The organism is Actinomadura sp. 6N118 (genome assembly GCF_044326415.1).
Classification (GTDB): Bacteria; Actinomycetota; Actinomycetes; order Streptosporangiales; family Streptosporangiaceae; genus Spirillospora.
This window is the reverse complement of sequence record NZ_JBIRAZ010000030.1, coordinates 1-54,450: the sequence shown is the minus strand read 5'-3', so window position 1 is coordinate 54,450 and position 54,450 is coordinate 1. Positions and strand designations below refer to the sequence as shown.

Genomic DNA, 54,450 nt, shown 5'->3' with positions numbered 1-54,450 from the left:
GCGGCTGTCCCGTGGTGGACGACGTCTCGTTCGCCGTCGAGGAGGGGGAGATCTTCGGAATCCTCGGCCCGAACGGCGCCGGCAAGACCACGACCGTCGAATGTCTGGAAGGTCTGCGCGAGCCCGACGGCGGGGCCGTCCGCGTCGCCGGACTTGATCCGCGTACCGAACGTGACGAGCTCACCAGGATCCTCGGCGTCCAGCTCCAGGAGAGCGAGATCCAAGAGAAGCTGACCGTACGGGAGGCCCTGGAGCTCTACAGCGCCTTCTACCCGAACCGGGACAGCTGGCACGAACTCGCTGAACGCCTCGGACTCACCGGCAAGCTCACGACCCGCTTCGGCAGGCTGTCCGGCGGCCAGAAGCAGCGCCTCTTCATCGCCCTCGCCCTGATCGGCCGCCCCAAGGTCGTCGTCCTGGACGAGCTCACCACCGGCCTCGACCCGCGCGCCCGCCGCGACACCTGGACGCTGATCGAGGAGGTCCGCGACTCCGGCGTCACCGTCCTGCTCGTCACGCACTTCATGGAGGAGGCCCAGCGGCTCTGCGACCGGATCGCGGTGTTCAAGCAGGGTCGCGTCGCCGCCCTCGACACCCCCTCCGGCCTGATCCGCCGCAGCGCCGGCGGCACCGTGATCTCGTTCACCCCGTCCCGGCCACTCGACGCCGGCGACCTGGCCGAGCTGCCCGGCGCCCAGACCATCGAACGCCGGAACGGCAGCCTCACCATCCATGGCACCGACACGACCGTCAACGCGGTCATCTCCCTGCTCGCCCGCCACCAGATCACCGCCCACCAGCTGCGGGTCACCGACTCCACGCTGGACGACGCCTTCCTCGAACTCACCGAAGACCGGGAGAACTGACGTGTCCGCGTCCACCGCCGTCCTCAAAGCAGAACTCCGGCTCTTCGGCCGCGAGCCGTTCAGCCTCTTCTGGATCGTCGCCTTTCCCAGCGTCCTGCTGACGATCCTCGGCCTGATCCCGTCATTTCGGGAACCGGACGCCGGCCTCGGCGGGAGCCGGGTCATCGACCTGTACGTCCCGGTCAACGTCCTGCTCGCCATGATCATGGCCGGGATCCAGGCGCTGCCGCCCGTCCTGTCCGGCTACCGTGAGCGCGGCATCCTGCGCCGCATGTCCACCACGCCCGTACGGCCCGCCTCGCTGCTGACCGCGCAGATCGTCCTGCACTTCGCGGCCGCCCTCGGCTCGGCGCTGCTGGTCATCGCCGTCGGCCGGCTCGCCTTCGACGTGGCACTGCCCGGCCAGATTCCCGGCTACCTGCTGGCACTCCTCCTCGGTGCCCTCAGCGCGCTGGCGATAGGCGCCGCGGTCACCGCGGTCACGCCCACCACCAAGGCCACCACCGTGGTCGGCTCGATCGTCTTCTTCCCGATGATGTTCCTCGCGGGCGTCTGGGTGCCGGTCCAGGCCATGCCCGGCGTGCTGCGGGGCATCGTCGAGTACTTCCCGTTCGGCGCCGCGTCCCAGGCCCTCAACCAGGCCGCGGAGGGCACCTGGCCCGACTGGACGCACCTCGGCGTCACCGCCGCCTGGGCGGCCGTCCTGATCGCCGCCGCCGTGCGCTGGTTCCGGTGGGAATAGGACAAACTCCTTCAATGGCGACTATCCAGGAGCAGTGGGAACGGTTCTTCCGCTGGGGACCGTTCGGCCTCCTGTTCCTCGCGACCCTCCTGGCGCTGATCATCCGGGAGCTCGTCATGTCTCCCGCGGAACAGGGGATGGCCGCGCTCCTCCTCTTCACCGCGCTGGTCCTTCAGGTGCTCCACGTCGCTGAGAAGATCCCGGGCCAGATCTACTTCTGGACCCGTACCGCCCTCGCCTTCGCGCTCTCCTGGCTGAACCCCTTCTTCTGCGTTTACGCCGTACTCGGGTACTTCGACTCCCAGCGCTATCTGACCCGCCGCTGGGACCAGGCCGGAACGTTGATCACGGCGGTCACCATGGCCGGTGCACAGGCGGGCGGCCTCCCGCCGAAGAACGCCGCCCAGGCGGCTGCGTTCGGCGGCCTCCTCCTCCTGAACGTCGCGCTCATCGTCATCTTCGGCAGCCTCGCCGACAGAGAGGCCGAGCGGACCCGCGTCCAGGAGGAGACCATCGCCGAGCTCGAACGGACCAACGCCCGCCTGGAACAGGCCCTCGCCGAGAACGCCGGTCTCCAGGCCCAGCTCCTGGTCCAGGCCCGCGAAGCCGGGGTCAGCGACGAACGCCGCCGACTGGCCGCCGAGATCCACGACACCATCGCCCAGGGCCTGACGGGGATCATCACCCAGCTCCAGGCCGCCGAGGAGAACGAGCACGTCCGCCGCGCCACCGACCTCGCCCGCGAGAGCCTGCGCGAGGCCCGCCGCTCCGTACATGACCTCGCGCCCACCCACTTGGAGCACGACAGGCTCCCCGAAGCACTCAAGAAGGTCACCGACGGCAGGGCCCACCTCACCGTCACCGGAACGGCGGAACCCCTGCACGACGAACTCGAGGCCACCCTCCTGCGCATCGCCCAAGAGGCCCTCGCCAACGCCACCCGCCACGCGCACGCCAACCGCATCGGCGTGACCCTCTCGTACATGGACGACGAAGTGACCCTCGACATCCGCGACGACGGCCGCGGCTTCACCCACCCCTCTTCCGGCGTCACCCACGCCTCTTCCGGCGTCGCCCACCCCTCCGCTGGCTTCGGCCTGACCGCCATGCGCGAACGAGCCAAACGCGTCGCCGGCACCCTGGAGATCGAGTCGGAACCCGGCCGGGGCACGGCCGTCTCCGCCCGCGTACCGTTGATCCGCCATGGCTGAAATCACCCTGCTGATCGTCGATGACCATCCTGTCGTGCGGGACGGCCTGCGCGGCATGTTCGCCGCGACCACCGGGTTCGAGGTCCTGGCCGAGGCAGCCGACGGCCACGAAGCCGTGGCCCTCGCGGAGGAGCTCCGCCCCGACGTCGTCCTCATGGATCTCCGGATGCCCGGAGGAGGAGGCGTGGAGGCCATCACCGAACTCACCCGCCGCGGCCTGCCCTGCAAGGTCCTCGTCCTCACCACGTACGACACCGACACCGACACGATCCCGGCGATCGAGGCCGGCGCCACCGGCTACCTCCTCAAGGACGCTCCCCGGGACGAGCTCTTCAACGCCGTCCGCGCCGCCGCCGAAGGCCGCACCGTCCTGTCCCCGGCCATCGCCTCCCGCCTGGTCTCCCGCGTACGCGAGCCGCGAAGCGAGTCCCTGAGCGTCCGCGAACTGGAGGTCCTGCGCCTGGTGGCCCGCGGCACCGGCAACCGGGAGATCGCCACCGAACTCTTCATCAGCGAGGCGACGGTCAAGACCCACCTCACCCACATCTACGCGAAACTGAACGTCAAAGACCGAGCCGCAGCAGTGGCCACCGCCTACGACAAGCACCTACTGCCCTAACACGGCCTCGCGCGAGCTGCACCCCTCACCTGGCGGCTCGCCGCCAGGACTTTCTATACGCCGCTGGAACGCTCTCGGCGTTCACGTTAAACGCCAGCGTCCTGGCCAGGCCGTTCCCCACCATGCACACGCCGCCGAGGAGGCGGAGGATGGTCTGGTCGGCCTTGGCAGACAGGTCGAGGCTCGCTAGCATCTCGCGCCGGGCCGCCAGCTCGCGGAGAACACGGCCTGGCCCGTAGCGGGAGATCGTGTAGCCGTCCTCGGGATAGACGGCGGCCTCCCAGAGGGGGCGACCGTCCCCGTCGACGACCAGGCCCTGGCCATCTTGGCGGTCCACTTCCCGCCAGTCGAAGTCCAGGCCCGCTTCCTCGATGGCCTCGCGAGCCAGGCGTTCCTCGCCGCGCCACCGCTCCAGCAGGAGGTCGGCGACCGGATCAGAGGGGGCACCACTCTCGGTGAAGATCGGCTGCCAGAAGGGCCGGTAGCCGGGCATCCCGGCGTACACGTAGGCCAGCAGCCGAAGAAACACGGGGCGTTGGTTGCAGCGGGCCCGGATCTCCTGGTTAGCGTGAGACTGGGCGGCCGAATGCCGGGCGCAGAAACGCAGATGCCGATCGAGTGCCGGAGGCAGCGGCGGACACTCGTCCAGGTCCATTCGTCCGCCGTACTTGGCATCCGCGGCCAGTTGGCGGTCGAGAAACGTCGCGATGACGGTCAATGGACGCTCCAGTCACGCAGGGCTTGGCAAGAACAGTACGAGGAGGCGGCCGCGCGGGGCAGGAGTTTTGGAAGCTGGGTCAGCTGGCCATGGCCAGGTTCCGCATGAGGGCGATGCCGCAGGTGGCGTGGGAGACGCCGTCGCGTTTGCGACGGCAGTTGCGCAGGATGTTCCACCATTTCATGTGCGCGAAGGCATGCTGGCCCGTGGGGAGGATCGGAACGGCCAGTAGCGACTTGCTCGCGAGGGTGGGGCGGGTGTCCGGGAGACTGCGGACCGCCGTTAGCTCGGAGAGTCCGGAACGGATGTTCCTCAGGCCCTGATGCCCGGGACAAATGTGGGGGTGGCTGGGATTAGTGTGGGTAGCGGCCGCTGCATGCCGGCCTGACTCCGAGCCGGACCCGCCCACGCCCGGACCGCGCGATGAGGACAAGGGGCGCCGCCTCTCGTGTGGGGCTCGGGTGGCGCGTCAGTTCAAGACCGAGGATGTCGGTGGCAGGTGCTTGGATGGCTTCCCATGGACCGCGAGGAACTGATGGCGACCGTGTCCCGCCTCATGGAGGCGGAGGCCGGTGACCTGACGTGCGAACAGCCCGGGCATCCGGACGGGCACACATGCGTGCTGGTCTCCGAGTACGGCGGCTTCGTTCCAGACGACGAGTTCGGCAGACGGTACCCCCGTGTGTACTGGAGGGGCGAGCCGCCGATGGCCGTCCCGGAAGGGCACGACTGGGAGTGCGCCTGGGCACACGGCATGCGGGCGGTCGCGGTCGGGTATGACGCGGACGGCCGTGTGGTCCTCGCTGTCGCGGATCGGACCATCCCGGAGCCGGTCGATCTGCCTGCGGAGATGTCGTGGGTGGAGCGGCTGGTCGCGATCACGGGCGGGCCGTCGTCGCCCGTCCCCGCGCCCGACTGGGCAGTGGTCGAGTCGCGGCTCGGCACGTCCCTGCCGAGCGACTATAAGCGGCTCGTTGAGACGTTCGGCTGCGACGGCATGTTCAACGGGTTCTTCGATGTATTCCACCCAGAGGAGCTCGTCTGGCACACCGAATATCATGCCGGCGACGACATGGCGTTCGGAGACGAGCATCCGCCGTTCCCGGCCCCGGGCGGGCTGATCCCCTGGTCGAACAACGAGCATGAGGAGACGTACTTCTGGATCACCGAGGGGCCCGACCCCGACCGGTGGCCCGTCTACGCCGTGGACAGCCTCGACGAGGGCAGCCGGTTCGAATGCACGGCAACCGAGTTCCTGTTCCGGCAGATGACCGACCGGGAGCACCCGTTCCACATCGCCGCGGAGCACGTCCGCGGGCACTGGTTCCGGGAGCGCGTCTCCCCGAAGTCCTGACGCTCCCGCCCACCGGTTTCGGGGGTCTTCTCCCGAACGTGTCCGGGGCCAAGGTGGCGGAGCGTGAAGACCGACTCGACGTAACGTCCCAACCCGACCGCCGGCGCGGGCGTGCGGCGGCCGCCGAAACCCGGGTCTGATCTGTGCCGCCATTCATCGTGCGCACACTGCCCGTCGGATTATCCGGCCGCGCCGCCGCGTGCCGTGCCGGACCAACCCCGTCGTGCCCGGACCGGAACCCGGCTGGCAGCCGGACGGCGTGTACGGTCCGTGACCTGGCCGAACTGGCCGGACTGGCCGGCGTATGACACGTCCGTTAGCGGCACGCCACACCGTTGCTGAATCTCATCAACATCACAGCCACCGCAGCCCCGCAACCGTCGCTCAAACGTTGCCGCTTCTCGCGGTCACAACCATCGGCGGCCACGAGTTCGAGTACGAGTCGCGGACCGACCTGTTCCGCTGCAGCGAGTGCAGGGTCTACGAGGTGCAGGCCCGCGACGCGGGCGGGACGATCAAGCCGTGCACGGGCCTGGTCGGCTACGGCGGCGACACCGCACGGGTCTGCCTGCTGCTGACCGAGAACCCCGCCCTCACGCCCAACTACGGAACCTCGTTGGCCTGGCAGATCCACGAAACCGGTATCGGCCGGGTGTCGGGGGTCTCATCGCGCGACGGGAAGATGCTGGTCGAGTCGGCGCCCAGCGTTGTCGACAAGCTCGCCCGCCAGATCGAACCGATCACGTTCACCGTCGGCGGGCTGCAGGTGCCGGCCGTCACCTCGGTCGAGCACCTCACTGCCGGGGAAGGCCGGGCGATCATCGCGGCGAACCGTGCGGCCTACATCGCCGAGTACGGCGAGGACGCGTGACGAATCCCCTCCCGAGGACCCGCCGCGTGCCACTCGGGAGGGACTTTCTGGATGGGGTTTTCTGGACGGAAAGTCGCGCGGCTACAGGCCGCTGCCGAGCAGCGGGTTGTGCGTCGAGCGATCGAGGTCGCGAATGTAGCTGATCACCGTGCGGGAGCCGTCCCGCCAGCGGCCAAGACGAGCACGAACAGCGATGACCACAAGCCGCCGGACAGCGACGAGGATGCGACGGGTACATGAGCCGACCCGGCGCGGTGCTGGTGCTCACACACTGGTTCGACCCGACCGCCGATCACGTGGTCGAGGAGCTGAATCGGCGGGGGGTGCCGATCTTCCGTTTCGACATGGCCGACTTCCCCCGCCATCTCGGTGATCTGCCGCATCTGCTCCACCATCGCAAGCAGCGCGCTCTCATCCACCTGATCACGGCCCAGCTCCCGGATGCGAGCCACGGCCGCACGCTGCTCCCACATGCTGATCGGCGGCCGCGACAACGTCCGGTACGGAACCTCCAGATAACTGGTCCCGTCGGGGTCCAGCGCCCAGATCCGGGAGATGTCGCGCGGGTCGCGCCGCAGCACGAACTTCCCCAGCTTCTCCCGCCGCGCGATCCACGGCTTGAGCGCATCACAGAAGTACTGGACGTGGTCGAGGGTGAAGCACTGCCTGCCCAGCACCCGCCGTTCCACCGGCAGGAAGTCGACCAGGAACGCCGTCTCGTTCGCCACCGTCGCCGGACGGCCCCCGTCGGCGACACCCTGCTCCCACCGCCCGGCGGGCGTCTGCTTCAGCGTGCCGTGCACCTGGCCGTGGTAGACCGCCACCGCCAGCGCCAGCCACTTGTTCAGCTCGGCCAAGGTCAGCACTGCGGTCGCCGGGCTGTCGTAGTCGCCGCGGTCGGCAGGGTTGGAGAACGTGGTGCCGGGCAGCTCGTGCACCATCTCCATCATGGTGCCGATCAGCCGCTCGATGATCCCGCCGAAATGCGGCTGCCCCGGCGGCCGCCAACTCTGCTTGATCCCGTGCTGCCCGCAGCCCCGCTGCAGCGCCTCGCTCTTGAACTCGGTGGCGTTGTCGGTGAAGATCTCGCGCGGCTTGCCGCTCATCGGCCAGACCGAGTTCACCCCGAGCCGCTCCAGCCACGGCCGTTTGCCGGTCGCCATGTGCGCCAGGCACAACCCCACCGACAACGCTGACGGCGCCTCCAACGTCACCACCAGCCCGACCACACAGCGGGACGCCACGTCAATCCCCGCGGTGACGTACGGCCGCCCGATCGGCCGCCGATGCCACTCGTCCACGATCTCCAGATCCACCACCGTGTGATCAATCTGCACCTGCTCCAACAAACCCTCGACCACCGGCGGCTCCCCACCCGCCGACCGCAACACCCGCGCCGCGTCCGCGCTGTGGCGAGCCGCCGCCGTCGCCACCGGATCCAGCTGGGCTATCCGACGCTCCAGCGTCCCCCGCGACGGCACCGCCAGACCGCGCATCCGGCACTGCCGGACGACCTCCTTGTAGACCGCTGCGACCGTCCGGCGCTGCCGCGTCAGATACCGCGACCGGATCACCTCGGCCAGCAGCGCCTCGACCTCCTCCGGAATCCGGCCCCGGCCCCGACCGCCACTCGACCGGCGAGCAAGCAGATCAGACGCCACCCCCGAACCCGCCCGCCACCGCTTCAACAGCCCATACACCTGGCGGCGAGAGATCCCCAGCTCAGCCGCCGCCTCATCCGCTTCCGCGACCCGGACCTGCGGCCCCCGCGCCAACCGACCGATCACCTCGGCCCGCCGGACAGCCACCGACCACTCCTCCGCCGAAGCCGTCAGCACACCCAGCTCCACCACGCCGTCGACCACGCCGACCTCACCGCAGTGAACACCAGTACAGACAAAGATCGACAGTAGTGCACAGGAGTACAGGAATCAGAACTTTCCGAAGCCCTCTGCAATCAGCCCCATCACCGCAGGCCGTCAGTGAACACGGCTACGGGAATCGACAGCGGCGGTTCGGTGGCGGGGGTCTATCGCAGACGACCGTTTATGTGGGAGTCGCGTCTCGACTGGGCAGGGGCAACCCGGTCGTCGGGCAGCCTCATCTCCGGCAGGCCGATGTCGGGATCAGCCTGCGCCTGGGTGACCGGTCCTCGCTCTCTAAGTGGTTGCGAGCAGGCGGATTTCCTGCTGGGCCTCGTCAGGTAGCGGCCTTGCCGGTGAGGGAATCGAGCTGAGTCAGGATCGACGGGTCGCTGATCTTCTCGTCCTCGGCGAGCAGGAGCACCTTGCTCAGAATGATGCTCGTCATCTGGTCCTCGTCGGCGAACGGCAGGAACAGCCGCCGGTGCGCCCTGGCGCCGAACGAGGCGGGCACCACACAAAGGTAGCCGCCCGGGTCGACGTGGATGCTGCCGCTGGTCAGATGCACCCGGTAGGTCGCCCGGTTACCGCGTACCACGGCCGAGTGCCCCTCGACGGTGACCCGGGCCAGCCCCAGGTCGGCGATGAGCGCCGCGAGCACCTGCGCCCGACTCGCCGCCTGCGCCGGCGACAGATATGCCTCCGGCTCGGTGCCGGCGACCGACACCATCAGGTCCAGGTCTCGCATGACCTCGGAGAACACCACCGGCGGCACGTCGACCAGCGGCACTGGTGTGCCGTCGACGCTGCCCGCGCCGATCGGGGCGCCGTAGCGGCCCGGGTCACGGTGGCCGCCGGTCACGAAGCGGATCTCACCGACAAGGACGTTCCCCATCCCGAAGTAGCCGTGGAAGTCGCAGCGCAGCGCCGCGATGAGGCCGTCGCCGACGGCGCGGGTCGCCTGGTGGTCGTCGTACTCGCCGTGGGTGAACCAGCCCCGGCCGGACAGCAACTGGCCCGCCACCTTGCCGTTGACCGTCTGACCGGCGAACCGCCGCGACACGTCGCCCGCCTCGCGTTCCGCCGGAGTGAGCACATACAACTCCCGGAACGCCTGCTTGACCGGCTGCCGGAGGCGACGCCGCACGATCTCTGCCTGCCAGTCGGCGAGCACCCCCCGCTCGTGCAGTTCGACGGAGTGGACGGCGGTGATCGGGCCGGTGGTGTCGACCTGGTCGAGCAAGTCGATCACGCCCGCCTGGTCCCGCCAGAGCAGCGCGGGCAGCATCGCCGCACCGGCGGGCAGCGACAGCAGTCGGGCCAGCTCGTCCGGCGCCAGCGTCCCGGCGGTGGCGACCAGCCGCTCCACCAGCCCGGTCCGCATCCGGCGAGCCTGGTCCCGTAGTCGCTCCTGGTGCTCACGCAGCTCCTGGTAGCCGGGGTCGCCGCGGACGGCGGCCGGCACCGACTTCAGCGCCTTGCCCGCCCGGCTGACCGTCATCGTCGGGTCGGCGCCGTCGAACCGCAACGCGATCCGGTAGTGGCCGACGTCGGCCTCCGTGGGGGTCTCGGTGGCGATGCGCGCCTCGCAGTCCCATTCGAGGCGGCTCGCCTCCGGAATGCCGGCCACCTGCGCCAGGTGGTCGAGGGCGATCGCGATCGCGGCGGCGTGGGTGTGTCTGCGGTTGGGGCCGAGCTTGGCGCCCTTCTTCGCGGACTCGCGCAACGCCAGGTAGCGGTCGAGGACTGTCTCGTCCGGAGCGAGGGGCAGCATCCCGAACGCGGCGATGCCCTGCAGCGCGTTGTGCTTGACGCGCTTCAGCACCTGGGCGCGGTTCCACCCCATGACCGCGGAGACCAGCTCGTTCGGTTCGAGTTCCAGCAAGCGCCGGGCGGCGTCCGCGCCGGCGTCCTCGATCGCGGCGAGGAGGACGGCCCGGTCCTGGCGGGTGGCTTCGTGGACTGGCATCGCCCGGATCAGGCGCAGCAACGGCGCGGCGCGTGCCAGGTCGAACAGCGGTAGCAGCGCGTCGGCGTCACCCGCGCGCAGCCGCCATCCGAACGCCTGGCGCTGCTCCTCCACCGGCCGGTCCCGCAGTAGGTCGAGCAGGGCGGTGCGTTCCGCGTCGGTCAGTTCCGCCGCGCCGAGGTGGTCGGCAACGCGCTGGTCGCCGTGCCAGGTCAGCGCCGCCCGAACGAACCGCAGGCCGCGCGGTACCGGCACCTTAGGCAGCTCGTCCCAGTCGGGCGGGGCTGGTGCGGAGATGAGCTGCCAGGTCAGCGCGTCCACGTGTTTCCGTACGGCGTCCGCACAGGCCAGCGGCGGGCTGGTCGCATTGCCGGTCGGCGAGTGGCCGATGATGGCGTAGCCGAGGTAGCGGTCGTCGGTGAAGGCCCGTTCGACCACGGTGGCGTCCAGGGCGCCGGCCCGGTGCAGCGTGTCGAGAATTTGCGCCACGGTCTCCCGGCGCAGGGTGCCCAGCGGGGTGAAGACGAGCACCCGCAGCAGGTGAGTGTCGGTAGCGGCGATGGCCCGCTCCGCCACCTCGTCCAGCAGCAGCCGGTGCCGAACATCGCGCCCGAGGAACGCAGCGAGCAGGGCTTTCCGGTGAGCCGTCGGCCACGGCGCGGTCAGCAGGCCGGTGATGTTGTCCGGCCGGTCGACCGGGAAGCCGGCGTCGTAGAGCTCGTCAAGCTCCGCGACGATGTCGCCCACGTGCGGTGCCAGGTTGCCGATCGTCTGGTCGTCGCCCTGCTTGATCCGGAGCCGGATCTCCTCGGCGGTGTACCGCAGGACCGCCAGGTCGTCGGCCTCCGCCGCAACCCGCGCCTGGTCCACCAGCCGCCACAGCGCCTCGCGCTGTTCGTGGACGACGTCGATGTAGATCTCTGGTATGGACAGCTCCACCGCAATCAGCCTCCCGCCAGCGCGACCAGCCGCAGGAACACGACCGGCTCACCGAGCCGAAGCGCGACCTCCTCGTCCAGGTCGACGACCTGCCGTCCGCCGACGAAGACCACGAACGTGCCTCGGGCGAAGGCCTGGTGCGCCCGGGCCACTTCCGCAGTCACGTCCGGGTCCGTCGGCACCTGCGGCGGCATCCTGATCGCACCGGTGCTGGCCTGCGTCCGGAGATCGTCGTCGGACAGGTACTGGCGGTCGAGGATCCGCCGGCAGTGCGCCGCGTCGGCGCGCAGCTCCCGGATCTGCTCCTCGACCGTGCGCCGGATCAGCTCCCGCACTGTCGTGCGATCGTCGGCCAGCTGTACCAGCACCGCCGGCAGGTCATCGCCGGACCGGCCGGGCATCCGGCTGCGCACCTCGATGTCGACCATGGCCGCCACCATAGAACAGCGGGCGGACAGTCCGGCCATATCACGGCACCGCGGTGAACTCGCCTCACCGGTCAGGTGCGCGGGGCGAACAGCACTCGCGGTTCCAGGTCGAGCCGGGTCGCGGGTGCTTGCTCGAGTGGGGTGAGGTTGAGCACGAGGTCGCCCATGCGGCGGATGGTGTGCTGGATGTAGGGGGTGATGGTGGCCAGGTCGTCGCGCTCAACGGGGTAGCCCTCGGCGGCGAACTGGTTGGCCACGTGGGTGATGTCCAGCGCGGTGGAGTAGATCGCGCAGTTGGCGAGCAGCTCGTTGAACTTGACCACGCGTTCCTGGTGGTCGGGGTCGTTGTGGCCGATGAGTTTGCCGCCGATCATCAGCCATTCGGAGTAGCCGTGGAACGCCTCGGCCTTGTTAGTGATCGCGGTGATCTGCTCCCGCAGCCCCGGTTCCGACAGGAACCGCAGCAACGTGATCGTGCGGATGACACGGCCCAGCTCGCGGAAGGCCCGGCCCCCTTCTGGCGTATTCGGTTCCCACACCTAACAGACCCTCAACTCGGGTCCGTGTCATCACCCGAAGGGTTCAGGTCTCTGGCGCGTACGGCGGTCGCGGCCAGGGTGGTGTAGTTCATCGTGAAGTGTCCACCCAGGGCGTCGATGGCGCCCCCGACCGCGTCCATTATCTCGGCCAGCTGATCGGGACGGAGTTGGGTGAGGCCGCCGGTGGTGGGGAGCAGGTCCAGCCATTGGTCGCGCGTGTAGGACTGCTCCCAGTCGAATCGCCACTGCTCGGGATCGTTGAATAGTTCGGTCTCGCGGATCGCGTCGGCGAACTTTGCGTATGCCGCCTGGTAGAGGCCGAGTGGACGTCGGGCCGGTTCGCCGTTGAACGGGGAGTCGGGCGCCGCCTTCCGGTAGGCAGCGGCGAACGGCTCGGCCACCTCGGCAGGCGGCTCGTACACGTGCCCGAAGATCGCCAGCCGTCCCCCTGGACGCAGTACACGTGCCGCCTTCACCGCGCCGGCGACCGGATCCACCCAGTGCCACGACTGGGCGGCGATGACCGCGTCGAACATCCGGCCGGCCGACTGCCAGGCTTCGAAGGCCGACACCTCGACCTGCAGGCCACGGGCTCGCGCGAAGTCAGCCATCCGCGCATCGGGCTCGACGCCGAGCACGGCGCAGCCGGCGGCCTGGAACTGGCGGGCTGCGATGCCGGTACCGCAGCCGACGTCGAGCACGTCAGGCCCAGGGCTCCCGGCAACGATCCGCGCCACCAACGCATCGGGGTAGCCGGGCCGTGCTTGGTCGTAGCGTTGCGCGTCCACGCCGAACGACTCGGCCATCCGCCGGGCCTTATGCGGCTGTGCCAGGGACGGTTCTGGTTGCTCTCGCGGTAGTATGGGCATGCGCCCACCTTAGTGGGCATGCGCCCACTAGACAACGGAGAGGATCTGTGGATGCCGACTGGGGTGCACCTTCGCGACGCGCGGCAGCAGCTGTTCGAGGCTGCCGAACGCGTGCTTCTGCGGGACGGGCCGAACGGGCTGACCAGCCGGGCCGTCACCGACGAAGCGGGCTGCGCCAAGGGCGTCCTGCACCGGCACTTCACCGACTTCGACGCCTTCCTCACCGATCTCGTGCTCGACCGGGCCGCGCAGCTCGAGACACAAGCGAGTGCGCTGCGCGAGTCCGTCGGCACCGGCACCGTGGCCGACAACCTCACCAGCGCGCTGACCACCCTGTTCGGACCGGTTCCGGTGGCGATCATCCCGCTTGTCACCTTCCGGGACGAGCTGCGCGCACGGCTGCGGCAAGCCAGTCCAGGAGGCGGAATCGCGATCCTCGCCCAGGCCACGACCGCGATCTCCGCCTATCTGGCCGACGAGCGTGACCTGGGCCGCATCGCGGCCGACGCCGACATCGACTCACTCACCCTCTCCCTGGTCGGTGGCGGGCATCTCCTGTTCGCAGACCGCGACCCCGGCCCGCCGACCACGGCAGCCGTCAGCAAGCTCGTGACAGCGGTCATCGCCGACGCCGTGCAACGACGACCGGCCTAGGTACCCCCGAGTGTGAGCCCACGACCGTCCGCCGACACTCGCGCGCGTAATAGGGGCCCCAGTTGCACCGACGAGGTTTCGGTCGGACCCGGCCAAGGCCGGTAATAGATCCAGCTTGCCCAGCTCCCGAGTTCACCGGCGCCGACGGTAAGCCGAGAACATGCACGTCGCGATCATCCGCGCCCGGCGACCCTGAAACTCGGGCGGCACTAGCGGCGTTGTGGCCACGTGAGATGGATGACCCGCCGGGAAATGCGCCAGCCGTAATCGGTGCGTCGCAGGTCGTCGGCGTAGACGACGCTGGCGACACCGCCGCCCTCCAGCAGGCTCAGACCTTTGGATCGGGCCCGCACCTCGTCGCCCGGGCCTTCCGACACGACGATGTTCGTCGTATGGTGGGCTTTCGCGTGTCCGGGGACGTTCAGGACGGTCGCGATCGCGTCCAGCCCGACGACCGGGTCGAAGCCGAAGACGCTGCCGTCCCACATCGCGTCTTCGGTGAGGCATTCGCCGAGACGGTCCAGTTCCTGGTCGTCCATGATGTGCGCCCACAGCGCCAGGGCCCTGCTGATTTCGACGGTGTCTTCATTCGTGGGTTTCACGTTCGGCTCTCCATTTTGTGCGTTGCTGGATCAGGCCTTGGCGCCGCTCAGCATGGCCAGGTGGCCCTGCTCAACACGTTCATCACCGCCTCGAGTTCGCCGAGCAAGGGGCGAGAAGTGCCTGGCGATCGCATCGAGCGTTTTCGATCTGCGTGGTGGGGCGTGGCCGTGAGGTGCCGGATCAGGCTTTGAAGCTGCTGAGCATGGTCAGGACCTGGTCGTAGGTGCCGTTGGCCTCGGCGTGTCGGGCGAACTCGGCGCTTTCCACGACGATTTCCCTGGCGTCTGGTTGGGCGTCCAGCAGTGTCAAAATCTCGGTCAGGAACTCGTCCAGCGGCATGGCCTGCTCGTTGTCCTGCTGGCCCATCAGTCCGGTCCGGACCGGTGGCGGGGCCATCTCGATCACCTGGACGGGGGTGCCGGCCAGTTGGACGCGCAGACTCTCGGAGAACGAGTGCAGGGCGGCCTTGGTCGCGTTATAGGTGGGGGTGACCGGCAACGGCACAAAGGCCAGTGCCGAGGTCACGTTCAGGACGACGGCGTCGTCCTTGGTCACCAGGTGCGGCAGGAAGGCGTACGTCATCCGGATCGGGCCGAGCAGGTTGGTGGTGACATGGTCCTCGGCGGTCGGCAGGCAGGCCGGATCGAGCAGGTTCTCCGGCCGCTGGATGCCGGCGTTGTTGACCAGCACGTTGAGCTGGGGATGGCTCGCCGCCAGGGTGCTTGCGGCGCGGGTGATCGACGCGGGGTCCGCCACGTCCAGGACGAAAGTCTCGATGCCCGGGTGCTCGGTGGCGATCTGGTCGAGCAGGTCCTTACGCCGGCCGGCGACGATCACCTTGTTGCCGGCCTCGTGCAGACGCAGCGCCAGGCCGAGCCCGATGCCCGAAGTGCCACCGGTGATCAGGATCGTGTTGCCGGTCATCTTCATGGGAGTTCTCTCCTTCGCTGGCTGCGGGCCATTGAGCGCCCGCAGCCCCCGACCGTAGGGGCGCCCGCGCGGAGGCAGGAGAGGAAGGCCTTTCCATGGATCGGCGGTCCCTGGCTAGGCCGGCGCAAAACGACGACCATGGGAGGCATGGACAGGAAAGAACTGGCGGAGTTCCTGCGCCGGCGGCGCGAGCTGCTGCGCCCCGCCGACGTCGGACTGGTCGAGGGCCCACGCCGGCGCACCCCGGGGCTGCGCCGCGAGGAGGTCGCCCAGCTCGCCGGCATGTCCACCGACTACTACGCCCGCCTGGAACAGCAGCGCGCTCCGCAGCCCTCCGTCCAGATCACCACCGCCCTCGCCAGGGCCCTGCGCTTGACGCCGGACGAACGCGACCACCTCTTCGCCCTCATCGGCCACAACGCCCCGGCACGCTTCCATACCTCCGAGCACGTCAGCCCGACCCTCCTGCGGGTCCTGGAACGCCTGAACGCCGACACCCCGGCCCTGGTGCTGACCGACATGGCCGACACCCTCGCGATGAACCCGATCGCCACCGCCCTGCTCGGCGACCGGACCCGCCATACGGGCCTGGCCCGCAGCTGCTTCTACCGCTGGTTCACCGACCCGGCCGAGCGCCTGTACTACGCCGAAGAAGACCACCCCGACCACACCCGCTCCCAGGCAGCCCGCCTGCGGGCCGCGCTGACAGCCGGCAGCGACGTCGACCGAGCCGCCCGTATGGTCGCCGAACTCCACGAACTCAGCCCCGAGTTCGTCCGCGTGTGGGAACTCGGGGAGGTCGCCCGGCGCTATGAGGAGTCCAAGACCATCCTCCACCCCGACCTCGGCCGTATCGACGTCGACGCCCAGTTCCTGCGCACCCAAGACCGCACGCAGACCCTGGTGGTGCTGGCCGCCCGCCCCGGCACCGACAGCCAGGGAAAGCTCGAACTCCTCTCCGTCATAGGACACCAGCAGCTCACCCCCTAACCGGTCTGTCGGTAACGAGGCTGTCATGACGTACATGCGTTTCAGTTTGCCCAGCTCAGATGGGTTGCGCCGACCCGGCGGAACAGAGGTTCCACGGGGCCTCGGCTGCGTCGAGCACCACCACTGACCTGCACCGGGCTGATCGCGTGTACTTGGTGACACGAGTCTTAACGACAGGCCGGTCCGCCGCTCTCACCCTGAAGATCCAGGCCACCACCGACACCTCCCTGTCCCCCAGGGGCCGGTGGCGCATTGACCTCGGTTACGCTCAGCGCCGCGTCGGGTGGCACGAACGGATGATCGCCGAAGAGGTCGGCGGACCCGGCCGCACCGGCAACCCCGATGGACGGCCACCACGAGATGCTCACCGTCGCCCGCCAGCGCCCGGCCGAGGTCGAGGCCCGCGAACTCAAGCCTTCGCGATGGATCGTGGAACGTGCGAACCCATAAGACCTACGAACGAACCGGACGCGGTGCCCGGCTTTGCCAGGGTTCCCTCGGGGCCTGGTGTCTTGAGGATCGTCAAAAAACGCCTTCGTTAATCGTGGTGGGCACCCGCGAGGGCCTGGCCGCCCCCCGGGCGGCGGCCGCGTCAGTGGCCATCCATCATGATCATGTGGAGGTACGGGGCGGGCCATCGCGCATGACCTGTTGTGTGATCTCGATCAGGCCGTTCAGGGTGTGCCGTGTGCGGGCGAGTTCGGCGGCTTGGGCGTCGATGCGGTCGCGTTCGGCGATGAGCCGGCGTAGCGCCTCGGCAGAGCAGCGTTCTCCGGGGTCCTTGATGTGCGGTAGCAGCTCGGTGATGGCTTTGCCGGTCATCCCGGCGGCGAAGAACTGCTTGATCAACCCCACGCGGTACACGGCATCGTCGTCGTAGTGGCGCTGCCCGCTCGCGCTGCGCTCGCTGGCGAGCATGCCCTGTTCCTCGTAGTAGCGCAGGGAGCGCACGCTGGCCCCGGTCCGCTTCGCAAGATCACCGATGCGCACCATGCCCCCGATCCCCTCACGCCCATGTCAGGTATCAGTGTACGGCGCGCCCGCGCAGCCGCTGGAGGATCTCGGGCCGCCCGCCCCGAGCCGACGCTCCTGGCGGCTCGGGCGAGCCCGACGACAACCGCGAGGCCTTCGGCGCTGGCGTCAGAAGACGCGCGCGGCGACGTCGACCCGGTGGCTCGCAGCCAGAGCGGCGCGCAGCTTGTCGGCCGGCAGCGGTGCGGCGGGGGCCTGCATGATCTGCTCGGCCGGTACGTCGGGGTCGGCGAGGTAGATCTGGGTGTAGGCGCCTGCCTCTGGCTCGAAGTGCCAGCTGTCGGCCAGGGTTCCGGCGTCGAGGGTGTCGTAGCCCAGCCGGCCGATGAGCTCCGCCGCCCAAACCTTGGCGCCGGAGTCGTCGCCGGCGATGGGCAGGGCACTGCGGTCGGGCGCGCCTGCGGGCCGGGCAAGCTGGGGGATGTGGTGGGCCAGGATGTTGTTGAATGCCTTCACCAGGAGGGCGCCGGGCAGGAGCTGCTGAACCAGCTCGCTCGTGGTCAGCTTCCCGGAATCGAGTTCGGCGATCCGGCCGTCGCGGTGGGGATAGTAGTTGCCGGTGTCCAGCACGGTTTTGCCCTCCAGCAGGCCGGCGGGCAGGGAGCTGTAGGCCGACAGCGGGATGCTCAGCAAGGTCGCCTCCCCGGCACCGGCCGCCTGCTCCACGGTTCCCGCACCGGCCCGCGGTCCCAGCTCCTGCACCAGGTCCGCCAGGCTCTGCGGGCCGCGCGAGTTGGCGATCACCACATCGATGCCCGCCGCCACCGCCAGCCGCGCGACCGCCGACCCGATGTTCCCGCTACCGATGATCCCCAGAGTCGACATCGCCGATTCCCCCCGTACTCCTCATGGCCGCCCCGGCCCATCGCCCGTGGACGCACAAACCACTGCGGCCACGTTAAGACCTCACACCAATGTCAGAGGCAAATCAGCCCCTTCGACGGCATGTCAGGCTCTACCTCCCAGAGCCTCTTTACCGACCCGACCTTTAGTGATTTTCTAGCGAGAAACCCCGCCCCTTCAGGGGCGGGATGAATCGCATCCTCAGTTACGCGGCGCGGAGCGCCGCCGCATCGCGGGGTCCCCGAGGTCGGGACGTTTCTGGTTCTCGATGTACTCCTTGATGATGTCCAGGGGTGCGCCGCCGCAGGAGGCGGCGAAGTAGGACGGGGACCAGAAGTGCCCGCGCATGCTGGCCCGGTTGACGCGGCCGGTGAACTCCTGGCGGAGCCGGCGGGCGGAGACACCTTTGAGCGAGCCGACCAGTGCCGACAGGGCGACCTTGGGCGGGTAGTGGACGAGCAGGTGGACGTGGTCGGTCTCGCCGTTGAACTCGCGGAGCTCGGCGCCGAAGTCCTCACAGACCTTCCGCATGATCTCCTCGCAGCGGGTGAGCATCGCGTCATCGAACACGCGTCGCCGGTACTTCGGTGTGAAGACCAAGTGCGCGTGCAGGGTGTAGACCACGCTGCGTCCCCTGCGTATGTCGGGGTTGGGCTCCCATCGGGGTGACATAGGTCAACTCTAGTTTGAGTGACACCGCGCGTTCCCGGTGGGTAGCTTGATGGTCGTGAAACTGGTGGTGCAGGTGAAGCTGACGCCGACGGCCGAGGTGGCCGAGGCGTTGGCGGACGAGCTCACCGGGTGCAACGACGGTGCGAACTGGGTGTCGGCTGTGGCGTTCGAGCACTTCGGCCTGAAGGCCCGGGAGTACGCGCTGCGGAAGCTAACCTACGCCCGGCTCCGAGAGGAAGGCCTCAAGTCGGCCGCCGCGCAGCAGGTGATCGCGAAGGTCACCGACGCGTACGCCAGCCTGCGCGGCAACATCAAGGCCGGGAACCTGGGCCGTCCGGGGTCCAAGCGGCGCCGTAAGGCCGAGAGCAAACCGATCGTGTTCCGGCCGGACGCGGCGCAGGCATACGACCATCGGAACATGGGCTGGGACATCGACGCCCAAACGGTGGCGATCACCACCCGGCGGGGCCGGATCCAGGGCATCCCGTTCGCCTGTTCGCCAGACCAGTTGAAGACCTTGGCCGCCTACCGCAAGGGCGAGGCCGACCTGCTGCGCCGGGACGGCCAGTGGTACCTGGTGGCGACGTGCGAGGTGCCCGAAGCCGACCTCAACGAGCAACCGGCCGGGTGGGTCGGAGTCGACCTGGGGATCGAGAACATCGCCACCGCCTCGACCGGCTACAAGGCGGCCGGGCGCGGCCTGAACCGGCACCGGGCCCGGCAGCAGGAGCTGCGGACCAAACTCCAGAAGAAACGCACGAAGTCGGCCAAGCGCGTGCTGAAACGACGGCGCCGCAAGGAGGCCCGCCGTGCGGCCGACTTCAACCACTGCATCTCGAAACAGATCGTGACCGAGGCTGAACGCACCGGACACGGGATCGCCCTGGAAGACCTGCAGGGGATCCGTGACCGGGTACGGCATCGCAAGCCCCAACGGGTCACCTTCCATTCCTGGGCCTTTCACCAGCTCGGGACCTTCATCACCTACAAGGCTCTGCGGGCCGGTGTGCCGGTGGTGTTCGTCGACCCGGCCCACACCTCCCAAACCTGCGCGGACTGCGGTCATGTGGACCGCCGGAACCGGGTATCACAGGGCTTGTTCATCTGCCGGGGCTGCGGCGTCGTTGCGCACGCGGACCGGAACGCTTCCCGCAACATCGCCGCACGCGGCGGTGCTGCGTGGGACGCGGGGCGGCAGTCATCCGTCCCGGCCGTGACCGGCACCAGCCCGTCACGGCCAAGACGCGGCACGCAACCCGGCAGCCAGCCGGGACGTAGCTGCAAGCTCAGGGCTTCAGCCCCGAGAAGCTGACTTGTGGTGAAGTGCGGCGTCCTCGGCTTCGATCTGCTCCAGCTCCGCAGCCCCGGCGCGGAGGACGGTGTTGGCCTTGTCCAGGTCGAAGTCCTTTTCCCACTTGCCGATGACTATGGCAGCGACGGCGTTGCCGAGGACGTTGATGAACACCCGGCCTTCGTTGAGGATCCGGTCGATGCCGACGATCAGGGCGAGCGCGGCGAGCGGCATGTGGCCGACCGCGGTGATGGTGCTGGCCAGGACGATGAACGCGCCCCCGGCGATGCCGGCGGTGCCCTTGCTCGTCAGCATCATGACCCCGACCATCACCAGCTGCTGCTGCCAGGACAGGTCGATGCCCAGGGCCTGGGCGAGGAACAGCGGGGCCATGGTGAGGTAAACCGCGGAGCCGTCGAGGTTGAACGAGAACCCGGACGGGATGACGATGCCGACGACCGGGCGGCCGATGCCCATCATCTCCAGCTTGCGCACCAGCTGGGGGAGGACCGCTTCGCTGGAGCAGGTCGCCAGCGCGACGAGCAGCTCAGCCTTGAGATAGCGCATCAGCCCGAACAGGCTCAGCTTGCACGCCCGCATGATCGCGCCGAGCACGACGATCACGTAGACGACGCAGGTGGCGGTGAACAGCAGGATGAGGTAGCCGAGTTGTTGAAGGCTACTGGCACCGTAGGTGGCCACGACGGTGGTCAGGGCGCCGAAGGTGCCGATCGGGGCCAGCCGCATGACCCAGCCCACGATCCGGAACACCACGCCCGACAGCGCCGAGATCCCCTGGGTCAGCGGCGCGGCCGAGGGGCCGGCCATGTTCAGCGCGACGCCGAAGACGATCGAGACGACCAGCGCGGAGAGGATCCCGTCACCGGTGAGCGCGCCGAACAGCGATTCCGGGATGAGGCTGGAGATGAAGCCTGTGAAGGTGGCGTGCTGCTCGGTGGCGGCGGAGGGGATGCTGCCCGCGTCGAGGGTCGCCGGGTCGACGTTCATGCCGTCGCCGGGTCGGAAGATGTTCGCGACCGCGAGGCCGATCAGCATGGACAGCAGCGACAGGACCAGGAAGTAACCGATCGCCTTCACGCCGATCCGGCCGGCTTTGCGAAGGTTGTCCATCGAGGCGATGCCCGTGGTGATCACGCAGAAGACCACCGGGATCACGATCATCTTGACCAGCGCGATGAACCAGTCGTTGAGCGGCTTGAGGTCGGCGCCCACCGAGGGGAACGCCAGCCCGACGGCGACACCCAGGACGGCGGCGACCACCACCTGGAACCAGAGTTCACCTATCAGCTTGCGAAAACGGGACCGCTGCGGGCGGTCTGAGGCGATCGTGGACGACATCGTTGTTGCTCCCTTGCACGACGTTGTGGCGGGCGAAAGCCGGGTCGCGGGCTTTCGGTGGGGTTGGTGGCCGGATCGGCGGCTCGGGTGTGCGGGGCCGCCCGCGTCTGGCCGAGCGAGCGGGCCCCGCCGGCGGCTCAGCTGTGCAGCTTGCGCAGAACCTCGTAGAAAGCGGCCTTGGCCTCGAACCCGATACCGGGGGTGTCGGTCAATCCGACATGGCTGTTCTCAACCACGGCGCCGTCGGCGAACCCGCCGGTCGGCTGGAACTCACCCGGGTAGGACTCGTTGCCGCCGAGCTTGAGCGCCGCGGCGATATGCAGGGAGAACTGGTGCCCACCGTGCGGGATGCAGCGCCGCGAGGACCAGCCGTGCTGCTTGAGCATGTCCTGCACCCGCAGGTACTCGGTCAGCCCGTAGCTCAACGCGGGGTCGACCTGGATGTAGTCGCGATCCGGGCGCAGGCCTCCGTAACGGATCAGGTTGCGCGCGTCCTGGAGCGAGAACAGGTTCTCTCCGGTCGCGACCGGGCCCCGGTAGTGCTCGCAGAGGGTGGCGTTGAGCCGGTAGTCCAGCGGGTCGCCGACCTCCTCGTACCAGAACAAGCCGTAGGGCTCGATGGCTTCGCCGTACTTGAGCGCGGTGGCCAAGTCGAACCGGCCGTTCACGTCGACGGCCAGCCGGGAACCGTCGCCGTCGAGGACCTCGAGCACCGCCTCGATGCGCTCGAGGTCCTCGGCGAGGTCGGCGCCGCCGATCTTCATCTTGACCACGCGGTAGCCCTGGTCGAGGAAGCCCTTCATCTCGTCCTGCAGGTCGCGCAGGGTCTTGCCGGGCGCGTAGTAGCCGCCCGCGGCATAGACGAAGACCTCGTCGTCGGGCTGGCCGTCGCCGTAGCGGTCCGACAGCCACCGGTACAGCGGCTGCCCGGCGATCTTCGAGGCGAGGTCGAACAGCGCCATGTCGACCACGCCCACCGCCACCGAGCGCTCACCGTGCCCACCGGGCTTCTCGTTGTTCATCATGAAATCCCACGCGCGAGTGGGGTCGAGCTGACCGTCCTCGGCGAGCAACGCCTCCGGGTCCGCGTCCAGCAGGCGGGGGATGATCCGACGGCGCAGGATCTCCCCGGCGCTGTACCGGCCGTTTGAGTTGAACCCGTAACCCACGACCGGCTCGCCGTCGCGCACGACGTCCGACACGACCGCCACGATCGAGCAGTCCATCGAGCTGAAGTCGATCCAGGCGTTACGGATCGATGAGCTGATCGGGACGACACCCTCGTGGACAGCGGTGATCTTCATCGACCCTCCTCGTTGTAATTTATAAATTACACGGCGATGCTAGGCTCGCCGTGAGCTTGAGCACAACCCCTGGTTCGGTCGGAGGTGGGCGGGAAGATGGGCGGCGCGAACGTGTTCTCCAGCAAGGGCGACGCCGCCTACGTCGAACTCCGCGAGCGCATCCTGTCCGGGAGCCTGCCCCCGGGATCCCGTCTCTCCCAGCACGAACTCGCCGCTGAAATGGGCATGAGCCTCACCCCGCTGCGCGAGGCAGTCCGCCGGCTCAGCAGCGAGGGCCTGATCGATCTCGACACCCAGCGGGACGCTCGCGTGGCGAGTATGAGCGCCAGCGAGGCCCGGCAACTGTTCGAGGTCCGCCTCTCCCTGGATCCCACGGCTGCCGAACTCGCCGCGGAACGCCGCACGGATCACGACATCACCGCGCTGCGCGCGGCAGCTGCTCGACTGCTACCGGTCACCCGCGCCTGGGGCGAGGAGGCGCTGACCGCTCACCGCGCCTTCCACCGGGCGCTCTACCGCGCCTCGCACAATGACGTGCTGATCAGGATGCTCGACGACCTCTGGGACAAGTCCGACCGCTACCGGCGCATAGGCTTGGAGCTCCCGCCGGGCGACGAGCCGCGCACCCGCGACCACCGCGAACACCACGAACTGCTCGACCTCATCCTGGCGGGCGACGGCGCCGGCGCACGATCGCTCATGCGCGCGCACATCGAGCGCAGCCTCACCGGCTCCGCCATTGACGCACTCGAGCAGAGGGAACGCCGCAGTTCCGCGGAGGCGGCGTCCGAAGCCAGCTGATGGAAGAAAGATTTCGCATCAGATGCGAACGACGGAGGGTGACGGTTGAGTGGTGAGGTCCCGCGCCCAGGGCCGCCAGGTACCCGACGAGATCCTGACCCACACCTCACCCTGCCGCAGCGACAACATCAACTTCTTCGGTGTCATCAGCGTCGACGTCGAAGCCGAACTGGCCAAGCTGGATGGATCGGGCTGGCGGCCGCTCCGCCTGTCCCGCAGCGGGATGTCACGCCGCGACAGCAACCGCTCCAGCTTTGTCCTGGCGACGGCCTTGGTGTGGTCGACGTTCTCGCGACGCCGTTCGGCATCGGCGAGCACCGACGGTGCGACCCACTTCTTCTTGGCGGCGCACCAGGTGAGCCAGGAGGAGACGGCGGCGCGGTTGCGGTTCCAGGTCGCCGGCGCGCACTGGCCCCACAGGGCGGTGAGCGCGTCGCCGATCTCGTTGCCGGCGACGTCGGCCAACAGGCGGTCGCGGCGGGTCAGTCGTTGAGATCGGGGGCTACGGTGCGGGTCAGGCGCGGGTCCGGCTCGCCGCCGGCCGCGGCGAGCGCTCCGGCGACGGCGCGGCCGAGCTTGAGCAGGTCGGCGGGGTTCTTCTTGTCAAGCCCGCCGAGGAGCTGTTTGAGGATGGTGAGCTGGTCGAAGTAGACGCGCTCGGTGATCAGGTTCTCGTTCGCGTCGAAGATGAAGTACGCGGTCATCCGGGTGCGGTGCTTGGAGCCGGTGGGCGGGATCTTGCCGAGCGGCCCCTTGTGGGTGCCCATCAGCCAGAACTCGACGATCACGGCGTCGTGCGCGTGGCGGAGGGCGATGATCTCGTGGTCCTGGTCAGGGAAAGCGCCGCGCGTGTCGTGGTAGTACCCGCGGACGTCGCCGTCGCCGTCGTGGACGGTCATCTGGGCGATCAGCTCGTAGTGCGGGTGCGGGAACGTCGTGAGGACGGCATCCCAGTCCTGGAGAACCTCGTCGCGGAAGTGGTCCAGGACGAGCTTTTCGCGGGCGCGCAGAACTTCTTCGGGGGGCAGGACGAAGCGTGACATGGCGAGTCTCCTGTCTGCAGGCGGCAGTCCTTGGGCCGGTCAGTCGGGGCTGATGCAGCGGTGCGCAAAAGCCTTGGGCCGGGTCAGTCGTCGGTGATGCGGCGGCCTGCGACGGGTCAGCCATGGGTGATGCCGCGGTGTACGAAGGTGGGGCTTGTGCCTGGGTTGGTCCACGCTGCGGTGAGTTCGCTGGAGGGGAAGAACTGCAGGAACCGGGGATCGCTCTGGCTGCGGTCGGCCAGGGTCTTCTCGAGGATGATCGAGTTGTACTGGTCGGCGGTCGACTCGATCGTGTTGGCGTTGAGCACGATCTCCTGCTGCCAAGACCGCGCCCATTTCGCCAGGCCCGGCAGCTTGGAGTGCTCAGGGGTGAGGGCTTCGGCGGCGATGACGTTCTCGCTGCTCACCCAGATACCGGTCGAGGTGTTCAGCACGAGGCTCTGGTTGCCGAACACGTGCCCCGGCGTCTTGACGACCGCGACTCCGGGACCAAGGACCACCGAGCCCTCGATGGGCAGGAAGGCCTCCGGCGAGACGTCGCGATAGGCCGCGGGCTGATACCAGGGCCGCTGGAGCGGGTGGAGCTCTGCCATGCCGGCGAGTTCGTCGCGCTGCACGATCACCTTCGCGTTCGGGAAGGCCGCCCGCGGCCGCCCGTCCAGGTCGTCCTGGTGCGCCGTCGTCCCTACCCAGCGGCGCAGGTCCTGGGTGTGCAGATGGTCGAACATCAGATAGTCGACGTCCTCGGGGCCGACGCCCAGCCGGGCCAGATGTCCGAGCACCGTGCCGTGCACCTGAACCATGCGACGTTCGACCACAGCAGGGGTCCGTTGCGAGAGGTCGTCGAAGTACGGCGTGTACCGCCCGAGTTCGTGGTCGGACGGCTCGAACAGCAGCACCCGTCGACGTCCACCTGACTCGGTCCACCGGATCACCAGCATCCGGTTCGTGATCGACAGGAACGGCGCCAGCGCCCGCGACGCCCGGAACAACCCGAACCGGGTCGGATACGGGAGCGTGACCAGGTCGCAGGTGACCACGCTGTCCGGCGTACCGGTCGAGGGGAACTCGCGGCGAAACGCCCGGCCCCGGGCTCGGACCGCCCGCAACCGAGCCCCAGGGCCACCGTCGGCCTCGCTCGGATCGGTCAACGTGTCGATCCGGTCGCCGATGCTCGGCAGGTCCACGACCTCGGCCGTCCCCCACGGGAAGCGCATCGCCACCTCCTTTTATCCACAGCGTGGTTTTATGTCCGTCACGATATATCCACGCTGTGGATTTTTGCAAGGATGTGCGGCATGATGGGGCCCCATGACCGCCAGGACCGCACGCCGAGGGCGCCCGCCCAAGGGCGAGAGTCAGCTGTCCCGCGAGGCGATCGTCCAGGCGACCCTGCAGGTCATCGACGCCGACGGCGTCAACGCGGTCAGCATGCGGGCGGTCGGGCGGGTGCTCGGGGTCGACGCCAAGAGCCTCTACAACCACGTCGATGACAAGAACGGCCTACTGGATGCGGTCGCCGAGCTCCTCCTGGGCGCCATCGCGCTGCCGGAGCTCACCGGTGACCCGCGGGTCGATCTGCGGGCGATCGCCTACGCCTTCCGCGAGCGGGCTCTGGCCCACCCCGAAGCGGCCTCCCTCGTGCTCACCCGCCAGCTCGGCTCCTTCGAGGGGCTCGCACCCGTCGAGGCGGTCCTGGTCGTCCTGCGCGACGCGGGCTGTCCCCCCGATGAGTCCGTCCACCTCCTCCGGACGTTCGTCGCCACCCTCATCGGCGCGCTGCTGCGTGAAGTCAGCGCTGGACCCACCTACGGCACCACCGACACCGCCGGAATCGCGCAACGCCAATCGACCCTTGAAGCCAGCGGCCTTCCCGCGGTGGCCGACGCCGCGCCCTACCTCGCCCGATTCGACGGCGCCGCCGAGTACGAGTTCGCCGTGAACCTCGCACTCGAGGCCCTCGCCACACGGCTCGGCCACCACCATCGTCTGAATCAGCGGATCGCCCTCAACCACGGCCCCAACTCCCGTCCCAAGGATGAACTCTGACCGGGGCATGGTGTCCAATCTGAGAGTCGATGCTCATCCGCTGCCCGACGTGCCGAGCGCCGAGCAGCGGATGAGCATCTCACAGCAGGTCCAACAGGTCGTGGATCAGCCTCTCGGCGCGACGTCGCCTCGTGCGGGTCGACGGTCACCACGATTTTGCCGGTGTACCGGACGTAGACCAGGCGCTCACCTTGCTGGCCGACGAGGTGGTGTGCGAGGCGCCGAACGGCACGTTCGAGGGAGTGGAGGGCTACCGCCGCTAATAACGAACCCGCAGGTGGGAAGTGTCGGCAACTCGTGCCGTGAATCAACGTCGGTGAACGGTCTGCCGATGGGTTCCGACACATGCTCAACGATGAGGACGGGTACCGATCAGCAGCCCTGGTGAAGGGCCCGTCAGGCGGTTTCGGCGTTGAGGGCATGTCCGGCGAGGCTGCGGGTGTGGGCCCATGCGGGGAGGGCGGTCAGCGCTCCGACTACCAGCAGGATGCTGAGTGCGGCGGTGAGCAGCCATGATCCCGGGGGTGTGACCATGTCGCCGATGAGCCAGTACAGGCCGAGCCCGGCTGGAATACCCGCTGCCACTCCGGGCACGGCGGGTAGAAGTTGCGCGGTGCAGAGCGCTGTGACGACCTGGCCGGGGGTGGCGCCGAGGGTACGGGTGATGGTCAGGGTGCGCCGGGCCTGCACGGCGGTGCTCCAGCCGAGGAGCACGGTGTTGAGCGTGGACAGTGCCACTAGCGCGAGTGTGACGGCGAGCAGCACCTGGCCGGTATGGTCTGTCCGCACTTCGATGGGGCCGAACCGTTTGAAGGCGGGGGTCGCGGCGAGTTCGGCGTGGAAGGTGAGCACTGCGGTGACCATGAGGGTGGTGGCGGCCGTGCCGGCGGAGGCCAGGGCGGCGCGGCCGGGCCGACGGGTGAGCAGCCGGATGCCGAGCAGCAGCGACGTGGGCAGATACGCTGTCACGGCGTTCAGGTGCGGGTGATGCTTGAGCATGTGAGCGGGGTCGGCCAGGGCGTGGACGGTGCTGGTGCGGGCGGCGCGCACGGCGGGGCCGAGCGCACCGGTCACGGCGACCACGATGGCGAGGAAGACCGCGGCGGTGACGGTGTCGCCCCCCGGAGGGCTGACGGTGTTGAGCAGCCCGTCACTGGGATCGACCAGGTGGGGTGCGGCCAAAGTCCCGGCGGCCAATCCGAGCGCGGTGGCCAGGAACGTCAGCAGCAGGTACTGCGCCAGCAGTACGGCGGTGATGGTGCCGGGTCCGGCGCCGACGGCCTTGAGCAGCGCGGCACGCCGGTTGTCGCGGACGGCGCGTACGGTGGCGAGCGCGGCGAGGGTGACGAGCGCGGCGACGGCGAGCAGCCAGCCGCCGACGACCAGGGCAGGCCGGCTGAACCTGATCATGGCCGTGTCCGTATGGAGGACGTCCTGCCAGTAGTGGTAGTGATCCATGGCGGCCTGGGCAGCCGCGGACTCGCCGAACTCGTCGGTCGCAGCAGGGTCGGACAGCCTCAGGTAGATCAGGTAGAGACTGGGCGCGTCGCCCGCCGCCGCGCGGGCGTCGGCGGTGGTGAGCCAGACCAAGCCGCCGGCGTCGGACGCCCCGACCCGCGCCAGGTCGGCCCACGGATAGACCGCGGTGGCCGCGCTGACCGCGGTCCCGACGACCGGCATGCTGCGCCCGCTGACGGTGATGCTGTCGCCCACGCGCACGCCGAGTATTTGCGCGAAGCCGCGCTCGACCACCGCGCCGCCGGGACGCACCCAGTTACCGGAGGTCACCAGCGGCTGGTCCACGGCGGACGGTGAGGTGCCGCGCCCCTCGATCGCAGAGTGCGCGGAACGGCCGTGCGCTCGGATGGTGGTGTCGAACGCGAAGAACGGGCCGCCGATCGCGGTCACGCCGGGCAGGTGTGCGACGCGCGAGGCAAAGCCGGCGGGGTCCGGGTCCGTCGTCGAGGTCATCACGTCGGGGCCGGCGGTGGCCGCGCGGGTCTTCGCGTACCCGCTGGCCACGGCGTTGTTGGCCGCCAGTCCAAGGGTCAGGGAGGAAGCGGCGACGGTGACGGCGAGCAGGAACATGAGGGCCTCGCCGGGCTGGCGCCGCAGGTCGTGCAGGATCAGGCGCCCCATCAGCAACAGATGCCCCATGCTCAGTCCTCCCAGCTCAGCAGTGCGCCAAGCCCCGTGCTGCTGCCACGGCCGTTCAGGCGGGTGTCGTCGGCCAGCATCCCGTCGCGCAGGGAGACGATGCGGTCCGCCGTGGCGGCGACTCGCTCGTCATGGGTGACCATGACCAGGGTCTGGCCGGCGGCGCGCAGTTCGTCGAAGAGGCGGAGGACGTCATGGGTCGCGGCGCTGTCGAGGTTTCCGGTGGGCTCGTCCGCGAAGACCACCAGCGGCTCGTTGACCAGGGCGCGGGCGATGGCGACCCGTTGCCGCTGCCCGCCGGACAACTCCGAGGGCAGATGCCGGGCACGGTCGGCGAGCCCGACCTGGTGAAGGAGTTCGGCGGCACGGATGCGGGCGGTGCGTGGTGAGGCGCCGGCGAGCAGCGCGGGCAGCTCGACGTTCTGTGCCGCGCTCAGCTCGTGCATCAGGTGGTAGGCCTGGAAGACGAAACCCACAGCGCGGCGCCGCAGCCGGGCCAGCGCGCGCTCGCCGAGGTGGTCGATGCGACGCCCGCCGAGCCACACCTCGCCCTCGGTGGGCCGGTCGAGACCGCCCAGGAGCTGCAGCAGCGTGGACTTGCCGCAGCCGCTGGGCCCGGTCACGGCGAGCGTCTGCCCGGAGGGAACATCGAGGTCGACCCCGTCGACGGCCCACACCAGACTCTCGTCCTCCCCGTAGGTGCGCGTCAGGCCGACCGTCCGCAGCGCCGGCCCGACCGCCTCACCGGGTTGGCGGGCGGCCGGGCTGCGGTCCGCGCCCCTTCGCCGCGACCGGCCCCTAACCCGCTGACCGTCTCTGGTCATCCGTTTCCTCCGCTTTTCCCACGTGTGGCGCGCGCGGACCAGGTCCGCTCGCACGCCTCCAGCCAGCGCAGATCGGCCTGCAACCGGAGGGCGATGCCCTCCAAGAGCAGTCCGGCCTCCGAATTCGTGTCGTGAGAAAGGGCGGCGTGCTGGGCCGCGGCGAGGCTGCGCATCAGCTCCCGCCGCCGCGCGTCCACGAGCGCGAGCGGATCGGCCAGGCCCGACTCGGCGGCGGCCACCAGCTTCAGGTGGACCTCCGTCATGTCCGCTTTGGGCCCGGCGGTCTCGGCCATCCATGCGGCCACGCGCTCCTGCCCGGACGCGGTCAGTGCGTACACCTTGCGCCGCGGGCCGCGCACCGGCGCGTCCTCACGCTCCTGGACGACCAGGCCCACCTTTTCGAGCCGGCTGAGCGTCACGTAGACCTGCCCCGCGTTCAGCGTCTCGCCCAGCGGTCCCAGTGCGGCGACCAGCCGTCTGCGCAGGTCGTAACCGTGCGACGGCTCCTTGGCCAGCAGCGCCAGCACCACGTCCTGCACGGATCACCCTCCTCTGCGAGCCTCAATAGATAGCGGTTAAGTAAAAGGGCGTCAAACCGCCCCCTGCCCCATCCACGGCCGGGAAGGTGCACCTCCTCCGCGCCGCAGCGCCACGTCACACGGTGCCCTCGCCCCCGGGCGAAATTCGCCTTGCAACGATCGTTGGTCATCGCGTGGCGCAGCATCCACCGAAGCCCTCTACGCCCGCGACCGGACCCCACCCTCCGACAACCCAGCCGTGAGGCGCCACCACCACACCAGCAGAGCCCCACCAACCGCAGTGCCGCTACACGGCCCAGACACCCCGGCTGTACGGCGGGCGCTCGGCATCCCGAACACCATCACCTCGGGCCAACCGGGCACGACAAATACCGAGTCAGAAAAGGGTGCCGTTCCTCTCGGGGGGCGGGCTGTGGCTACGTAGGTGAGAACCGAGAGTGTTTATCTGCCGGTTCTGAGATCACTGACGATCTCGAGTCGCGGTGATGTTGGTGACTTCCGAGAGCACCGCGGCTTTCCTTGCGGGAAGCAGGGCCAGTGACTTGTCGCAGACAGGCGCAGCCGAGCCCGCCCGTGAGCCTGAACCGCCATGTGCGGCGACGTCGGTCACCTAAGGTGAGCTGATCGTCGGATACCAAGAAGGGCGGTCATGGCGGGAGGTGTACGCAAGACGGTGCTGGCCCTGCTCGCCGTCTGCGTTCTGGTGAGCCACGACCAGGGCCGTCCCCTGCTCGGTGTTCACCACGGACGAGGGTTCACGGTGGGCCACCCTGCCGGCTGGATCGTGGACGACAACCCCGGACTGGTGGAGCCGCTGGTCATGTCCGCGCGGCCCTTCTGGCGGCAGGTCCCCGCCCTGCGTGTCGGGGTCCGTTCCGCGAACGCAACCCCCGAGAAGGCAGTGGAGAACCATCTCAAAGAGTTCGCGTACTACGACGACTTCGTACTCAAGGAGCGTACGAGGGTGGCCGTAGGGGGCGGGGCTGTCGGTTATCTGCTTCACATGACGTTCAGCCAGGTCAGCAGTGACAACGAACGCTTCCCCAGCGAGGAGACCACGTTGGTCACCACGACGGGCAGGGGCGAGGTGCTGGAGGTCGAGTTCCACTGCGAGCCGAGCGGATGTGGGCCACGTGACCCGACGGTCCGCGCGATCATGTCCACGGTGACCGTGTCCTGAGACAGCGGTCAGGCCGCGCGCCACCCCAAGTGCTCCGAGCGGCTGATGGCCAGGACCAAGTCGCGGTCCAGCGGCAGCCAGCCTCACAGCGTCAGGAATCATCACAATCCCGCATCTCCGCCTGGACAGCCGCCAACCGGGCGTTTCCCAATCGCACGCCTTCGGGCTGTCAGGGATGCGCCGAGCGTTATGAAGTGGCGACGGCGGCGTCCTGCCGCCACTCGACCCCCGCCGGCGGTTATCGAGGGTAGGTCCAGGCGCGGCCGGTGTCGCGGTACTCGTGGACTCCGATGGGCTGTTGGCCGTCGCGCATACGGTCGGTGTAGAGCCGCCCGTTCAGGTGGTCGATCTCGTGGCCGAACCAGACGGGCCAGGCCGTCACGGAACACGGTGATGGTGCGGGTGCCGTCCAGGGCGGTGTGCTCGACCTCCACATTGCGTCGCCGGGGCACCAGGCCGCGCACGTCGAAGAAGGACAAACAGCCCTCGTACCGCTGGACATCCTGGTCAACAACGCGGCCTGCGGAAACCAGGACACGGTACGCGCCGGGACGGTCGACCTGCTGACCCCCGGCCAGTTCGACGAGGTCTTCGCGATCAACGTGAAGGCGCCGCTGTTCCTCGTCCAGGTGACGCTGCCGCTGATGCCTGACGGTGGGCGCATCATCAACATCTCCTCGCTCGCCACGTGGGTCGCCCTGCCCGGCCAGATCGCCTACGCGATGGCCAAGGGCGCCCTGGAGGTCATGAGCCGGACGCTGGCGAACGCGCTGGGCGAACGCGGCATCACGGTGAACACGGTGAGCCCCGGCGCCACCGACACCGATGTGACCGACATCCTGCACAATCCCGAGATCCGGACCGTCCTGACGGAGCTGACGGCGCTCGGCAGGATCGGCCAGCCAGCCGACATCGCCGACGCCGTAGCGTTCCTCGCCTCAGACGACGCCCGCTGGATCACCGGCAACGTGCTCGACGCCACCGGCGGCGCGTACCTCGGCCCCATGTGGGCACGCTAGTCGCCCACCGCACCCAGGCAGCCGCACGCGCCTGTGGTGCCCATGTCACAGGCGCGCCACAGGCGCGTCGGCGCACCGGAAGGGCAGCCCGGCCGACGTTATGAAGATCGCTTACGCTGGCGCCGATTCGGGACGTCAGTGGCGTTTCATGGTCCGCCGCTCCAGCATGATGATCTTCATGCCGCTTCGCTCGCTCCCCTCGGAGTGGCCCACCGCACACGCTCCAGCATCATCGTGGCAGGAAGACCATTGGCTTCACGCGAATCGCCCGTTCCCTGATGGCGGCGGCCGTCACCGCCGCCGCAGTCACCGTCCTGGCGCCGCAGCGCACGCGGACACCGAACGCTGCCTTCTCAGCAACGACTCCAGGGTCAACGACCTGGCCTTGAAGGGCTGGGTTTGCGGCTCGTGACAGTCCCTGACGGGGAGGACGGTGACACGGCCGCATGGGGCAGGTTGACAAATACCCACGCCGTGCGTGCGCGTCTTTGGACGTTCACGGCGGCGATGTGGTCGGCGGGGCCAGCGAGCCCGCACCGACGACAGGAGAAGTCGTCCCGGGTGGAACGGTTCTTTTTGGAGACGTGCCCGCAGCGCGGGCAGGTCTGGGAGGTGTAGCGCGCGTCCACGCTCACCACCGGCACCCCGGCCCGCATGGCCTTGTAGCCGATAAAGGTTTCGAGCTGGTGGAACGGCCAGGACGAGATGGTGGCCCGCTGGTGCCGTGGAACCCTTGTCCGGTCACGGATGCCGCTCAGGTCTTCCAGGGCGATTCCGCGTCCGGTGCGTTCGGCATCGGCCACCACCGCCTTGGCGATGGTGTGGTTGATGTGGGTGGCGTGCCGGGTCTCCCGGCGCGCGCGTTTCTTCAGCTTGCGTTTGGCGGACTTGGTGCCCTTGGCCTGCAACTCGGCCCGCACCCGCGCCATCCGCCGCCGGTACTTCTCCAGGCCCCGGCCCTGATGGTTCTGGCCGTCGGAGGTGGTGGCGAGGTTGGCGATGCCCCGGTCCACGCCGATCCAGTCCCTGGGATCGGTGTTCAGCGGCGCTTCGGGGATGTCGCAGGTGGCGGCCAGGAACCACTTCCCGTCCCGGAACAGCAGGTCCGACTCGCCCTGCCGGTGCTCGGCCAGGGTCTTCAGCTGCGCGGGCGACCCGGTGTAGGCCACGCCCTTCAGGCGGCCGTGCACCGTCCACAGCGACACCGCACGGGCGTCGTACTGCCACGACAGATTCCGGTCGTCAAAGGGGTGCGCCGCGTCGGGGCGGAAGGTGATCGGCTTGGACTCGGCCTTGAGGCGGCGCGGCGTGCCCTCCTCGCCGAGCCGCCCGGCTTTGATCTGGCCGCGCAGTGTCGTGTAGGCGTCCACGACCTTCTTGATCACCCGGACGACGGCCTGCGCCCCCAGCCCCTGCGACCTGAGCTCGGTGTAGACGGCGCGGTGCAACGGCACCTGCCGGACCCTCAACCCGAACCGGTCGTAGGCCACCGCCGATGCGTGGTTCGCCGCCGCATTACAGGCGTGCAGGGTCGCCGCCAGGGCCGCCGCCTGCTCGGGCGTCGGCAGCAGCTTCACCTGCACCACGACCTTCACACCCCGAACAGTAACCAGCAGCACCGACAAAATCACTCAACGCAACCAGCTGTGCTCCGCACCACCACAACCACCCAGAAAAGCACGATCACCGTGCCGCACCACGCCGCGTTTCCTCTCCGCTCTTATGGACGGGGTCTCCACGCTGGAGGTATCAGATGAAGAAGACCTTCCCGACGCCCGGGAACAACACCCGCTTCGCCATTAACCTCTGCGTGGTCAAGGCGTCCAACGGCAAGCACTGGGCCTACGCGGACGTCCACTGGAACGACGGCGGCGACTCCGACGTCGATGACAGGCGCAAGTTCGACCAGGTCGTCTTCTTCGTCCGCCTTGAGCGCAACAACGTCAGGGAGCAGCTCCAGCTGTGCGATGCCCGCCGCAAGATCAACACTGAGAAGAGCGGCATCGTGTTCTGCTCGACCGAGGTCGATCCCTCGACGGCCAACGGAGGCTGGACCGCCGACGGCTACGTCCAGTACGACATCGACCGTGACGGCGAGGGCGCCAAGACCTGGGAGTGGCACGGGTCCCCGTCTCTCTGATCCCGCCGTCAGGCGCCGATGCGGCTGGGGTGCGTGGCCGGGGTAATGGGTGGCTGCGCACGGTCGGCGACTGACAGAGAGGCCTGAAGGGCTCCGTCCCGAAATCTGGGACGGAGCCCTCATTTCAATCGCTAGCAGCGGACGAGGCGGAGGGTGTCACCGGGGTAGCGGATCTTTGAACGCTTGCTCTTGAGCGTCTGACCGGGCTTGATGCGCTGGCACGAGCTGTCGGGCGCCTTCCGCCACACGAACTTGATCTTGTAGGACTTCCGGCAGGTGTTCTGGGCGTACCCGGTCCTGGTGATGTGCCCGGCCTTCTTCCACACCTTGATGCAGCGGGGCAGCGGGGGATGGGCGGCCGGCGCCTGCGACGCGACCGGCTGGGACGCGGCCGGCTGAGCGGGCGCCGATGCCGCGGCGTGGCCGGCGTTGGGCGCCATCGGCACGATCAGGCCGGCCACTACGGCCGCGCCGATCATCTTCGTCGTCCTCATTCCGGACTCCTTCCAAGCGGTGCCGTCGTGCCTCTCACGACGAGCGGTCCCGCCAGTGGAGTGCCTCGACGACCTGGGCGGGAAGCCGATCACCCGGCCAGGACAGTCCCGGACAGTCCCGTCCACCCAGCCTTCGGCCGTACCGCATACCCGGGCCAACCGATCGCGCGAGCACCAAATCGACATGAGCCCCCGGCCTGCTGTGCTCCTGGACCTGCTGCGTCGATCAACGCGTCGTCGACCAGCACCCTGGCCGAGGACCGGACCGGTCGGGGTCGGGTCGGGTCGGGCGTCACCAGGCGCACGTTGTTGTTCCTGCGGGTGCAGGGCGCGGGAACGGCTCAGGGGGTGCTGCGGGCGGCGCCGCGCAGCGCGTGGTTGCCGTCGCAGAACGGCTTGAGGGCGGACAGGCCGCACCGGCAAAGCGCGATGGTCTCCCGTCCGGGGTCGATCTCCTCGCGGTCTCTGTTCTGGAGCTTGTAGGCGCCCCGCACGATGACCGGTCCGTTCTCGTAGACGGTGATCTCGACCGGTGGCTGCTCGTCCGACATGAGCTGCTCCTGCTCTCTCAGACCGTGGCCAGCTCGCGCAGCGACGTGACCTCCGCCGCCCACGCCCCGGTGACCGTGGTGGCGAAAAGACCCCGGATGTTGAGCGTGCCCAGGGCGCCGATGACGACGCGGTCCCATTCGGCTGGGTAGTCGGCCACGAACGAGCCGCACATGTCGTGGGCGGCCAGCTGCTCGTGCACGGCGTCGGCGAGGACGTGCTCGTCGTAGAACCAGCGCGCCTTCTTCGACGCGCCAACCCGGGCCAGGCCTTCGCTGAAGCGGCGGTTGATGAACGACGAGCCGATCTCGGTCGCCGCGAGGTTGCCGAGAATCCCCCCGCGCCAGCGGTGGTGCAGGCCGAACATCGACCTGATGGTGTGGAGGCAGAGCCCGACGGCCGGGATCTGGTCGATGTACGCCCCGTACTCCGGGTCGAGGTCCAGCTCGGACATCAGGATCGCGTACAGATCGGAGTGGCTGCGGCCCGGCATTCCGCCGCCGTACTCGTCGGCCTGGATCTCGATCAACGCGCTCTTGGCGCGGCCGGTCACCCGCGGGATGGCCCACGTGTGGGCGTCGGCTTCGTGCAGACCGTCGATCGACCGGATGATCACCATTTCCTTGAACTGCTCAAGGGTCGCGTTCTGGTGCATGAACTTCAGCAATCCGGCCGGGGTCGAGGGGCCGCAGATGTCCATCAGGAACGCGGGCACCCCCTCTGGAGTCAGGTCCTCAGGCAGCCGCACCTCGGCGAGGACGTCCCGCTCGAACACGGCCTCCAGGGCGCCGCGCACGGTCAGTAGCGACGGCTGCCACTCCCACCGCTCGTCGACGCCTTCGAAGCCGTCGTAGGTGAGCCCGTAGCAAGTCCACAGGCTGATTTGGACGTCCTCATCGGACCTGGCGTCGGCGGTGGTCTCCGGGAGCGCGTCGACCAACTCGGTGAGCTGGGACGGCACCGGTCCGGGTTCACCGGACAGGCAGGCGAACAGGGCGGTGCTGATGGGTCCTCGGGGAGCGGGCAACCGCATGGCGTTCTCCGATCTGATGGGTCGGCGCGGTGGCGCGGACCGCCGCCTCGATCGTCATGAGGCTCAATATGCCAACCGTTCTTGACATGCGGCTGGCCGCACGCTGACACATGGCACCGGTCAGCGTGCGGTCAGCAACCGCACGGGCGCCTTCGGAGTCGTGATCACTTGGCTGGGAAAAGGGTTGGACGGGGTGATGCTCGGGCTTGTAGCTTCCAGTCGACCGTGACACCGCCCGAGGAGGTGAGACCCATGAACGCTGTATCGACGTGGGTGCTCCCCTTCCTTTCACGGTCGGGCGATTGACGTAGGTGTCGCCGGGAGCGCCTCGACAACAAGGCACTCCCGAAAGGCAACACCTATGCACTCTCCGCAATTCGCCGCCGAGCCGTCGTCGAACGATATGGTCGAGCGCGACTCCACCGTGGGCGACGTCCCCGGACTCTCGTCGTCGGCCTCCGGCGCCGATCGCGCGCCCCTCATGTTCGACGTGATCATTGCCGGGTGCGGGCCGGCTGGTGCGATGCTGGCCGCCGAACTGCGGCTGCACGATGTGCGGGTACTCGTTCTGGAGAAGGAAACCGAGCCCGCGTCGTTCGTCCGCATAGTCGGTCTGCATATTCGCAGTCTCGAGCTGATGGCGATGCGCGGACTGCTGGATCGCGTTCTCCAGCATGGAAGACAGCGTCCGGCAGCCGGCTTCTTCGCCGCCATCCCCAAACCCGCCCCCAAAGGCCTGGATTCCGCGTACGCCTATCTGCTGGGCATCCCGCAGCCGGTCATCGTTCACCTGCTCGAAGAACATGCGATCGAACTGGGTGCGCAGGTCCGGCGCGGTTGTGCGGTGGCCGGTTTCGAGCAGGACGACGAGGGTGTGACCGTCGAGCTGGCAGACGGGCAACAGCTGCGTTCGCGCTATCTCGTCGGCTGTGACGGCGCACGCAGTACGGTGCGCAAACTGCTCGGCGTCGGATTCCCCGGCGAGCCCTCACGGACCGACACGCTCATGGGCGAGATGAAAGTGGGTGTGCCGCAGGAGGAGATCGCCGCCAAGGTGGCCGAAATCAGCGAGACCCATAAGCCATTCTGGCTCAGGCCGTTCGGCGAAGGGATCTACAGCGTCGTAATCCCCGCTGCGGGAGTCAGCGATCGCGCGCAACCGCCCACCCTCGAGGATTTCAAACAACAGTTGCGCGCCATCGCCGGAACCGATTTCGGCGTGCACTCCCCGCGCTGGTTGTCCCGCTTCGGCGATGCCACCCGGCTGGCCGAGCGTTATCGAGTCGGTCGGGTGCTGCTGGCCGGCGATTCGGCGCACATCCACCCGCCTATCGGCGGCCAGGGCCTCAACCTGGGCGTTCAGGACGCGTTCAACCTCGGCTGGAAACTGGCCGCACAGATCCGCGGCTGGGCGCCGGAAACACTGCTGGACACCTACCAGGCCGAACGTCATCCGGTCGCCGAGGACGTGCTGGACAACACCCGCGCCCAGATGGAACTGCAGTCCACCGAACCGGGCCCGCAGGCCGTGCGCAGGCTGCTCACCGAACTGATGGACTTCGACGAGGTGAACCGCCATCTGATCGAGAAGATCACCGCGATCGACATCCGCTACGACTTCGGAGAAGGCCCCGACCTGCTCGGCCGCCGCCTGCGCGACATTGACGTGAAACAGGGCAACCTCTACGGTCTGCTGCATCGCGGCCGCGGCCTGCTGCTGGACCGCACCGAACGCCTGACCATCGGCGGCTGGTCAGACCGGGTCGACTATCTCGCGGATCCCACTGCGGTACTGGATGTTCCGTGCGTCCTGCTACGCCCCGACGGCCACGTTGCCTGGATCGGCGACGATCAGCAGGACCTGGACGACCACCTCTCCCGCTGGTTCGGCAAACCCGCCAACTGATTTCGCCTGAGCAACCGAAAGGCCCGTGAGGAGGATCGGAACGGCCAGTAGCGACTGACCATCGGGAGGCTGGAGGCAGCATCAGCCGTGGTGCTCTGACGCCAGGGTCGTCCTGCGAGGAGGGTTGGCCTCCGAGCGACGACCGGAAGACGGCGGAAGAGCACCTGCTCCAGCAAACCCTCGATCACCGGCGGCTCCCCACCCACCGACCGCAGCGTGTTTTGAAACCGCCCGCGCTGGTGGGGTTCTCGTCGGCTGGCGGCTTCGGTGTTCTCGTCGCTTGTCAGCCGCGGTCGTCGTAGGCGCGCCGGGCCGCGAGCAGGTTCGGGGCGGCGTGGCGGGCCCAGTCCGCGAGCGCCTCCAGGGGCTCGCGGATCTGCGCAGCCAGCGGAGTGATGGCGTACTCCACGCTCGGCGGCGCGGTCGGGTGAACGGTTCGGGTGATCAGGCCGTTGCGTTCGAGGCTGCGGAGGTTGAGGGTCAGCATCCGGCGGCTGACGCCCGATATGGCGCGTTCGAGCTGGGTGAATCGTCGAGGTCCCTCACCCAGCTCGACCAGGATCTGGATGCACCATTTGTCGCCGATCAACCTCAGCACCTCCGGGAGCGGGCACTCGTCGTTGGGTGCGGGGGTGACCTGGTCTGTTACTGCGGTGTTCCGTTGCGCCAAGAAAGTGCCTCCTTCCGGAAGTGTCGATCATGTCTCAGGATGTGCCCCGTTACAAGTCGTAACGTTCCTGGACAGAGAGATGTCTCCATGCCTTTCACACGAAGCAATGGCCACAAGATCGCCTACGAGGTCGTGGGGAGCGGCTCGCCTGTCGTCCTGCATCCAGGAATGTTCGAAGACGGAGGGCATTGGGCCCACCTCGGCTACACCAGTGTGCTGGCGGCATGTCACACGGTGATCTCCATCGATCCACTCGGGCTGGGTGGCAGCGGCGCGCCTCGCGGGCGCGCAGCCTACGCGGCAGAGCGTCGGGCCGCGTACGTCATCGCCGTGCTGGACGACCTCGGCCTGGACCGGGCGGCCTTCTGGGGGTACTCACTAGGCGCGATGACGGGTTACGCGGTGGCCGCGCACGCCCCCGAGCGGCTGACCCGGCTGGTGGCCGGGGCCTTCGACCCCAACGGCTTCATGGCGGTAGTCCCGGACACGCTGGCCGCACTCGGCCTGCCCGGCGACTTCGACGTCTACGAGATCGTCAAGAAGGGCGCATTGGAGTCCGCCTATCAGACCGCTCTGGTCGAGTCCGGCGACCCAGCCGCGCACCGCGCCAACTATGAATCGTTCTCGCAGGAGCCCAGCCTGGGCGGCGGGTTGGCTGCCTCTGGTGTGCCGACGCTGATGTACGCCGGTACGGCCGATCCCTGGCACGACCCCATGCGTGACTACGCCCGCGCTCAGGGCATGGAGTTCTTCTCCATCGCCGACGCCGACCACGGCGGCGCCATCCGGCGCCCCGACGAGGTCCTGCCCCGAGTACTGCCCTTCCTTAGTCTGTGAACCTGGCGTTCAGGAGGGCTCGGTCATGATCTGGTTGCTCGGGACAGCCGGCGGGTCATGACGTTGATCTGCGTGGCCGCGCGTTCGGCCTGTTCAGCGCGATCGTAGGCTTCGCCCCCATCGTCGGCGGCTTCCTGCTGGCCCACCTCAGCTGGAGCTGGATCTTCTTCATCAACCTCCCGGTCGGAATCATCACCGCCGGGCTGGCGCTGAGGTTCACGCCGTCCATGCGCTCACGCCGCCGACACCGGCTCGACCAGGTCGGCGTCGCGCTGGACCATCGTCGGGCTTTCCCGCAACAGTCAGGCGTCATCCGACATGAGCGGACCGCCATGACTGCAGATCAGACGAATACGCCGAACCCTCGACGGATAGTGCGGCGACCCCGGTGCAGACGACTTCGCGCGCTGCCCCTCGGCCGAGGCCCACACCCGCGCCGCGATGAACTCCCGCACGTCGCGGAGCTCCCAGGAACGCCCTGGGCGGTCTTGGGCCGGGCCGGGTAGTCGGGCGCGCAAGCCGGATCGACTTCCACCTGCTCGGAGGCGAACCCGTCCACCTCCGCTGGCACGAGATAGATGAGCGCTCATTTAATTGACACTTCCGCAACTGCTGATTATCTTAGCGCTCATCTAGTCAGTCCTCGGCGAAGGAGTGCCATGTCCTACCCCGCCCGCTACTTCGGTGAGCATGGCGAGACCAGCGCCACCTTCCGGCCCGCGACCGCCGCGACCGCCGCGACCGCCGCGACCGACTTCGTCTCCAAGCCCGTCGCCGCCGACGGCCCCAATGTCTCCCAGGGCACCGCCTGTCACTACCTGTCCACCGCTGGTGAGCACGGCCTGTACCGGGTGGACTCGGCGTCCTGAACGCGCCAGCGGCAGTCACTCCTTCGAAGACATCAGCCGTCCCTTCGATACGAAAAGGATCACCATGACAGCGACAACCGATGACAGCATTGCCGTCACTGGCCAGGTCACCGTGCTCGGCCTGGGTGACATGGGATCGGCGATCGCCAGGACGTTCGTCGAGCGCGGATATCGCACGACCGTCTGGAACCGGACCGCGAGCAAGAGTGCGCCGCTGGTCGACGCCGGCGCCACGGCGGCCGCGACGGCCGCGGAGGCGGTGGCCGCGAGCCCGCTCGTGGTGGTCTGCCTCCTCGACGGCGCAGCGGTCGACGAGGTGCTGGCCTCGGTCGATGCCGCGGTCGCGGGCAAGGCGCTGGTGAACCTCACGAGCGGCTCTCCCGGCCAGGCGCGGGCGAACGAGCACTGGGCGAACGAGCGCGGCGCCGAGTACGTCGACGGCAAGCTCATGGGAGACCCGCCGTACATCGGCACGCCGAACATCATGATTCCGATCAGCGGCTCCGGCAGCGCGTGGGCCCTCCACGAGTCGACGCTGCGGGAGTTGGGCACTGTCACCTACCACGGCGCGGACGCCGGCTTGGCCGCCGTGGAGTTCATGGCCCAGGTCGCGGTGGCCTATGAGTTGCTCATCGGCTACCTGCACGCACTGCGGCTGGTCCAGGCAGAGGGCGTCGACGTGGTGCAGTTCGCCGAACGCGTCGCAGGTTCGATACCCGCTTACCCGCCGTTGCTGACCTCGATGGCACGGGCGGTCAACAGCGGCGACCACCCGCCGGACCTCGGTTCGCTCAACGTCCAGGCCGCGCTGATGGACGACATGATCAGCCATCGCGAATCCGTCGGCGTGGAAGCCATGCGGATGCGGGAGGTCAAGGAACTGATGGATCGCCGGATTGCCGACGGACACGGCGAACAGGGCTTCTCGAGCCTGTTCGAGCTTCTGACGAAGCACAGCCGCACGTAGGCCGCCCGCCCCACCCATGTGGGCGTGACAGGGATTCCCTGTCACGCCCACACCCGCCGCCATGGGCTCAGGCGTTCCCCACCTCGGTCGTCACCGGCGGCCCGTACAGCCGAAGTCCACGCGTGCTGCTACAGAATCCGATACATCCGGTGGTCGATGCGGCCATGACCGTATTCCCCGTAGCCGACCACGACCAGTCCGGACAGCCATGAGTAGCGCTCGTCGGATGTCTCGAACCTCGGCGTCGGCCGCACGTAGCTCTCGTCGACCGGCAGCCGCTCCCCGCCGGCCAGACGCTGTCGGCCATCGGGCGGGAACCGGAGTACTCCGGTCGAGTCGTAGTGGATGAGGACACCGTCGTGCGTGCGCAGGGTCGCGCGAACGTCCATGCGACTGATCCCGTCGGCTCCCAGCCACACCCAGTCGCCGCCTCCGGGCAGCATTTCGCCCCGGAAGCCCGGCCCGTTGAAACGGCCGCCCTTGGTCACGAACGTCATACGGGTACCGAGCGGGGTCGAGATCATCTGGGCTGGTTCCAGATCGATGCTGAGATCGCAGAGATGTTCGACGGGCAACGCATCGAGCAACGCCCGATCGAACAATGGCGTGGCCGTGTCGGCGGCACTCACGCGGCCCCACCCGCGAACGCCGCCTTCAACTCGGCGAAGTCGAAGAAGGTGTCCTTCCGTGTGACGAGGCCGTCGGATGCCACCTCGACGACGTCGAGAGCGTGAACGCCCCGACGATCTTCGCCGGGCCGCTGGAACGTCAGCGTCCAGTCCAGAACCCAATGGCCGCTACCGAACAGCAGGCGTCGCTCTTCGAAGCCGAAGCCCGGGTAGAGCTCGAAGACCTGCGCGAACTCACGCCGCAGGCCCTCGCGGCCATGGACTGCGGCACCGCGACCATGGGCCTGGAACTGCGAGTCGGGAGTGTGCAGAGCAACGATCGCGTCGACGTCGTGCGCCTCCCAAGCGGCGAAGTATCGCTTCGCGATCGCGGAAAGATCCTGCGTTGTCATGGAACTCCTCAGGTCGGATGCCCCGACGCTAAGGGATACGATCGTATGCGTCAATACGTACGGTCGTATTGCCCGGTACGATCGTATGCATGACTCGAACAGGCGACGCACGCCGCGGCGCGATCGTCGATCGCGCGGTGCACATCGCATCGGTCGAAGGCATCGAGGGTCTGACGCTCGGGCGCTTGGCGGAGGCCCTGCGCATCAGCAAGAGCGGCATCCAGACCCTCTTCGGCACCAAACAGGAACTCCAACTCTCGATCGTCGCGGCCGCATCGAAGGTCTTCGAGCGAGATGTCTTGCTGCCCGCCGAGCGGCAGCCCGCCGGGCTCCCGCGACTGCGGGCGCTGATGTCGTTGTGGATCGACTACCTGGAGACATTCGAAGGCGGATGCTTCTTCGTTGCTGCCGCAAGCGAACTCGACGGCCGGCCGGGATCCGTCCGAGACGCGGTCGCAGACGCCGTCGCCCGAGCCGACGCCCTGCTCCAACGCGACGTCGAACTCGCCCTGCGCCTTCGGGAGCTTCCGCCAGACACCGACGTCGAGCAGCTCGTCTTCGAACTCCACGCCATGGTGCTTCAGGCGAATCACGATCGCCAGCTTCTCGGCCGCAAGGACGCCCTGACCCGCGCCCGTAACGCGGTCAACCGCCTACTGGACGTCAAGCAGCAAACAGGTGAGGCGGAATCCAGTGAGATCACCAGGTGAGGATTTCCGGCTGCCGGCCGGGGAAGGCGAACCGGTGGACCTTGCCGGTTGCGAGCTCCACACGGTGTCCTGAGCCGCTGCTCCACAGAAGGAGCACCTTGCCGGAGTGTGCGCGAGCTCGGTTGCCAGCAACGCCGCGCGGACAGACATGGCTCATCCCGGCCGGGCTGTCCTGGCCGGGATGAGGCGTCGGTTATCTAGAGGGCGGCGGCGAGGCGGGTGAATCCTGCTGACCCGTGGCCGGCATCGATCGCTTGTTGAACGGCGGCTCGCGCGGAGGTGAGTACGCCGTTGTCGAGGCCGTTCGCTCGAATGGCCTGCAGGACGTGGTCCATGCTCGCCGCCGCCGAGACCATCGTGGACGCGTCACCGGGGTAGTGGTCGGCGGTGAGGTGCTCGGCGACCACGTCGATCAGGTCAGGGAGAAGCCCGGTCGCCACCTTGATGTAGCCGGCTATGTCGGCAGGGGCGATGTTCTCCGCGGCGGCGAACTGGAACGCGTGCACGACCCCGATCAACGACGTCCAGAACGCGTCCAGCATCGAGGCGTCGAACCCGGCCGCCCGGCCTGGATCCTCGCCAACGTGCGTCGCGTTCTCGCCCAGTGCGGCGAGCGTCGGCCGATGCGCCTGGTAGACGTCGTTCGGCCCGCTGAACAGCAGGGTCGCTTCCGGGCCGCCGATGGCCGCGGGCGCGCCCATGATGAGGCCGTCGAGGTAGTCGAAGCCGTGCTCAGCGGCCCACGCGGCCATCTCGCGAGCCTGCTGTGGTGAGCCGCCAGTGAGGTTGATCAGGGTGCGGCCCTTCAGGGCGTCGGCATCGAGAATCGACCGCACGGCCTCGTAATCCAGGACGCACACGACAACGAGCGGGCTGGCGGCGATCGCTTGCGCGGCTGTCTCGGCGACGGTGGCGTTGAGGTCGTCCCCCTTGCCAGGCGTGCGGTTCCAGACGGTGGTGGGGTGGTCGGCGGCGAAGGCGGCGGCCAGCGCACGCCCCATAGGGCCAAGACCCAGAACGGTCACGGGTGTCATGGCGGTTAAGCTAAACCTTCACGTTGATGTCAGAGTCAACTCTGGAGCGGCGATGCGGATCGGGGAACTTTCGCGGCGGACGGGCGTCAGCGAGCGCGCGCTGCGGTACTACGAGGAACAAGGCCTGCTACGTCCGGACCGTCGGCCGAGCGGCTACCGCGTGTACGGCGACGCGGATGTGGCGGCAGTGCGACGGATCAGGGTTCTGCTCGCGGCTGGGCTGAGCACTATGCAGATCGTCGAAGTGTTGCCGTGCATGGTCGATGACGATGACCTGCTGGTGCCTATTTGCCCCGAGCTCGTCGACGAATTGGTGAAGCAGCGGGACCGGATCGGCGCGGCCATCGACGAACTGGCAGCGACACGCTCCAACCTGGACGCCATCATCGCCAACGAACGGTGAGCATGTCGCATCCGACGATGTCCTGGGACAACGCGCTGGAGTCAGCGGGGGGTGACCGGGGCCGAAGGCGCGGGTGTTGCCTGGTCGTGGCTGGTCAGCGATGAGTTTTGGGTCGGCGAGGGATCTGTATGGACAGTGACCGATCGCCTGAGAAGAAGGATGTTCCACATGACCCAATACCCCGCTCCCGCCGACGTTGCTGTCAGCTTCATCAAGGCGTGGGGAAGTCAGGACATGAACGCGGTGGCCGGCCTCCTCGCCGAGGACGTCACCTTTGAGAGTCCGCGGATGAAAGTCCACGGAGCCGAATCGACCCTGGCGACCCTGGGGGAGTTCTCTCAAGTGGTCACCGGGATCGACGTCCTGGCCGTCCTCGGCGACGACCGGCAGGCGATGATCATGTACGACATGGCGACCGGGCCGTTCGGGACGCTGCGGGTGGTCGATCACCTCGTCGTGGAGAACGGGAAGATCAAGGCGGACTCCATCGTCTTCGACACCTACGAGCTGCGTAAAGCCCAGGAAGGCTGATCACGGCGGGCGATCTCATGTGAACGAATCTCTGGTCCCGATGGGCCGGGGGCTCTAGGATCTCCGAAATGTCCCGCTTCCCCCTCAGTCGGACCAAGGCCCTCCTCACCGCCGGCGTCGCCACCGCCACGGCGGGCGCGCTGACCGTGACACTCGCCTCGGGCGACCCGGAACCGGTGCGCGCGGCCCCGGTCGCGGCCACGCAGACCATTGCCCTCCAGTCGTCCGGCGACCTGCGCAAGGACCTGGACACGATCCTCGCCGACCCCGCGCTCAAGGGCGCCAAGGTCGGCGTCGTCGTCCGCTCGTACGGTGACGGCAAGGTGCTCTACGCGCGCGGCGGGGGTACGCCCCTCATCCCGGCGTCCAACCAGAAGCTCGCGACGACCGCCGCCGCGTTCGGGATCCTGGGGGCGGGCCACAAGTTCCGGACGAACGTCATGACGCGTGCCGCGCGCAAGGGCGCCACGCTCCGGGGCGACCTCGTCCTGAAGGGCACCGGCGACCCGACGCTCCAGGCCAAGGACTACGACCGCCTCGCCGCCCAGCTCCGCGCCAAGGGCGTCCGCAAGGTCACCGGACGCCTCGTCGCCGACGACTCCTGGTTCGACGCACGCCGCTTGCCGCAGGGCTGGGATCCGTCCGACGCGCCGTTCGCCTACGCGGCGCAGGTCTCCGCGCTCACCGTGTCACCGGACGCCGACTTCAACGCGGGCTCCATCGCCGTCGAGGTCAGCCCCCGAGCCGCCGGAACGCCCGTCGCCGTGCGCACCGTCCCCGCCACCGGATACGTCAAGATCGTCAACCGGGCCACGACCGGCGCCGCCGGCTCCGCCTCCACGATCAGCGTGCTCCGCAAAGCCGGCACCAACGTCATCGAGGTCACCGGCTCCCAGCCCGCCGGCGGCGGCAGCCGCACGAGCCTGGCCAGCGTCCACGAGCCGACCCTCTACGCCGCCGACGTCTTCCGCCGCGCCCTGCGCGCCCGCGGCATCGCCGTCACCGGCAAGACGGTGCGCGGCGCCGTCCCCAAGGGATCCCGCACCCTGGTGTCCCGTACGTCGATGCCCTTGGCGAAGCTGGCCGTCCCTTACATGAAGCTCAGCAACAACAACATCGCCGAGATTCTCGTCAAGACGATCGGCCGCAAGACCTCCGGAAAGGGCACCTGGGCCGCGGGCCTGCCAGCCGTCCGGAGGCACGTGTCCAAGCTCGGCGTCAACACCTCGCAGCTCACCTTCGCCGACGGCTCGGGCCTCGGCCGCGGCAACCGGATGACCGCCGACCAGCTCGTCAACCTGCTGCGCGGCATCCGGACCAAGCCATGGTTCCGCACGTACTACGACTCCCTGCCGATCGCGGGCAAGCCCGAGCCCCTGGTCGGCGGCACCCTGCGCACCCGCATGGCCGGAACGGCGGCCGAGGGCAACGCCCACGCCAAGACCGGCACCCTCACCGGCGCGACCGCCCTGTCCGGCTACGTGAAGGATCCGAACGGCGTGCCCGTCGTCTACTCGATCCTCTTCAACGCCTACCCGGGCTCGATCACGACCGTCCGCGGCGTCCAAGACAAGATCGTCGTCCGGCTGGCCGCCGGGTCCAGTCCGCAACGCCTCACCGTGCAATCGAACCCGAGCCAGCGCGTCCCCGAGCTTGAATGCTCCTGGACCGGAACCTGCTGATCAGGATTCAGCGAGCAACACTCTCGGTCTTGGCCGGTGGTGGGGCGGAGCCTGACAGGTGCGCCACTCCCCGGCCCTGAAGTGAACGACCTTCACCACCCACGACGGCGGGACGCTCACAACGAGCGCCCCGCCGTCTGCGGTTTCCACCAGGGGTGCCCGCCATGGGGCGACGAGCCAGGTCAGCGGACGATGCCGTAGGCGCGGATCGTCGTTTGGTCGACGGTGTTGCCGTCGGCACCCTCGGCGTGGGTGCGCAGGGACGCGTGACCCGCGATCGCTGGGTGGTGAAGGGTGGCCTGCCAGCCGTCCGCGGTCTTGCGGGCCGGGTCCGGGTCCAGGTCCTGCCGTCGTTGTACGACACCCACAATGACACGCGGCCAATGACACGCGGCGCAGGGACAGCCGGGTCCGGCCGGCGCCACGTTCGACGGCCAGGGTGAGCGTCTGGTCGCGGCCAGCCAGGGCCCGGTTGTGCTCGCTGAGCGCGGTCGGTCTTGTACGTGACGCCGAGGAGGGAAACCGCGTCGTGGCCTTGGTAGGCGAGAACGAGAGCCGGATGCTGGTTAGCGGCTCTGAGGTTGCGCAGGTCGGCTATGCAATGTTGCTGAGTTTGGGAGCCGCCCTGGCGGTTGAGGTGGGCGCTACTCACAGTGCGGGAGTGCCGGTGGCGCGGTCGAGCTCTACGCGGCGATTCGCCGCTTCGCCATGTCCGAACGCGTCGTCTCACCGATCCGGCCCGCGCCCGGCGCCGGGGAGCTGCTCGACGACGGCAGTGGAGCCTGATGGATCAAAGGTTCGAGTCGTCGGTGGCGGATTTACATTTCCAGTTCCGGAAGGTCTTGGTGCGTTTCCATATCGTGTGGGCGGCCTGGATGTTCCATTCGGCGTGCAGGGCGGTGATCGGGGAGCCGCCCAGTTCCAACAATTCGGTGTCAGACAATTGGAACAGGCCCCAGCGGCGCACCCCGTACCGATCCCCGATGACCTGCAGCGAGTCGAGGTAGGACAGGCACCATGCCAGGGCGACGGCGCCGGCCGGGGCGGCAGTGAAGACCTCTCGGATCCGACGCGCGGCTTGGGGTCGGGTCCACGAAGGAATCGGTTCTGATCTCCTGGTCAGCACGGCCCGTTTGGTGGTGGCATCGACCATGGCAGACGGTGGCAGCCCGGCGAAGACCTGGAATGCCGTTACGCGGCTTTTGGTCAAGGGCCCGTACCAGCCATCGGCCGGCAGGTTGAGACCGTGTCGTTGTAGGTGCCGTTGCAGGTCTTGTACGCACGTGCCTCTGGTTCCCAGCGTCATGGGTTCGGGACACCGGTCCAACAGGGCAGCCTGCCTTGGTCCGCTGCTCACGGCCGGTGCGCTGGCAGCGGCAGTTGCGACAACGACGGCCACTGCCATCAAGACGGCGATACTGCGCTCACGGTTGACGGGACGGGCGCTCAGTCGCGGCTTCGGCTCCAGGGGCTGAGGCGAGTCGGTGTTCTCGGCGACTTTCGGGTGGTCGATCGCGACGCTTGGGTTCGCCCCCGCGTCCAGGGCGGCACGAGCGGCCGTCCACCTCGCTACTTCGTCCGGGGGACAGCCGCATGCGGTCACAAAGTCGATGAGCAGCTCACGGCGGGGAAGCCGATTTCGGGAAAGCGCTCCGGCGATGGTGCTGTGCGGCAGATACCTGCCGCGACGAATGGCCTGTCGTTCTAGCTGCCGATAGGTCAATCCCGACCACTGCTTGAGCTCCCGCAGGCACTCCATGAACTGCGGGACGGTGCGCGCGGCACCAGGGTCGGGAGGCGGGACGGTATCACGAACGACTTCCGCCATGGCAGAAACCTCCACCTGACCAGTCAAAACACTGTTCCGTACAAGGTCGGACAGGTCTCGATCTTCTCATGGATCAGACCGGCGTGGAATCGTGAGCCGACGGCCAAAAAAGGCCTGGAATCCGACAGGAGGCGCCACTTTGCAGGCGGCTTCATCTCAGCATTGAAGGGCAGGGTTTCTCATGCGGTTCTATGTGCGTGCGGTCATTCTCTCGGCCTCAGCAACACTCACTCTCGCGAGTCCCGCAATAGCCTCCGACATGGTCGAGGGCCCTGCGGGCATCCGCGCGACCGCTCCTGCCGCAAAAACAGCAGTAAAGATCTATTCACAGCGGCAACTCAGCGAGAACTGTCCCGACGGATATTTTTGCGGTGCGGAATCGGGAGGGAGTCCGTACTACTTCAAGTCGGGGACATGGGAAAATCCGATGACTGGGAAAGGGTGGTGGATCAACAATCTGACCTCTGGAAGGGTCGTAATGTGCAACACCCGTCGGGAGAGGATCTATGCCACCCCGCTTCCCCCTTCCAAAGATCTCACTGCTGACTGGACTCCCGTCGCCTGGCTCAGGGTCAACCCCTGGAACCCAGAGGGCGGCTGCTAGGGCTCATTCGCCATCCGTTCGGGAGGGCTTGCCCATGGCACCCTTCCGGCCCAACCATCCATGGAGAGAAATGGAAAGAAGCGTGAAGCGTCTATCGGCCAGCATTCTCATCGCCTGCACGACGACACTAGGTGCCCTCAGCGTCATTTCCCCGGCCGCGGCCGCTGGTACCCAGGCGGGGTGGGACTGTGATCGCTGGACATCCGCCGATGCCCTGGTGGGGTACGTCCAGTGCTTCGACCTTCCCACCGGCTTCAACGTCTACCGTGCCAAAGTGACGTGCTCTGGAGTCGGGGGGACCCGGACCATCTACGGATCCTGGGTTCGCAAGCCGGAGAAGTCTTATGCCAGATGTTCCTCCAACGGCTCATCCGGTGTCACCGGCGTCACGGCCCAGGCCGACATAGCCTGATGCGCCCTGCAATCGACTCATTCGAAGGAACAAACCATTCAAGGAAGGTGACATGCAGAGAGTTCCTCTCGTCCTCATGGGAGCTGTTCTGAGTGTGTCGCTCGTACTGGCGGGAGCATCCTCGACCGCGACTGCCGCCGCGTATGGCTGTTCGGCGTGGCGCACGAGTGACCAGACCGGTGGACTGGCCCGCTGCACGAGCCTGCCGGCGCACGACTACGTGAGAGTGATCGTTTCCTGTGCCGCCTACAACGGATACACGTGGACAGAATACGGACCGGGCGCTTCCAACAGAGAAACCTCCCGCGCGTTCTGCTCCAGCGATCCTGAAACCGCCAAGGCCACGAGAGTGACCTACCAGGTCATCTGAAACCACTGTCCATGAAAGTGCCTGGCGTGGCCATCGCCCCGAAAGGCCGGACACGCCAGGCGCAATCTGATCTCGTCCGCGAGGCCCATACTTCGTTCTTCCGCGACTCGCCATCGCCGGCGCCGAAGGGCTCGCCGCGCTGTCCATGCAGCGAGTCGCCGGCGAACTCGGCTTCACCAAGATGGCGCTGTACCGCCACGTCAGCGGAAAAGCCGAGCTGATCGCCGTCATGATCGAGGAAGCCGTGGGCGTCCGCAACACCCGGCCAGTCACCCTCGGCCGGCACTCAGCCCTGGACCACGCAGCACCAACTCAGTCCCACCCTCACCGCCCTGCCCGACCACGCCGCCGACCGCTTCCCCGCACTGAGCGCCGCAATCGCATCCGCCGGAACACCCCGGACAAAAGCCGTGAGTTCGGCCTCCAACGACTCCTCGACGGCCTAGAAATCCTCATCGACCAACGCACCGGCTGACGAACAAGCGCATCAGCCAACGCGGTCACCGCGAAGACCGGAAATCGTGCCTCGCACGCCGGGGCGCTTGTCACCCGTCGCGGGGTCCACGCCGACAGAGTCCTTGGCGGCCCTGAGGCGGGCGACCCGGTCAAGGCAACCCGTCATGGCGCCCGGCGGCAGAGCAACCGCCGAGATCACGGGGACCCTCGGCCCTCCAAGGCGGCATCACTGAACCGGCAGGGCGTACCCGCAGCTCAGAGCAGAGTTCGTTGGCTTCTCGGTGATTGCTGCAACTGCCGCCAATTGCATCGGATGCGAACTCGCCGCGGTTGGGAATTCGCTGTTCGGCGAGGCTGCGACGTGGGGCTGCCGGGGATTTCGTGTTTCGCGGGCGTATCGAAAAGCGCATACGCCACCGCAACAGCCCTCCATCTTCAGTGGCGGTATGGACCACAGCGGTCCGTGCCGAGGTCAGGGTGCCCCGGCTCCGGCAGGTGATCACGAAGTGGAGCGCGTCGTGTCGTACAAGAACGTTCGTCCGCCACTGAGGAGGGCCGGTCTGGCCGCCGGTGTCGCCATGCTGGTGGTGGCCCCATGCGGGGCCTGCGACCGCCGCCCCGGCGCGGGTCGGGAACGTGCAGAAGGCGATGGAGGAGCTGGCCAAGAGCGGGGGTCGTCGGCGGGGCCTACGTCGACGGCAGACCCGTCGGACTGCGCGGCGCGGGCTCCCGGTTGCTGGGCGGCGGGGGCGGGCGGGTACCCGCGGACGCTCGCTTCCGGATCGGTTCACAGACCAAGCAGATGGCGGCAACCGTGGTGCTGCAGCTGGTCAAAAGGGTTCTGACGTCGGGCAAAACGAGCCGTTCGCAGCCCCGCTGACGAATGGTCCGGCGATGTGTCGAAGCGCGCGCAGCGCCGTTCGTCTAGAAGGTACAGCCTCCAACAGGGGGCGGAGAACTTACGCCCACGTGAAGGGGGATCGTCGTGCACGCCGACGAAGAACTGGCCTCAATCCTGGTCCCGCGCTGCCTGGCCGAGCGGCGGGCCTATGCTCGAGACCGGCTCGAAGCCGACTTCCAGATGTGGCTGGCTACCGGCAGCGACGGCCATGGTGCGCATCTGATCCCCGTGGCCTATGCCTGGGATGGCTCGGCCCTGTATACCGCGACTTTTGTTAAGAGCCGCACTGCCGCCAACATCAAAGCCCGCCCACAAGCGCGGGTCGCTCTCGGCGACACCGCCAACGTCATCATGATCGACACCAGTGCGTCGCTTATGGAGGTCCCCGACATCGACGCTGACATCGCCGAGCACTACGCCAAAGTCTCCACAGACCCCCGTACCTACCCGGAGGGCACGTTCGTCTACCTACGCCTGCAACCCAGGCGCATCCAGGTCTGGAACGGCTTTCACGAATTTGTTGGGCGCACGGTCATGCGGGACGGCCGATGGCTATATGACCCAGTCGACTGAGGTGATCTCAGACTGCGCGGCCTCCGTGGCCCCCTCGGCGGGTGACATCAAGATCGACCGCCACGCATAGCTCGTGCACGGGGATGTGCGTGCTCTGGCGCGCGCCTGCGCGCGTTGCGCGAGGGGATGCACGATGCGCATGCGCAACGCCCTCCGTCAACTCCTCGCCCAAGCCACGGCTTGAACTGATAGGCAGTGCGCTCGATCGATGTCACGCACACCCTCCACGCACCGTAAACGGAGCGTTGCCCCCTACAACTCCTGAGCCGGGTCGTGGAAGGGGCGAAGACCGGCGTCGAGTTCGGCGCGGGTGAAGGCGTATCGGCCCAGGAAGTTGATGTGGTCGTATCAGATCGGTGAGAGCCGGGGCACCCTGGCGAACCTGCGGGTGTGGTAGGTCCCGGCCACCGCGCCCGACCGTGTGCGGCACGGCGATCCGGGTCGACGTCGCAGCGCGGATAGGGGTGCCGCTCGACCTCGTCGGCCTCGGCCGGTTCGGGGTCGGTCTGTTCGCCGGTCGGCCTGCTGGGTGGGGGGCGGCTCTTCGCGGAGGATTTTGATCAAGCTCTGGGAATGGAGGGGGGTTTGTGAGACCCCTCCATTCCCAGCGTGAGCGTGTTCGCAGTCCTGGGTTGCCGTTAAGGGCGCTGCACCAGGGCGAAGTAGCTGGAAGCGATCATCTGGCCGGTGTCTGTCGGGTGCTGTCCTGCGGCGGGATGGGGCCGTGTCGGAGTTCGGCTTGGAGGGTGTCGTAGGTGGGGGCAAGGGTGCGCAGGGTGTGGGCTGCGGTGCGGTTGTCGCCGATGGCCAGCGACTGTTGGAGTGACCCGATCAGCCGGGCCTGCCGGAACATGACAGCTGCCGCTTGGGTCCGCTCGATCTCGCGCAGGCAGGTGGCCGCGTCGGTCATTCGTCGTGCACCCACGCGGATCGCGAAGTGGATGAGGTGCTCATACAGCCTCTCGTCGCGGTGGCTTTCCAGCGAGGTCGCCAGGGCCAGGGCGGCGTCGCCGTTGCCCGTGCTTCCCGGCGGCATGGCGTGATCGGGGTCGGCGCGCAGCCAGTCCACCGCATGGGGAATGGACGCGGTAAGGGCTTCTTTGGTACTTACACGCCGGGCTCGCGTGAAATTCGTACGCGTCGTGTACGGCTCACCGAAATCGATGGTGTCGGCCTGCCATGCCTTGATGAAGTCGTCGAGCGGGAGAGGGGCAAAGGGATACCCCTGGGGGTCGTGCGAGATCACCTGATCGTTGTTGATGTCGAGGACGGTGAGATAGTGGTCTGCGCCTATCGGCCCGGTCTTGCCCGGCTGGTAGTGCAGATATCCCATCTCGATGGGACCGGCCATGACCGGGCCGTGGGCCAGGCAGGAGGTGAGACGCTCCAGTGCCGTGTCGGGCGGGCCTCCGCTGCTGGTCTCCGCGGTCCAGCCGAGGGCGGTGAGCGCCTTGTCAATGCCGATCTCGGGGTTCCAGCCATAGGGGTCGAAGAACGGCAGCGTGCCGCCGACCAATTGCATGCCGAACGGACTGCCGGTCACCGTCTCAATGACCGCGACCGGCGGCGCTTCGGCGCCCAGCATCATCGCCAGGCAACTCGAATAGCAGTATGGGCCTGAACCGATATAGGAAAGATTGATCACGGGTGACCTTCTCAATTTTTCGGCGAAAACGCCACCGATGGCTCGTGATTATGTGATGGGTTTGTGCCTGTTACTGCGGGCCGGCGGCGGGCGGGAGGAGATCAGTTCGACAGGCCGGTGAGGTCGATGGCGGCCAGTCGTTCGGGGTCGGACAGGATGTCGATCGCGGTGATCTTGCTGTCGGTGACGGTGAAGCTCATGATCGAGAAGAGTTGGCCGTCGACGGTGTTGACCAGTCCGGCCGTTCCGTTGATCAGTGCGGGACGGCTGGTGGAGGCGGTGGCCATGCGGTGGAAGGTGGCGGTCTGGCCGGCCACCGCCGCGCGGCCGCGCAGGGTCTTCATACCGCCGGGCAGGGCCTTTCCGCCGTCGGCGCGCAGCACGACATCGGGGTCGAGGACGGCCACTAGATGTATTCGGCCAGGACGTTGGTGGCGGGCCGGTAGGAGTTGACGTAGGGAGAGCCCCCCGGGTGGGGTGTGGGTTGTCTAGGTCCACATCCACCGGGAGGCTCTCGTGTCTCACCGTAACGCCCGCA

At 68.1% G+C, this 54,450-nt stretch carries 59 protein-coding genes (1 of these 59 only partly in view); 27 read left to right on the top strand and 32 right to left on the bottom strand.

Features of this window, described 5'->3' with window-relative positions:
* The 4 genes in view from ACH34W_RS48325 to ACH34W_RS48310 are tightly spaced (at most 14 nt apart) and all read left to right on the top strand, a layout consistent with a single transcriptional unit that may run on beyond the window.
* Positions 1 to 866: the 3' portion of an ATP-binding cassette domain-containing protein gene (locus tag ACH34W_RS48325; protein ID WP_395968009.1), read on the top strand. 40 nt of this gene lie to the left of the window's left edge; 866 of the gene's 906 nt are visible here — the last part of the coding sequence; its start codon lies beyond the left edge, outside the window; it ends in the stop codon at positions 864 to 866.
* Position 867: 1 nt separating this feature from the next.
* Positions 868 to 1,608 carry an ABC transporter permease gene (locus ACH34W_RS48320; RefSeq protein WP_395968008.1) on the top strand — a complete coding sequence of 247 codons (741 nt, stop codon included), beginning with the start codon at positions 868 to 870 and terminating at the stop codon, positions 1,606 to 1,608.
* A gap of 14 nt (positions 1,609 to 1,622) precedes the next feature.
* Positions 1,623 to 2,819: a sensor histidine kinase gene (locus ACH34W_RS48315; protein ID WP_395968007.1), complete on the top strand. Its 1,197-nt coding sequence runs from the start codon at positions 1,623 to 1,625 to the stop codon at positions 2,817 to 2,819.
* Complete coding sequence (locus ACH34W_RS48310; RefSeq protein WP_395968006.1) at positions 2,812 to 3,438, top strand: response regulator; 627 nt, start codon at positions 2,812 to 2,814, stop codon at positions 3,436 to 3,438. Before ACH34W_RS48315 ends, ACH34W_RS48310 begins: the two co-directional genes overlap by 8 nt.
* A 25-nt stretch (positions 3,439 to 3,463) precedes the next feature.
* Here ACH34W_RS48310 and ACH34W_RS48305 read toward each other — a convergent pair whose 3' ends face one another.
* Complete coding sequence (locus ACH34W_RS48305; protein ID WP_395968005.1) at positions 3,464 to 4,156, bottom strand: hypothetical protein; 693 nt, start codon at positions 4,154 to 4,156, stop codon at positions 3,464 to 3,466.
* A 517-nt stretch (positions 4,157 to 4,673) separates the two neighbouring features.
* Here ACH34W_RS48305 and ACH34W_RS48300 point away from each other — a divergent pair.
* The gene (locus ACH34W_RS48300; RefSeq protein WP_395968004.1) at positions 4,674 to 5,510 is read left to right on the top strand and encodes an SMI1/KNR4 family protein; all 837 of its coding nucleotides are present in this window, start codon (positions 4,674 to 4,676) and stop codon (positions 5,508 to 5,510) included.
* 391 nt (positions 5,511 to 5,901) lie between these two features.
* Positions 5,902 to 6,381, top strand: a complete 480-nt coding sequence (locus ACH34W_RS48295) for a hypothetical protein (protein ID WP_395968003.1) — start codon at positions 5,902 to 5,904, stop codon at positions 6,379 to 6,381.
* 143 nt (positions 6,382 to 6,524) lie between these two features.
* On the opposite strand, the gene ACH34W_RS48290 is transcribed toward ACH34W_RS48295, so the two are convergent.
* The 5 genes from ACH34W_RS48290 to ACH34W_RS48270 all read right to left on the bottom strand — a co-directional run bounded on the left by ACH34W_RS48290 (position 6,525) and on the right by ACH34W_RS48270 (position 12,987).
* A complete protein-coding gene (locus ACH34W_RS48290; protein WP_395968002.1) occupies positions 6,525 to 8,246 on the bottom strand; it encodes a Mu transposase C-terminal domain-containing protein in 1,722 nt (573 codons plus the stop codon).
* A gap of 334 nt (positions 8,247 to 8,580) precedes the next feature.
* Positions 8,581 to 11,151, bottom strand: coding sequence for a DUF4132 domain-containing protein (locus ACH34W_RS48285; RefSeq protein ID WP_395968001.1), 2,571 nt, complete (start codon positions 11,149 to 11,151; stop codon positions 8,581 to 8,583).
* A 5-nt stretch (positions 11,152 to 11,156) separates the two neighbouring features.
* Positions 11,157 to 11,579 (bottom strand): hypothetical protein, encoded by a 423-nt coding sequence (locus tag ACH34W_RS48280; protein ID WP_395968000.1) that lies wholly within the window; start codon positions 11,577 to 11,579, stop codon positions 11,157 to 11,159.
* A 71-nt stretch (positions 11,580 to 11,650) separates the two neighbouring features.
* Positions 11,651 to 12,118 carry a Tn3 family transposase gene (locus ACH34W_RS48275; protein ID WP_395967999.1) on the bottom strand — a complete coding sequence of 156 codons (468 nt, stop codon included), beginning with the start codon at positions 12,116 to 12,118 and terminating at the stop codon, positions 11,651 to 11,653.
* Positions 12,119 to 12,129: 11 nt separating this feature from the next.
* Positions 12,130 to 12,987, bottom strand: a complete 858-nt coding sequence (locus ACH34W_RS48270) for a class I SAM-dependent methyltransferase (RefSeq protein ID WP_395967998.1) — start codon at positions 12,985 to 12,987, stop codon at positions 12,130 to 12,132.
* Positions 12,988 to 13,038: 51 nt separating this feature from the next.
* Between ACH34W_RS48270 and ACH34W_RS48265 the strand changes: the two genes are divergently transcribed.
* The gene (locus tag ACH34W_RS48265) at positions 13,039 to 13,641 is read left to right on the top strand and encodes a TetR/AcrR family transcriptional regulator (RefSeq protein WP_395967997.1); all 603 of its coding nucleotides are present in this window, start codon (positions 13,039 to 13,041) and stop codon (positions 13,639 to 13,641) included.
* A gap of 209 nt (positions 13,642 to 13,850) precedes the next feature.
* Here the strand turns inward: ACH34W_RS48265 and ACH34W_RS48260 are convergent, their stop codons facing one another.
* On the bottom strand, positions 13,851 to 14,243 hold the full coding sequence (locus ACH34W_RS48260) for a nuclear transport factor 2 family protein (protein WP_395967996.1): 393 nt from the start codon (positions 14,241 to 14,243) through the stop codon (positions 13,851 to 13,853).
* Between the two features lie 181 nt (positions 14,244 to 14,424).
* Complete coding sequence (locus ACH34W_RS48255; protein WP_395967995.1) at positions 14,425 to 15,174, bottom strand: SDR family oxidoreductase; 750 nt, start codon at positions 15,172 to 15,174, stop codon at positions 14,425 to 14,427.
* A gap of 147 nt (positions 15,175 to 15,321) precedes the next feature.
* Here ACH34W_RS48255 and ACH34W_RS48250 point away from each other — a divergent pair, with 147 nt between their 5' ends.
* Positions 15,322 to 16,164 carry a helix-turn-helix transcriptional regulator gene (locus ACH34W_RS48250; protein ID WP_395967994.1) on the top strand — a complete coding sequence of 281 codons (843 nt, stop codon included), beginning with the start codon at positions 15,322 to 15,324 and terminating at the stop codon, positions 16,162 to 16,164.
* A gap of 612 nt (positions 16,165 to 16,776) precedes the next feature.
* On the opposite strand, the gene ACH34W_RS48245 is transcribed toward ACH34W_RS48250, so the two are convergent.
* The 3 genes from ACH34W_RS48245 to tnpA form a co-directional block, all read right to left on the bottom strand.
* Positions 16,777 to 17,157 carry a MerR family transcriptional regulator gene (locus tag ACH34W_RS48245; protein ID WP_395967993.1) on the bottom strand — a complete coding sequence of 127 codons (381 nt, stop codon included), beginning with the start codon at positions 17,155 to 17,157 and terminating at the stop codon, positions 16,777 to 16,779.
* A gap of 147 nt (positions 17,158 to 17,304) precedes the next feature.
* Positions 17,305 to 18,021, bottom strand: a complete 717-nt coding sequence (locus ACH34W_RS48240; RefSeq protein WP_395967992.1) for an NADPH-dependent F420 reductase — start codon at positions 18,019 to 18,021, stop codon at positions 17,305 to 17,307.
* Positions 18,022 to 18,240: 219 nt separating this feature from the next.
* Positions 18,241 to 18,711, bottom strand: a complete 471-nt coding sequence (tnpA, locus tag ACH34W_RS48235; protein WP_395967991.1) for an IS200/IS605 family transposase — start codon at positions 18,709 to 18,711, stop codon at positions 18,241 to 18,243.
* 49 nt (positions 18,712 to 18,760) lie between these two features.
* Between tnpA and ACH34W_RS48230 the strand changes: the two genes are divergently transcribed.
* Positions 18,761 to 20,023 carry an RNA-guided endonuclease InsQ/TnpB family protein gene (locus ACH34W_RS48230; RefSeq protein WP_395967990.1) on the top strand — a complete coding sequence of 421 codons (1,263 nt, stop codon included), beginning with the start codon at positions 18,761 to 18,763 and terminating at the stop codon, positions 20,021 to 20,023.
* On the opposite strand, the gene ACH34W_RS48225 is transcribed toward ACH34W_RS48230, so the two are convergent.
* On the bottom strand, positions 20,006 to 21,361 hold the full coding sequence (locus ACH34W_RS48225) for a cation:dicarboxylate symporter family transporter (RefSeq protein WP_395967989.1): 1,356 nt from the start codon (positions 21,359 to 21,361) through the stop codon (positions 20,006 to 20,008). The genes ACH34W_RS48230 and ACH34W_RS48225 overlap by 18 nt on opposite strands.
* Positions 21,362 to 21,498: 137 nt before the next feature.
* On the bottom strand, positions 21,499 to 22,665 hold the full coding sequence (locus ACH34W_RS48220; RefSeq protein WP_395967988.1) for a mandelate racemase/muconate lactonizing enzyme family protein: 1,167 nt from the start codon (positions 22,663 to 22,665) through the stop codon (positions 21,499 to 21,501).
* A 96-nt stretch (positions 22,666 to 22,761) separates the two neighbouring features.
* Here ACH34W_RS48220 and ACH34W_RS48215 point away from each other — a divergent pair, with 96 nt between their 5' ends.
* On the top strand, positions 22,762 to 23,466 hold the full coding sequence (locus ACH34W_RS48215; protein ID WP_395967987.1) for a GntR family transcriptional regulator: 705 nt from the start codon (positions 22,762 to 22,764) through the stop codon (positions 23,464 to 23,466).
* 18 nt (positions 23,467 to 23,484) lie between these two features.
* On the opposite strand, the gene ACH34W_RS48210 is transcribed toward ACH34W_RS48215, so the two are convergent.
* The 3 genes from ACH34W_RS48210 to ACH34W_RS48200 all read right to left on the bottom strand — a co-directional run bounded on the left by ACH34W_RS48210 (position 23,485) and on the right by ACH34W_RS48200 (position 25,726).
* Positions 23,485 to 23,931 carry a hypothetical protein gene (locus tag ACH34W_RS48210; RefSeq protein WP_395967986.1) on the bottom strand — a complete coding sequence of 149 codons (447 nt, stop codon included), beginning with the start codon at positions 23,929 to 23,931 and terminating at the stop codon, positions 23,485 to 23,487.
* 17 nt (positions 23,932 to 23,948) lie between these two features.
* Positions 23,949 to 24,509: an ester cyclase gene (locus ACH34W_RS48205; protein WP_395967985.1), complete on the bottom strand. Its 561-nt coding sequence runs from the start codon at positions 24,507 to 24,509 to the stop codon at positions 23,949 to 23,951.
* A gap of 116 nt (positions 24,510 to 24,625) precedes the next feature.
* Positions 24,626 to 25,726: a hypothetical protein gene (locus ACH34W_RS48200; RefSeq protein ID WP_395967984.1), complete on the bottom strand. Its 1,101-nt coding sequence runs from the start codon at positions 25,724 to 25,726 to the stop codon at positions 24,626 to 24,628.
* 94 nt (positions 25,727 to 25,820) lie between these two features.
* Here ACH34W_RS48200 and ACH34W_RS48195 point away from each other — a divergent pair, with 94 nt between their 5' ends.
* Complete coding sequence (locus ACH34W_RS48195) at positions 25,821 to 26,558, top strand: TetR/AcrR family transcriptional regulator (RefSeq protein ID WP_395967983.1); 738 nt, start codon at positions 25,821 to 25,823, stop codon at positions 26,556 to 26,558.
* A 131-nt stretch (positions 26,559 to 26,689) separates the two neighbouring features.
* The gene (locus ACH34W_RS48190; protein WP_395967982.1) at positions 26,690 to 26,821 is read left to right on the top strand and encodes a hypothetical protein; all 132 of its coding nucleotides are present in this window, start codon (positions 26,690 to 26,692) and stop codon (positions 26,819 to 26,821) included.
* Between the two features lie 133 nt (positions 26,822 to 26,954).
* Here the strand turns inward: ACH34W_RS48190 and ACH34W_RS48185 are convergent, their stop codons facing one another.
* The 3 genes from ACH34W_RS48185 to ACH34W_RS48175 are packed head-to-tail and all read right to left on the bottom strand — an operon-like array spanning position 26,955 to position 30,078.
* On the bottom strand, positions 26,955 to 28,715 hold the full coding sequence (locus tag ACH34W_RS48185; RefSeq protein WP_395967981.1) for an FtsX-like permease family protein: 1,761 nt from the start codon (positions 28,713 to 28,715) through the stop codon (positions 26,955 to 26,957).
* Positions 28,716 to 28,717: 2 nt separating this feature from the next.
* A complete protein-coding gene (locus tag ACH34W_RS48180) occupies positions 28,718 to 29,539 on the bottom strand; it encodes an ABC transporter ATP-binding protein (RefSeq protein ID WP_395967980.1) in 822 nt (273 codons plus the stop codon).
* Positions 29,536 to 30,078 carry a PadR family transcriptional regulator gene (locus tag ACH34W_RS48175; protein ID WP_395967979.1) on the bottom strand — a complete coding sequence of 181 codons (543 nt, stop codon included), beginning with the start codon at positions 30,076 to 30,078 and terminating at the stop codon, positions 29,536 to 29,538. Before ACH34W_RS48175 ends, ACH34W_RS48180 begins: the two co-directional genes overlap by 4 nt.
* Positions 30,079 to 30,727: 649 nt before the next feature.
* Here ACH34W_RS48175 and ACH34W_RS48170 point away from each other — a divergent pair.
* A complete protein-coding gene (locus ACH34W_RS48170) occupies positions 30,728 to 31,258 on the top strand; it encodes a hypothetical protein (RefSeq protein WP_395967978.1) in 531 nt (176 codons plus the stop codon).
* A 101-nt stretch (positions 31,259 to 31,359) separates the two neighbouring features.
* On the opposite strand, the gene ACH34W_RS48165 is transcribed toward ACH34W_RS48170, so the two are convergent.
* Positions 31,360 to 31,710: a hypothetical protein gene (locus ACH34W_RS48165; protein WP_395968064.1), complete on the bottom strand. Its 351-nt coding sequence runs from the start codon at positions 31,708 to 31,710 to the stop codon at positions 31,360 to 31,362.
* Here ACH34W_RS48165 and ACH34W_RS48160 point away from each other — a divergent pair.
* Positions 31,678 to 32,277 carry an SDR family NAD(P)-dependent oxidoreductase gene (locus tag ACH34W_RS48160; protein ID WP_395967977.1) on the top strand — a complete coding sequence of 200 codons (600 nt, stop codon included), beginning with the start codon at positions 31,678 to 31,680 and terminating at the stop codon, positions 32,275 to 32,277. The genes ACH34W_RS48165 and ACH34W_RS48160 overlap by 33 nt on opposite strands.
* A gap of 371 nt (positions 32,278 to 32,648) precedes the next feature.
* On the opposite strand, the gene ACH34W_RS48155 is transcribed toward ACH34W_RS48160, so the two are convergent.
* Entirely contained in the window at positions 32,649 to 33,872 is a 1,224-nt protein-coding gene (locus tag ACH34W_RS48155; protein WP_395967976.1) for an RNA-guided endonuclease InsQ/TnpB family protein, read from the bottom strand.
* A 158-nt stretch (positions 33,873 to 34,030) separates the two neighbouring features.
* Between ACH34W_RS48155 and ACH34W_RS48150 the strand changes: the two genes are divergently transcribed.
* Entirely contained in the window at positions 34,031 to 34,417 is a 387-nt protein-coding gene (locus tag ACH34W_RS48150; protein ID WP_395967975.1) for a hypothetical protein, read from the top strand.
* 131 nt (positions 34,418 to 34,548) lie between these two features.
* On the opposite strand, the gene ACH34W_RS48145 is transcribed toward ACH34W_RS48150, so the two are convergent.
* From ACH34W_RS48145 to ACH34W_RS48135, 3 genes are all read right to left on the bottom strand, one after another.
* Positions 34,549 to 34,911, bottom strand: coding sequence for a hypothetical protein (locus ACH34W_RS48145; protein ID WP_395967974.1), 363 nt, complete (start codon positions 34,909 to 34,911; stop codon positions 34,549 to 34,551).
* A 341-nt stretch (positions 34,912 to 35,252) separates the two neighbouring features.
* Positions 35,253 to 35,462: a CDGSH iron-sulfur domain-containing protein gene (locus ACH34W_RS48140; RefSeq protein ID WP_395967973.1), complete on the bottom strand. Its 210-nt coding sequence runs from the start codon at positions 35,460 to 35,462 to the stop codon at positions 35,253 to 35,255.
* 17 nt (positions 35,463 to 35,479) lie between these two features.
* Positions 35,480 to 36,493 (bottom strand): iron-containing redox enzyme family protein, encoded by a 1,014-nt coding sequence (locus ACH34W_RS48135; protein ID WP_395967972.1) that lies wholly within the window; start codon positions 36,491 to 36,493, stop codon positions 35,480 to 35,482.
* A 481-nt stretch (positions 36,494 to 36,974) separates the two neighbouring features.
* On the opposite strand from ACH34W_RS48135, the gene rox reads away from it, so the two are divergent.
* Positions 36,975 to 38,399: a rifampin monooxygenase gene (gene rox, locus ACH34W_RS48130; RefSeq protein ID WP_395968063.1), complete on the top strand. Its 1,425-nt coding sequence runs from the start codon at positions 36,975 to 36,977 to the stop codon at positions 38,397 to 38,399.
* Between the two features lie 283 nt (positions 38,400 to 38,682).
* Here rox and ACH34W_RS48125 read toward each other — a convergent pair whose 3' ends face one another.
* Entirely contained in the window at positions 38,683 to 39,069 is a 387-nt protein-coding gene (locus tag ACH34W_RS48125; RefSeq protein WP_395967971.1) for a winged helix-turn-helix transcriptional regulator, read from the bottom strand.
* A gap of 87 nt (positions 39,070 to 39,156) precedes the next feature.
* Between ACH34W_RS48125 and ACH34W_RS48120 the strand changes: the two genes are divergently transcribed.
* The 4 genes from ACH34W_RS48120 (at position 39,157) to ACH34W_RS48105 (ending at position 41,742) form a co-directional block, all read left to right on the top strand.
* On the top strand, positions 39,157 to 39,906 hold the full coding sequence (locus ACH34W_RS48120; RefSeq protein WP_395967970.1) for an alpha/beta fold hydrolase: 750 nt from the start codon (positions 39,157 to 39,159) through the stop codon (positions 39,904 to 39,906).
* 68 nt (positions 39,907 to 39,974) lie between these two features.
* The gene (locus ACH34W_RS48115) at positions 39,975 to 40,412 is read left to right on the top strand and encodes an MFS transporter (RefSeq protein ID WP_395968062.1); all 438 of its coding nucleotides are present in this window, start codon (positions 39,975 to 39,977) and stop codon (positions 40,410 to 40,412) included.
* A gap of 153 nt (positions 40,413 to 40,565) precedes the next feature.
* Entirely contained in the window at positions 40,566 to 40,775 is a 210-nt protein-coding gene (locus tag ACH34W_RS48110) for a hypothetical protein (RefSeq protein ID WP_395967969.1), read from the top strand.
* A 64-nt stretch (positions 40,776 to 40,839) separates the two neighbouring features.
* The gene (locus ACH34W_RS48105) at positions 40,840 to 41,742 is read left to right on the top strand and encodes an NAD(P)-dependent oxidoreductase (RefSeq protein WP_395967968.1); all 903 of its coding nucleotides are present in this window, start codon (positions 40,840 to 40,842) and stop codon (positions 41,740 to 41,742) included.
* Positions 41,743 to 41,870: 128 nt separating this feature from the next.
* Here ACH34W_RS48105 and ACH34W_RS48100 read toward each other — a convergent pair whose 3' ends face one another.
* Positions 41,871 to 42,371 (bottom strand): DUF3237 domain-containing protein, encoded by a 501-nt coding sequence (locus ACH34W_RS48100; protein WP_395967967.1) that lies wholly within the window; start codon positions 42,369 to 42,371, stop codon positions 41,871 to 41,873.
* The gene (locus ACH34W_RS48095) at positions 42,368 to 42,763 is read right to left on the bottom strand and encodes a nuclear transport factor 2 family protein (RefSeq protein ID WP_395967966.1); all 396 of its coding nucleotides are present in this window, start codon (positions 42,761 to 42,763) and stop codon (positions 42,368 to 42,370) included. The genes ACH34W_RS48100 and ACH34W_RS48095 overlap by 4 nt, the downstream gene beginning before the upstream one ends.
* Before the next feature lie 89 nt (positions 42,764 to 42,852).
* On the opposite strand from ACH34W_RS48095, the gene ACH34W_RS48090 reads away from it, so the two are divergent.
* Positions 42,853 to 43,473: a TetR/AcrR family transcriptional regulator gene (locus ACH34W_RS48090; protein ID WP_395967965.1), complete on the top strand. Its 621-nt coding sequence runs from the start codon at positions 42,853 to 42,855 to the stop codon at positions 43,471 to 43,473.
* Between the two features lie 197 nt (positions 43,474 to 43,670).
* Here the strand turns inward: ACH34W_RS48090 and ACH34W_RS48085 are convergent, their stop codons facing one another.
* The gene (locus ACH34W_RS48085) at positions 43,671 to 44,507 is read right to left on the bottom strand and encodes an NAD(P)-dependent oxidoreductase (RefSeq protein WP_395967964.1); all 837 of its coding nucleotides are present in this window, start codon (positions 44,505 to 44,507) and stop codon (positions 43,671 to 43,673) included.
* A 52-nt stretch (positions 44,508 to 44,559) separates the two neighbouring features.
* On the opposite strand from ACH34W_RS48085, the gene ACH34W_RS48080 reads away from it, so the two are divergent.
* From ACH34W_RS48080 to dacB, 3 genes are all read left to right on the top strand, one after another.
* Positions 44,560 to 44,910: a MerR family transcriptional regulator gene (locus ACH34W_RS48080; protein WP_395967963.1), complete on the top strand. Its 351-nt coding sequence runs from the start codon at positions 44,560 to 44,562 to the stop codon at positions 44,908 to 44,910.
* A 168-nt stretch (positions 44,911 to 45,078) separates the two neighbouring features.
* The gene (locus ACH34W_RS48075) at positions 45,079 to 45,441 is read left to right on the top strand and encodes a nuclear transport factor 2 family protein (protein ID WP_395967962.1); all 363 of its coding nucleotides are present in this window, start codon (positions 45,079 to 45,081) and stop codon (positions 45,439 to 45,441) included.
* A gap of 68 nt (positions 45,442 to 45,509) precedes the next feature.
* Complete coding sequence (gene dacB / locus ACH34W_RS48070) at positions 45,510 to 47,123, top strand: D-alanyl-D-alanine carboxypeptidase/D-alanyl-D-alanine-endopeptidase (RefSeq protein WP_395967961.1); 1,614 nt, start codon at positions 45,510 to 45,512, stop codon at positions 47,121 to 47,123.
* A 182-nt stretch (positions 47,124 to 47,305) separates the two neighbouring features.
* Here dacB and ACH34W_RS48065 read toward each other — a convergent pair whose 3' ends face one another.
* Both ACH34W_RS48065 and ACH34W_RS48060 read right to left on the bottom strand, forming a co-directional pair.
* Positions 47,306 to 47,491, bottom strand: a complete 186-nt coding sequence (locus ACH34W_RS48065; protein ID WP_395967960.1) for a hypothetical protein — start codon at positions 47,489 to 47,491, stop codon at positions 47,306 to 47,308.
* A gap of 422 nt (positions 47,492 to 47,913) precedes the next feature.
* Positions 47,914 to 48,951, bottom strand: a complete 1,038-nt coding sequence (locus ACH34W_RS48060) for a peptidoglycan-binding protein (protein WP_395967959.1) — start codon at positions 48,949 to 48,951, stop codon at positions 47,914 to 47,916.
* 1,498 nt (positions 48,952 to 50,449) lie between these two features.
* On the opposite strand from ACH34W_RS48060, the gene ACH34W_RS48055 reads away from it, so the two are divergent.
* From ACH34W_RS48055 to ACH34W_RS48045, 3 genes are all read left to right on the top strand, one after another.
* On the top strand, positions 50,450 to 50,812 hold the full coding sequence (locus tag ACH34W_RS48055; RefSeq protein ID WP_395968061.1) for a TetR family transcriptional regulator: 363 nt from the start codon (positions 50,450 to 50,452) through the stop codon (positions 50,810 to 50,812).
* Between the two features lie 576 nt (positions 50,813 to 51,388).
* Positions 51,389 to 51,673: a serine hydrolase gene (locus tag ACH34W_RS48050; RefSeq protein ID WP_395967958.1), complete on the top strand. Its 285-nt coding sequence runs from the start codon at positions 51,389 to 51,391 to the stop codon at positions 51,671 to 51,673.
* Between the two features lie 105 nt (positions 51,674 to 51,778).
* Positions 51,779 to 52,267, top strand: coding sequence for a pyridoxamine 5'-phosphate oxidase family protein (locus tag ACH34W_RS48045; protein WP_395967957.1), 489 nt, complete (start codon positions 51,779 to 51,781; stop codon positions 52,265 to 52,267).
* A gap of 676 nt (positions 52,268 to 52,943) precedes the next feature.
* Here the strand turns inward: ACH34W_RS48045 and ACH34W_RS48040 are convergent.
* Positions 52,944 to 53,912 carry a hypothetical protein gene (locus tag ACH34W_RS48040; RefSeq protein ID WP_395967956.1) on the bottom strand — a complete coding sequence of 323 codons (969 nt, stop codon included), beginning with the start codon at positions 53,910 to 53,912 and terminating at the stop codon, positions 52,944 to 52,946.
* Positions 53,913 to 54,013: 101 nt separating this feature from the next.
* Entirely contained in the window at positions 54,014 to 54,319 is a 306-nt protein-coding gene (locus ACH34W_RS48035) for a hypothetical protein (protein WP_395967955.1), read from the bottom strand.
* Positions 54,320 to 54,450 lie beyond the last annotated feature (131 nt).

What these genes read in the sequence shown, in the direction of transcription:
- ACH34W_RS48185 (WP_395967981.1), bottom strand. Translation starts at nt 28,715, where the DNA reads ATGGGGCATCTGTTGCTGATGGGGCGCCTGATCCTGCACGACCTGCGG.
- ACH34W_RS48300 (WP_395968004.1), top strand. Translation starts at nt 4,674, where the DNA reads ATGGACCGCGAGGAACTGATGGCGACCGTGTCCCGCCTCATGGAGGCG.
- ACH34W_RS48075 (WP_395967962.1), top strand. Translation starts at nt 45,079, where the DNA reads ATGACCCAATACCCCGCTCCCGCCGACGTTGCTGTCAGCTTCATCAAG.
- ACH34W_RS48220 (WP_395967988.1), bottom strand. Translation starts at nt 22,665, where the DNA reads ATGAAGATCACCGCTGTCCACGAGGGTGTCGTCCCGATCAGCTCATCG.
- ACH34W_RS48280 (WP_395968000.1), bottom strand. Translation starts at nt 11,579, where the DNA reads ATGGTCGACATCGAGGTGCGCAGCCGGATGCCCGGCCGGTCCGGCGAT.
- ACH34W_RS48225 (WP_395967989.1), bottom strand. Translation starts at nt 21,361, where the DNA reads ATGTCGTCCACGATCGCCTCAGACCGCCCGCAGCGGTCCCGTTTTCGC.
- ACH34W_RS48080 (WP_395967963.1), top strand. Translation starts at nt 44,560, where the DNA reads ATGCGGATCGGGGAACTTTCGCGGCGGACGGGCGTCAGCGAGCGCGCG.
- ACH34W_RS48150 (WP_395967975.1), top strand. Translation starts at nt 34,031, where the DNA reads ATGAAGAAGACCTTCCCGACGCCCGGGAACAACACCCGCTTCGCCATT.
- ACH34W_RS48105 (WP_395967968.1), top strand. Translation starts at nt 40,840, where the DNA reads ATGACAGCGACAACCGATGACAGCATTGCCGTCACTGGCCAGGTCACC.
- ACH34W_RS48205 (WP_395967985.1), bottom strand. Translation starts at nt 24,509, where the DNA reads ATGTCACGCTTCGTCCTGCCCCCCGAAGAAGTTCTGCGCGCCCGCGAA.
- ACH34W_RS48170 (WP_395967978.1), top strand. Translation starts at nt 30,728, where the DNA reads ATGGCGGGAGGTGTACGCAAGACGGTGCTGGCCCTGCTCGCCGTCTGC.
- ACH34W_RS48270 (WP_395967998.1), bottom strand. Translation starts at nt 12,987, where the DNA reads ATGCCCATACTACCGCGAGAGCAACCAGAACCGTCCCTGGCACAGCCG.
- dacB (WP_395967961.1), top strand. Translation starts at nt 45,510, where the DNA reads ATGTCCCGCTTCCCCCTCAGTCGGACCAAGGCCCTCCTCACCGCCGGC.
- ACH34W_RS48195 (WP_395967983.1), top strand. Translation starts at nt 25,821, where the DNA reads ATGACCGCCAGGACCGCACGCCGAGGGCGCCCGCCCAAGGGCGAGAGT.
- ACH34W_RS48090 (WP_395967965.1), top strand. Translation starts at nt 42,853, where the DNA reads ATGACTCGAACAGGCGACGCACGCCGCGGCGCGATCGTCGATCGCGCG.
- ACH34W_RS48240 (WP_395967992.1), bottom strand. Translation starts at nt 18,021, where the DNA reads ATGTCGACTCTGGGGATCATCGGTAGCGGGAACATCGGGTCGGCGGTC.
- ACH34W_RS48110 (WP_395967969.1), top strand. Translation starts at nt 40,566, where the DNA reads ATGTCCTACCCCGCCCGCTACTTCGGTGAGCATGGCGAGACCAGCGCC.
- ACH34W_RS48095 (WP_395967966.1), bottom strand. Translation starts at nt 42,763, where the DNA reads ATGACAACGCAGGATCTTTCCGCGATCGCGAAGCGATACTTCGCCGCT.
- ACH34W_RS48310 (WP_395968006.1), top strand. Translation starts at nt 2,812, where the DNA reads ATGGCTGAAATCACCCTGCTGATCGTCGATGACCATCCTGTCGTGCGG.
- ACH34W_RS48200 (WP_395967984.1), bottom strand. Translation starts at nt 25,726, where the DNA reads ATGCGCTTCCCGTGGGGGACGGCCGAGGTCGTGGACCTGCCGAGCATC.
- ACH34W_RS48255 (WP_395967995.1), bottom strand. Translation starts at nt 15,174, where the DNA reads ATGAAGATGACCGGCAACACGATCCTGATCACCGGTGGCACTTCGGGC.
- ACH34W_RS48145 (WP_395967974.1), bottom strand. Translation starts at nt 34,911, where the DNA reads ATGAGGACGACGAAGATGATCGGCGCGGCCGTAGTGGCCGGCCTGATC.
- ACH34W_RS48140 (WP_395967973.1), bottom strand. Translation starts at nt 35,462, where the DNA reads ATGTCGGACGAGCAGCCACCGGTCGAGATCACCGTCTACGAGAACGGA.
- ACH34W_RS48135 (WP_395967972.1), bottom strand. Translation starts at nt 36,493, where the DNA reads ATGCGGTTGCCCGCTCCCCGAGGACCCATCAGCACCGCCCTGTTCGCC.
- ACH34W_RS48250 (WP_395967994.1), top strand. Translation starts at nt 15,322, where the DNA reads ATGGACAGGAAAGAACTGGCGGAGTTCCTGCGCCGGCGGCGCGAGCTG.
- tnpA (WP_395967991.1), bottom strand. Translation starts at nt 18,711, where the DNA reads ATGTCACCCCGATGGGAGCCCAACCCCGACATACGCAGGGGACGCAGC.
- ACH34W_RS48120 (WP_395967970.1), top strand. Translation starts at nt 39,157, where the DNA reads ATGCCTTTCACACGAAGCAATGGCCACAAGATCGCCTACGAGGTCGTG.
- ACH34W_RS48180 (WP_395967980.1), bottom strand. Translation starts at nt 29,539, where the DNA reads ATGACCAGAGACGGTCAGCGGGTTAGGGGCCGGTCGCGGCGAAGGGGC.
- ACH34W_RS48215 (WP_395967987.1), top strand. Translation starts at nt 22,762, where the DNA reads ATGGGCGGCGCGAACGTGTTCTCCAGCAAGGGCGACGCCGCCTACGTC.
- ACH34W_RS48265 (WP_395967997.1), top strand. Translation starts at nt 13,039, where the DNA reads ATGCCGACTGGGGTGCACCTTCGCGACGCGCGGCAGCAGCTGTTCGAG.
- ACH34W_RS48060 (WP_395967959.1), bottom strand. Translation starts at nt 48,951, where the DNA reads ATGGCGGAAGTCGTTCGTGATACCGTCCCGCCTCCCGACCCTGGTGCC.
- ACH34W_RS48085 (WP_395967964.1), bottom strand. Translation starts at nt 44,507, where the DNA reads ATGACACCCGTGACCGTTCTGGGTCTTGGCCCTATGGGGCGTGCGCTG.
- ACH34W_RS48245 (WP_395967993.1), bottom strand. Translation starts at nt 17,157, where the DNA reads ATGGTGCGCATCGGTGATCTTGCGAAGCGGACCGGGGCCAGCGTGCGC.
- rox (WP_395968063.1), top strand. Translation starts at nt 36,975, where the DNA reads ATGTTCGACGTGATCATTGCCGGGTGCGGGCCGGCTGGTGCGATGCTG.
- ACH34W_RS48230 (WP_395967990.1), top strand. Translation starts at nt 18,761, where the DNA reads ATGGTCGTGAAACTGGTGGTGCAGGTGAAGCTGACGCCGACGGCCGAG.
- ACH34W_RS48050 (WP_395967958.1), top strand. Translation starts at nt 51,389, where the DNA reads ATGCGGGGCCTGCGACCGCCGCCCCGGCGCGGGTCGGGAACGTGCAGA.
- ACH34W_RS48315 (WP_395968007.1), top strand. Translation starts at nt 1,623, where the DNA reads ATGGCGACTATCCAGGAGCAGTGGGAACGGTTCTTCCGCTGGGGACCG.